The sequence below is a fragment of the Bacillus sp. FSL R5-0523 genome, assembly GCF_037975295.1.
Classification (GTDB): domain Bacteria; phylum Bacillota; class Bacilli; order Bacillales; family Bacillaceae; genus Bacillus; species Bacillus subtilis.
The window spans coordinates 1,232,288-1,287,999 of the sequence record NZ_CP150251.1; the positions used below are offsets into that span (position 1 = coordinate 1,232,288).

Here is a 55,712-nt window from a genome sequence, read left to right on the forward strand (position 1 = left end):
GCTCCTCAGTATAAAGCGGAGGCCCGCCTAAATACTGAGTTAAGAATTGCTTCTGTTTCCTGGCGGTTTCTGTCAAATCGCTTGGAAAAATCGGCTTCAGCAAAGGATGAGACGCGACACGCTCATAAAAAGTATCAACAAGTTGCGATAGAAGTTCCTCTCCAATCGCTTCATAAGGTGCGTTAAACGATTGTCCCATGTTGACTACTCCTTTAAATATGGCTAATAGGAATCATAAATCCTATTGCAAAAGTAATTTTCTGTATTTCATTGTTTCATCTAGATTTATTTTAGCAACAAGGCATCATTTCTACAAACAAACTGCCTTTTATGCGTTTGATGACTCATTTCGGCTGACAGCCGGGGTTTGTATTTCATATCATATCACATAAAAATCAGGAATGCGTAAGATTTCACTTCGCAAAAAAACCAGAGGGAAGGAGCACCTCTGGTTACGCGTAATAAGCTGAAGTTATTTTTTTTACATAGTTTTGCGTTTCTTGGAAAGGAGGAATGCCTCCGTATCGGTCAACATTCCCCGGTCCGGCGTTGTAAGCCGCTAATGCCATAGACACATTGCCGTCGTATTTATCCAGCATTTGTTTTAAATATTTCGTTCCGCCCTCCACATTTTGCTGCGGATCAAGCGGATTGGAAACGCCAAGTGAGCTTGCTGTTGACGGCATCAGCTGCATGAGGCCCATCGCACCTGCTCCGCTGACCGCTTTTGCATTAAAGCCTGATTCCTGTTTGATGACGGCGCGGATCAGTTTTTCATCAACACCATATTTATCAGCGGCTTTTTTAATCGCACTGTCAATAGAAAAGTCCCCCGAACTGATCTGATTTGCTTCATATTTGTTTGAAGCTGAATCTGCAGCAGCTGTTTCAGTGCTTTCTGCCGCTTTTGTGATTGAACCTGAATTGCTGCTCGTATATGAGTTAAGCCCATACGCTGAAAGCAGTGACGGCGCTGTTGTATTCGCGCTGTTCAGCATGCTGAGCGGGCTTGGCGATGAAGAAGGTGCTGATTGCTGAGATGCCAGACCGTTTGTATATTGGCTGAGCAAAGAGCTAAAACTTGAAAGCGGGCTTTCCGTATTCTGAGTGTCCGTGCTGCTGCGTGCATTAGATATGGACTGTAATGCCTGAAGCTGAAGTAATGCTGCCCAATTCGTTACATTCACGATGTCATTCCACCTTATATAGACTTTCGTTTTTCTTCATAAAAACGCAGAATTTTATTTTTGGTTTCGCGCTGAGGAATGCTGAATTGCTGAAGCAGCTTTTCGAAGGCTTGTCTGCCCTCATGCCAATCCGCCGCCTCAAATTCAATTTCATAGTCCTCTTTATTTAAATATCGGCTGTGGTCTAAAACTATTAAGCCTTTTTCTGTTTCTTTTTCCGCACGGTTTGTTGCTAAAGATCCAAAGTATTGAATGGCATCCGTATCGATCTGAAGCTTGTGCAGCTGGTCCTTCACGGGGCCCTCGGGAACTGAAAATCCAGCGAGATCTGATACCTCTGAAAGCTGCTGGTGCGTTTCCAGAAGCCCCACATCAGCCGGCTCCTTTAATGTAAGGACATACTTTCCGTTTTTTCTGCGGATACGAAGCGCAGCATGTTTTTGTTTCAGCGCGAAGCTGTCTGTATCAAAATAATGATTCTTTTGATCTGTAAAATCTTTTTCTGTCAGCTGGAGTGCCGATGCTATGTTTTTGAATTCTTGTTTGGTCAGCATGTTTTTAAATTCGATTTCAATTTCTTGGCTCATGATGCTCTTCCTTTCCGCCCTGTAAATCTTATTTTTACTATTATCTCTTTAGATGTTAGGTTTATCAATATCGAGCTCGATATGATAAAATGAATCTGTACTTTGTTTAAAAAAGGAGAGCATTATGCAAAACAGAATCGAAATTTTGAATGCAACATTATCGGATGATCAGCTTCGCCTTGCCTGTCAGACAGAAGGAAACGAAGCGGAACGCAAGCCGTCAGGTCAAATGCTTGTTGATTCTGACCACTTTGCTTTTGTATACATACTTGAATTAGCTGATTCTTTTGAATATGTCATTATAAAGGAACATGTATGGCCGGAACTGAAGCAGGCCCATGCACAAAAAACACCGGTTGTTTTAGAGGCAGGAGACCAAACAATTGAACTGGCAGGCCTGCATGAGGAGCTGGAATATCTTTTAGAAAATATAAAAGATAATGCAAACTATGGAGAAGAAATGGAAGAAAAAGTGAAACGCGTGTTTTTATAGAAACTGGTTCGGAATTGGGGGATGTATGATGGATGACAAACAATGGGAGCGTTTTTTAGTGCCGTACCGCCAGGCTGTCGAAGAGTTGAAAGTGAAGCTCAAGGGGATCCGCACACTATATGAATACGAGGACGACCATTCACCGATCGAATTTGTGACCGGACGCGTCAAGCCTGTGGCGAGCATACTTGAAAAAGCGAGACGGAAAAGCATACCGCTGCATGAAATTGAAACCATGCAGGACATTGCTGGCCTTAGAATCATGTGCCAATTTGTCGATGACATCCAAATCGTAAAAGAGATGCTTTTTGCCAGAAAAGATTTCACCGTTGTGGATCAGAGGGATTATATTGCGGAACATAAAGAGAGCGGATACCGGTCATACCATCTTGTTGTGCTGTACCCTTTGCAGACGGTATCCGGAGAAAAGCATGTTCTCGTAGAAATACAGATCCGTACACTGGCGATGAATTTTTGGGCGACCATTGAGCATTCATTGAATTATAAATACAGCGGAAACATTCCTGAAAAAGTAAAACTAAGGCTTCAGCGCGCTTCTGAAGCGGCTTCCCGGCTTGATGAAGAGATGTCGGAGATCAGGGGTGAAGTACAAGAAGCTCAAGCTGCCTTTTCAAGAAAGAAAAAAGGAAGCGAGCAACAATAGGTAAAGGGGAAGAAGAGCATGAAATTTGCCGTATCATCAAAAGGAGATCAAGTTTCTGATACGCTGAAAAGCAAAATACAGGCGTATTTATTGGATTTTGATATGGAACTGGATGAAAATGAACCGGAAATCGTTATTTCAGTCGGAGGCGACGGAACGCTTTTGTATGCTTTTCACAGATACAGCGACCGCTTGGACAAAACAGCATTTGTCGGCGTTCACACAGGTCATCTGGGTTTTTATGCCGACTGGGTTCCTCATGAAATTGAAAAACTTGTTCTTGCCATCGCGAAAACGCCGTATCATACAGTCGAATATCCGCTTCTCGAAGTCATTGTGACCTATCACGAAAACGAGCGGGAAGAAAGATACTTAGCTTTGAATGAATGTACGATTAAAAGCATCGAAGGAAGCCTTGTTGCTGATGTGGAAATCAAAGGGCAGCTCTTTGAAACCTTCCGGGGCGACGGCCTCTGCCTGTCAACTCCGTCAGGCAGCACAGCCTACAATAAGGCGCTGGGCGGAGCGATTATCCATCCGTCTATCAGGGCGATCCAGCTTGCGGAAATGGCTTCAATTAATAACCGCGTGTTCCGTACGGTCGGGTCACCTCTGCTTCTCCCATCCCATCATGATTGCATGATTAAGCCGAGAAACGAAGTTGACTTTCAAGTGACGATTGACCATTTAACCCTTCTCCATAAGGATGTAAAGTCGATCCGCTGCCAAGTTGCATCCGAAAAAGTGCGGTTTGCGAGATTCCGTCCGTTTCCATTTTGGAAAAGAGTCCAGGATTCGTTTATTGGAAAAGGTGAATAGAAAGAGGACATATCGTGGAGCATTTTTTTATCAGAAAGAACATTACTTCCGCTGAGGACGGGATGACTGTAAAGGAATATGCCAGTGAACTGGGAATTTCAAAACGTCTGCTGACCGATATTAAGTTTGGCGGGGGCGACCTGCAGATTAACGGTGAGCATGTGACGGTCAAATACGTTTTGAAAGAGGGAGATCTTCTTATCGTGAAGTTTCCTGAGGAGCAGGTGAGCGAGACGCTGTTGGCAGAGCCTGTTCCGCTCGATATCCTTTATGAGGATGAACATGTGCTTGTGATAAACAAGCAGCCGTATGTGTCATCAATCCCTTCGAGAGAGCACCCCTCCGGCAGCATTGCCAATGGAATTATTGATCATTATCAAACAACCGGAGTGAGGGCGACAGTACATCTTGTCACCCGGCTAGACCGGGATACATCAGGTGTCATGCTTGTTGCCAAGCATCGATTTGCCCACTCCATTTTATCGTCTGCGCAAAAAAACGGCCTTGTGAAACGCCGGTATGCGGCAGTGGTTCACGGGCGGATGGCACAGATGGAGGGAACAGTCGATGCTCCGATTGGCAGACATCCTGACAGTATTATTGAACGGACGGTAACGCCAGACGGCCAAAAGGCTGTTACTCATTTTTACGTCACATGTGCAAATGACGACATGACCTCGGTGGCATTGCAGCTTGAGACTGGACGAACCCATCAAATTCGTGTTCATATGAGTTATCTCGGGCACCCGTTGTGCGGCGATACACTGTACGGCGGAACGAGACAGGAAATTGGCCGGCAGGCTCTGCACAGCGAGCATCTTTCGTTTATCCATCCGCTGACACAGGAGAACATGACGTTTCATGCTCCACTGCCTCAGGATATGAGAAAACTGATAAAAGGAGAGAATCATTGATTCTCTCCTTTTTTATATGGGGCGAAATCTTGATTCGTCGTAAGGCAGGGAGCTTGGAACAGAGACGGTTTCTATTTCTGGAAAGCGAAAGCCTGTCAGTTGATTTCCGAACACGCAGCCTGTATCAATGTTGATGGTGCGATTGACCTTCCGAGGCTCTTTCACAGGTGTATGACCGTATACCACCCAAGCCTTTCCGTTATAGGCTGCCGCCCAATCACGTCTGATGGGTCTGCCGTCCGGATATGTTTCACCCGTCACGTCACCGTAAAGCACAAAGTCCTTCACTCTGCGGGTATATTTGCCGATATCGTCAGCTCTTATGCCAGCATGGGCGACAACTAATTCTCCATTATGTAAGATGTCGTAAAGCGGTGCTGTTTCGTACAGCTTCATAAACTGTTCGCTGACTGATTTTCTCTCATCTTTAGAAAGTTCCTCAAGCTCTGCCGCTGTTGTTTCGAGACCATGCATCACTTTTACCGGATTTCCTTTTAAGTAACGATATAATTTATTGCAATGGTTTCCCGGGACATAACGCACAGCGCCTTTTTCGTAAGCGCCGGCTACAAATCGGATGACCTCTATCGATTTGGGCCCTCTGTCAGTTAAATCTCCGGCAAAAACAAGCACTCTGCCTTCTTCATGGACAGGTACTCCATTTTTGATTGTATAGCCAAGCTTTTGGATTAATGCAGTCATTTCGTCATAGCAGCCATGAATATCGCTGATGATATCGTAAGCCATGCGGTATCCTCCTTACCGATTGTTTTATTTATTATGAAGCAAAGTGTTGTGAGTCATCACAAGCTTTTATGTGCAAATTATAGAAGAAGAATCATTTTCTAAACAGGATTAAGACCTTATCACTTTATTTTTCATCATCACCCTTGTTAAAATCGCGTTATGTTTTTTAAAAATGAGGTTTTGTTCTCTGAGTGAGAACTAGCATAACCCTGACTTAAAAAGGAGGTTCTGATTATGGCGCATACATCTGTCGCATCTTTAGTTGTTGTACTTATCGTTGCATTTTTGACACCCATCCTTTTGCATCGGTTTAAACTCAGCATCCCGGTTGTTGTTGCTGAAATCATTATGGGGCTGATTATTGGGAAAAGCGGCCTTAATTTAGTTGTGGAGGGTGACACCTGGCTCCAGACACTCTCTATGCTCGGATTTATCTTTTTAATGTTTTTAAGCGGGCTTGAAATTGATTTTTCGTCGTTTGAGAAAGGAAAGAAAAAGCAGTTCCTGCCGAATGGCAAGGAAGCGCCGAATACGTTTGCTGCGGCATCTGTTATTTTCGTCGGTATTTTTATTTTATCATTGCTCTTGTCCTATGGGTTCGTCTTGGCCGGATTTATCCAAAATGCATTTTTGATGACCCTGATTATTTCAACGATTTCATTAGGCGTTGTCGTTCCAACATTAAAAGAAGAACGGATCATGAATTCGAATATCGGGCAGATTATTTTACTTGTTGCTGTTATTGCTGATTTGGCCACGATGATTCTTCTTGCTGTTTTTTCTTCTTTATACGGAGAGGACAGCGGAAACATGTGGCTCCTGATGATTCTGTTTGCGGCCGGAGTGGTGCTTTACTTTTTCGGCCGGGTCTTCAAACATCGCTCTTTTGTTCAATCCATGTCAAAAGGGACGATCCAGATCGGGACGCGTGCCATTTTTACGTTAATCATTGTACTCGTTGCCCTGTCTGAATCACTTGGGGCGGAAAATATTCTCGGCGCTTTCTTAGCGGGGGTTCTTGTTTCCCTGCTTTCGCCAAACAAAGAACTTGTTCAGCAGCTGGACTCATTCGGTTATGGGTTCTTAATACCGATTTTCTTTGTGATGGTCGGTGTGAAGCTTGATATTTGGACTCTTTTCCAGGATAAAACAATTTTAATCATGATTCCGCTCCTGCTGCTGGCGCTGTTAGTCAGCAAAATCATTCCTGTCATGTACTTAAAGAAGTGGTATGATAACCGAACCATTTTCGCGTCTGGTTTCTTGCTGACATCAACGCTTTCGCTCGTGATTGCTGCTGCAACAATCGGCCAGCAGCTTCACGTGATCAGTGCAAATATGTCAGGAGCGCTAATTTTAGTAGCCGTCATTGCAAGTATTTTTACGCCGATCTGTTTTAAAAAATTATACAAACGGGAAGAGCAGCCGGAGGAGAAAAAGACGATTACGTTCATTGGCGCCAATCAAATGACTTTGCCTGTTACACTTGAATTGCCAGAGGAAGAGTATGACGTGCGTGTTGTACACGTCTACCAAGAGAATGCGGAGGAAAAGCTGTCAGAATCAGTGTTTGCTGTTGAAACAATTTCTGACTATGAACACGAGACGCTTGAATCACTCGGCATTTTTGAAACGGATATCCTCGTTGTGGCGACAGGAAATGAAGATATGAATGCAGACATTGCATTACTTGCAAAAGAAAAAGGCACAGAAAGAGTCATTGCAAGCGTAGGGTCACCAGAGCATGAAGCAGCTCTGAAGGAGCAGGGAATCAGCATCTTTTCTATTCTGCTGTCGACAAAAACGCTGCTTCGCGCACTGATAGAAGCGCCTGGCGTCATGAAGCTGCTCACGAACCAAGAGTCTTCGCTGTATCAAATTAATATGGAGAACAGTAAATATGATGGTGTCATTTTACGGGAATTCCCTTTAACAGGTGACGTCATCTTTGTCAGGATCTTCAGAGGTGTGGACAGCATCGTTCCTCATGGGGATACTAGGCTGAAACTGGGAGATCGCTTAATTGTCACCGGATCTCGGGGATACGTAACGGATCTTAAGAAAACATTGGAAGGTTAAATCTTGACCAAATAAGGATTCGTGTTAATATAGAGGTGCAGAACAATTCAATATGTATTCGTTTAACCACTAGGGGTGTCCTTCATAAGGGCTGAGATAAAAGTGTGACTTTTAGACCCTCATAACTTGAACAGGTTCAGACCTGCGTAGGGAAGTGGAGCGGTATTTGTGTTATTTTACTATGCCAATTCCAAACCACTTTTCCTTGCGGGAAAGTGGTTTTTTTATTTTCAGAGGGGGAATGATTTGTGAAGTTTTCAGAAGAATGCCGCAGTGCAGCCGCAGAATGGTGGGAGGGGAGCTTTGTCCATCCGTTCGTTCAAGGAATCGGTGACGGAACGCTTCCGATTGACCGTTTTAAATACTACGTACTTCAGGATTCTTATTATTTAACGCATTTTGCAAAGGTGCAGTCATTTGGCGCCGCTTATGCGAAGGATCTTTATACAACGGGGCGGATGGCAAGCCATGCCCAAGGTACATATGAGGCGGAAATGGCGCTTCATCGGGAGTTTGCCGAGCTGTTGGAAATCAGCGAGGAAGAGCGTAAGGCGTTTAAGCCGTCTCCTACTGCATACTCTTATACATCCCATATGTACCGTTCGGTTTTGAGTGGGAATTTCGCAGAAATCTTAGCGGCCTTGCTGCCATGCTATTGGCTCTATTACGAGGTTGGTGAGAAATTGCTGCATTGTGATCCGGGGCATCCAATTTATCAGAAGTGGATTGGCACATATGGCGGTGATTGGTTTAGACAACAGGTCGAGGAGCAAGTCAACCGCTTTGATGAGCTGGCGGAAAACAGCACGGAGGAAGTGCGTGCCAAGATGAAAGAGAATTTTGTCATCTCCAGCTACTATGAATATCAATTTTGGGGAATGGCCTATCGAAAAGAAGGCTGGTCTGACAGCGCCATAAAAGAGGTGGAGGAATGTGGAGCTTCACGCCATAACGGATGACAGCAAGCCGGTAGAAGAGCTAGCGAGAACCATCATTTCGATTCAGAATGAAGTTGATTTTATTCACATTCGGGAACGCTCAAAATCGGCGGCGGATATTCTGAAACTGCTCGAGCTTATTTTTGAAGGCGGTATAGATAAACGAAAACTGGTGATGAACGGGCGCGTGGATATTGCACTTTTCTCTACTATTCACCGCGTGCAGCTGCCAAGCGGCAGCTTTTCACCGAAGCAGGTCAGAGCCAGATTTCCACACCTTCATATCGGGAGGTCGGTGCATTCACTGGAGGAAGCGGTTCAAGCAGAAAAGGAAGACGCGGACTACGTGCTGTTCGGCCATGTGTTTGAAACGGATTGCAAAAAGGGTCTTGAAGGCAGAGGAGTATCTTTGCTGTCAACTATCAAACAGCGGATTTCCATCCCGGTTATAGCCATCGGGGGGATGACGCCGGACAGGTTAAGAGACGTAAAACAAGCAGGGGCAGACGGCATCGCTGTTATGTCAGGAATTTTCTCTTCCGCTGAGCCCTTGGAAGCAGCCAGACGATATTCCCGCAAGCTAAAGGAGGTGCGCTATGAAAAGGCATTATGAAGCAGTGGTGATTGGAGGCGGAATTATCGGTTCCGCGATTGCTTATCATTTGGCAAAGGAAAACAAAAGCACCGCATTGTTTGAAAGCGGAACAATGGGCGGCAGAACGACAAGTGCCGCTGCCGGAATGCTGGGCGCCCATGCCGAATGCGAGGAACGTGACGCGTTTTTTGATTTCGCCATGCACAGCCAGCGTCTGTACAAAGGTCTTGGAGAAGAGCTTTATGCATTATCCGGTGTGGATATCAGGCAGCATAACGGCGGTATGTTTAAGCTTGCATTTTCTGAAGAAGATGTGCTGCAGCTGAGACAGATGGACGATTTGGACTCTGTCAGCTGGTATTCAAAAGAAGAGGTGTTAGAAAAAGAGCCGTATGCGTCTGGTGACATCTTTGGTGCATCTTTTATTCAGGATGATGTGCATGTGGAGCCTTATTTTGTTTGCAAGGCATATGTGAAAGCAGCAAAAATGCTTGGGGCGGAGATTTTTGAGCATACGCCCGTCCTGCATGTCGAACGTGACGGTGAAGCCCTGTCCATCAAGACCCCTAGCGGAGACGTATGGGCTAATCATGTTGTCGTTGCCAGCGGGGTGTGGAGCGGAATGTTTTTTAAACAGCTTGGACTGAACAATGCTTTTCTCCCTGTAAAAGGGGAGTGCCTGTCCGTTTGGAATGATGATATCCCGCTGACAAAAACGCTTTACCATGATCACTGCTATATCGTACCGAGAAAAAGCGGCAAACTGGTTGTCGGCGCGACAATGAAGCCGGGGGACTGGAGTGAAACACCGGATCTTGGCGGATTGGAATCGGTTATGAAAAAAGCAAAAACGATGCTGCCGGCTATACAGAATATGAAGGTGGATCGTTTTTGGGCGGGACTCCGGCCGGGAACAAAGGATGGAAAACCGTACATCGGCAGACATCCTGAGGACAGCCGTATTTTATTTGCGGCTGGCCATTTCAGAAATGGGATCCTGCTTGCTCCCGCAACGGGCGCTTTGATCAGTGATCTCATCATGAATAAAGAGGTCAACCAAGACTGGCTGCACGCATTCCGAATTGATCGCAAGGAGGCGGTTCAGATATGATGCTACAGCTGAACGGTAAAGACGTGAAGTGGGAAAAAGACACAGGTACAATTCAAGACCTGCTGGCGTCGTATCAGCTTGAAAATAAAATCGTTATCGTGGAAAGAAATAAAGAAATAATCGGGAAAGAACGCTATCACGAGGTTGAACTTTGTGATCGTGATGTCATTGAAATTGTCCATTTTGTAGGAGGCGGATGAGCATGTTAACAATTGGCGGAAAATCATTTCAATCAAGATTGCTGCTGGGCACGGGGAAATACCCATCGTTTGACATTCAAAAGGAAGCAGTAGCTGTTTCTGAGTCTGATATTTTAACATTTGCTGTAAGGAGAATGAACATCTTTGAAGCATCTCAGCCGAATTTTCTGGAACAGCTTGATTTATCCAAATATACGCTTTTGCCGAATACAGCGGGCGCCAGCACTGCTGAAGAAGCGGTTAGGATTGCAAGGCTGGCAAAAGCGTCAGGCCTTTGTGACATGATTAAAGTTGAAGTCATCGGATGCAGCCGTTCCTTGCTGCCTGACCCTGTTGAGACATTAAAAGCGTCTGAACAGCTTCTTGAAGAAGGCTTTATTGTGCTCCCGTACACGTCGGATGACGTTGTGCTGGCGAGAAAGCTGGAAGAGCTCGGCGTTCATGCCATCATGCCGGGTGCATCTCCGATTGGATCGGGACAAGGAATCTTAAATCCTTTGAATCTGTCATTTATTATTGAACAGGCGAAAGTGCCGGTCATCGTGGATGCGGGAATCGGCTCGCCTAAAGATGCGGCATACGCAATGGAGCTTGGAGCGGATGGCGTACTGCTCAATACGGCTGTATCGGGCGCTGACGATCCTGTGAAAATGGCTCGTGCCATGAAGCTCGCGGTGGAAGCAGGGCGCCTTTCTTATGAGGCGGGCCGAATCCCGCTTAAGCAATACGGAACGGCAAGCAGTCCGGGAGAAGGTCTTCCTGTATGACAGGCAGGTATTCAAGGCAGGAGCTGTTTGCTCCGATCGGCCCATCCGGCCAGAAAAAATTGAAAGAAGCGCGCGCCGTAATTATCGGCGCCGGCGCGCTCGGAACAGCCAGTGCAGAAATGCTGGTGAGAGCGGGAGTCGGCTCTGTGAAAATTGCCGACAGAGATTATGTTGAATGGAGCAACCTCCAGCGCCAGCAGCTTTATACAGAAGATGATGTCAAAAAAGAAATGCCGAAAGCAGCCGCTGCGGAGCGCCGTCTCCGTTCGATTAACAGCGATGTTGATGTGACCGGCCTTGTCATGGATGTGACAGCAGAAAATATCTTCGAGCTGATTAGGGATGCATCAATTATTGTGGATGCGGCTGATAATTTTGAAACCCGCCTGATTGTAAATGATGCTGCGGTAAAGGAAGGGATTCCTTTTCTTTACGGTGCCTGTGTAGGGAGCTACGGCCTCACCTTTACCGTGGTGCCGGGTTCTACTCCTTGCCTGCATTGCTTGCTCGATACACTTCCGATTGGCGGAGCAACATGTGACACAGCCGGCATCATCAGTCCGGCTGTTTTGCAGGTAGCAGTCTTTCAGGTAACAGATGCACTGAAGCTGCTGACGGGAGAGGAGTGTGAGCCGGTGTTGCGCTCGTTTGATTTGTGGAAAAACGAGCGGTCAGAAGTGAGAGCGGCCAGTCTCAAACATGACGCATGCCCAAGCTGCGGCACAAAGGATTTTCCGTTTTTGTCATATGAAAATCAAACAAAAGCGGCTGTATTGTGCGGCAGGAACACGGTGCAGATCAGATCATCTATTACGAAAGAAGCGGATCTTGAAGCGCTTGCCGGTCAGCTGAGGCAGGCCGGGCTTGAAGTAGCTGCGAACCCGTATTTAATTTCCTGCCGCTCGGATGATATGAAAATGGTGCTGTTCCGGGACGGCAGAGCTTTGATCCATGGAACAAATGATATTGCCCGGGCAAAATCCATTTATCATAAATGGATCGGGTAATAAAAGGAGTGTAGTGTAATGAGTATATATAAAGCATTGACAATCGCCGGATCAGATTCAGGCGGCGGCGCAGGGATACAGGCTGATATTAAAACCTTTCAAGAGCTTGATGTGTTCGGAATGTCGGCGATTACAGCGGTAACCGCTCAAAATACGCTTGGCGTTCATGGGGTGCATCCGCTGACTGTAGAGGCGTTGAGACAGCAAATTGACGCTGTTGCTGAGGATTTGAGACCGGATGCAGTCAAAACGGGAATGCTCTGGAATGCCGACATGATTGAAGAAGTGGCAAGAAAAATTGACGAGTACGGATTCAATCGTGTAATTGTTGATCCGGTTATGATCGCAAAGGGCGGGGCATCCTTGCTGCGTGATGAGTCAGTTGCCACCTTAAAGGAGTTGCTCATTCCAAGAAGCTACGCGATTACGCCGAATGTCCCGGAAGCAGAAACGCTGACAGGAATGACAATCAGCTCGCTGGATGACCGGAAAAAAGCAGCGGAGCAGCTCGTCAAGATGGGTGCGCAGCATGTCATTATCAAAGGCGGGCACCAGCCTGAGGACAATCACATTACTGACCTTCTTTTTGATGGCAGCATGTTTATGCAAATCACCCATCCTTATATCAATACGAAGCATACGCATGGCACAGGCTGCACCTTTGCTGCGGCTTTAACGGCCCAAACGGCTAAAGGAGACAGCATCCATCAGGCATTTGAGGTTGCGGCCAACTTTGTCCGTGAAGCGGTGGAAAATACGCTCGGCATCGGATCGGGACACGGGCCGACAAACCATTTCGCTTTTAAACGAAACAGCTTAAATACAAGCCGATGAGATCACCAGCTGATGGTGATCTCTTTTGCGTTTGCTACGGTATGCGCTTTTCATCTGGACAAGGTTATGATATGATAGGAATTAAGATCAGGTACTAATACTATGTCTTTATTAAATATAGGAGGCTTTATACATATGAATTTTTCACTTGAAGGCCGCAACATTGTTGTGATGGGGGTAGCCAACAAACGCAGCATCGCCTGGGGCATTGCGCGTTCTTTACATGAAGCGGGTGCACGTTTGATTTTCACATACGCTGGTGAACGCCTGGAGAAATCCGTTCACGAGCTTGCCGGAACATTAGACCGCAGCGACTCCATCATCCTTCCTTGCGATGTTACAAACGACGCAGAAATCGAAACTTGCTTCGCAAGCATTAAGGAGCAGGTCGGTGTAATCCACGGTATCGCGCATTGTATCGCGTTTGCCAACAAAGAAGAACTTGTTGGCGAATACTTAAACACAAATCGTGACGGCTTCCTTTTGGCTCATAACATCAGCTCATATTCTCTGACTGCTGTTGTCAAAGCGGCACGCCCGATGATGACTGAAGGCGGAAGCATTGTCACTTTGACGTACCTTGGCGGAGAGCTTGTGATGCCAAACTACAACGTCATGGGTGTAGCAAAAGCTTCTCTTGATGCAAGTGTGAAATATTTAGCTGCTGACTTAGGAAAAGAAAATATCCGCGTTAACAGCATTTCTGCCGGCCCGATCAGAACATTATCTGCTAAAGGCATCAGCGATTTCAACTCTATCTTAAAAGACATCGAAGAGCGTGCACCGCTTCGCCGCACGACAACACCTGAAGAAGTGGGCGATACAGCTGCGTTCTTGTTCAGCGATATGTCCCGCGGGATTACAGGTGAAAATCTTCACGTTGATTCAGGTTTCCATATCACTGCCCGCTAAGCAGGATCTATATCAAGCAATCCCGAATAGGGATTGCTTTTTTATTTCTTCTGATTTTCAGCTTTCTGTCATATAGATAGAATATGACACAATCGGAGGGATGAAGATGTCTAATAAGAAAAGAAACGCGGATAAAAAACCGCTCATGTATATTGTTCAGCCGGATTATGCAGAAACTACAAGGTCATCCATGCAGGAGATTGTCATCAAAAGAAAGGCCGACAAACCTGCTCCGCCAAAAGCTGAGGAAAAGCCGGCTTACCATGAGAAGCAGCAGGAGGAAGCCGTGGCACAGGATGTCCTGCAAGAAGACCAAAAGCCTGCAGCCGAACCAGTGAGTCAGCAAACACAAGAGGTGAGAGAGCCAGAGAACATAAAAAGCCAAGAGGAACAGAAAGCAGAGCCGCAGGCCGTAGAAGAAACCGTCGAACACGAGCCCCCGAAAGCAGAAAAAAAGGAAGAGCCTGCACTTGAGACCCGGAAGCCTGAGAAAGAACCGGAAGCTGTCCATAGTGCTGATAAAGCGGAGGAAAAAGCACCGCCGGCACGAAAAGTGAAAAAACCGATGAGCAAGATGACGATCCACGAAAAAATTGATTTTTTAACAAAGCTGCCTCATAACATGCCAAGAGCGCTCTGTTTGATTGAAGCCAATGGAAGAACGTACAGGGGCGTGATTGTCGGAAGAAGAAATGATTCCGTTCTGCTTCGAACAACTGGTAATGGAGCCCCGACGGAGCTGGCAATCGATGATATTACCTCTCTGCACCCGCTTGGTTTTTAATGAAATGAAAAAAGCTGCCCGGATGATGTTGCCGGACAGCTTTTTTACATAGAGAAAAGCCTGCAGGCCTGCAAGCTTTTCCAGCTTATGATTAATGATGATGATGTGTACGATTGATTAATCGAGGATTTAAGCAGTTGATTGCGCAGAAGCAGTCTAAGTCAACTTCAATACAGTAGTTTGTTTTTTCAAGTCGGAACACTTCACACACCGTATCTTTATCGGTGAAGTCCAAAATGTGTTTGTGTTCGTCAAATGCGATTAATAATGACAGTGTTGCGCAGCTTCCATGCACTCTTTCGACCCTGAAAAATACTGTATTAAAGCAAGGGCCGTTATCGAGTTCGCCGACATTTCCGAAGGCGACTAATGGCGTTGATTTTGATGTAAATATTGCAAAAGGCACTGTGTCGCCTAACGAATGGCTTACAGATAAAAGCTTAGAGTGGCAGCCGGTCGGGCAGTCTTCTTCAACAGCGTTTTGCAAATCTTCAATATTTTCTACAGCTTCACGCACGCAGCTTGATGTTTTCTGGCTCATATTATCCCTCCTGCCTTATAAATTTGAGACTGGCGAAATGATGGAGAGTCAGCTGCCTCACGCTGGAAGCAGCTGAATGATTTGCACCTGTAATAGAGTTTGGAAGGGGATTCCTCTTTACAAGTGTTTATCCATTGTGATGATGCTTTTTATCTTTATGAGGCGATGTTCTGTCAACTAGCTCTGGTGACAGGCACTGAATCGCGCAGAAGCATCCGAGATCCACTTCAATGCAGAAATCTGTTTTTTCTAGCCCGAAGAAATCCGGGTCGCAAGGGTGGCAAACACTTAAGGTATCGCCTTTGACATCGACCGGGCGTAAAATAGAAAGTGTTGCACAGCAATCGCATAATTTTTCGACGCGGAAGAAAATGGATTCAAAGCATTGCATATCATCCACAAATCCCCCTACGTTTCCGAATGTGGAGAACAATCCGCCTTTTTTATCGAAAACGAGAAACGGAATTGTGTCTTTTCCAGCAATCGTAGGGTTTAAAAGGTTAGTATAGCAGCCAGTCGGACACTGTTCTTCAACTGCCTCCTGCTCTGCTAAAATCTTTTCCACTGCATCGCATACACAGTTCTCATGCCGGCCATGGGTTTTTCCGCAGCTCATTGATTTCAGCTCCTTCTTTATAGGGTATTTGACTTTAGTCCTTAACAACATATGTACCCGTGCCCCACTTGGTGTGGGTGAACGTCTATATATTCATCATATGCTTGGAAAATAAGAAAAAGCAGAGCGTTTTAGCTCTGCTTTTAGGTTCTAGAGGACAAGAGTGATGACTAGGACAGCGATCAGAACGTTTGTAGCTGTAGAGACAAGGGTTGCGATATCGGCATCTACTGTTGTGACGTTTACGCCGCGGGAGCATTCGATAAGAAGTTTCTGGCGGTTTACTTGCTTGTTAGCTGTAAGCTGCAATAAATCTTGTGCGACTAATTCAGCAATAACGCCATCTGCAATGGAGGTGAGAGCTACTGTCAAGACAGCTGCATTAAGCGCTGTTACAATAGATGTTACGGCTTGAACGTCTGTAGATGAAACGTTGATGTCACAAGAGTCTCTAATAATAATCGTCTCATCTGAGACTTGTTTGTTGAGATTTGCCTGAGCTAGATCTTGGTCGATAAAGGCGTTGTTGTCATTGCCAAACCCATTGTTATTGCAGCAAATATCGCAATTGCATTTTCTTTCTTCTTTTTCTTTCTCTTTGTGCTCTAACGGATGGTCACAGTCAGGATCAAGTGCAACCCAAGAGTATGGTCTGCTTTCCATATCTATTCCTCCTTTTCTTTTACTGTTATTAAATGAGCGAGCCTCTTATTTTGACTGAGGCATTTATCTTGATGATGTGCCCTATTTTTTATGATTAATTTGAATTGTTATTGTTTTGCCGTCTTTGTCTGAGCTGTTCAATGAGCTGCTCTCTGCGGCTAAGCGGTTTATCGCTCTTTTGCTCTTGTACGGCTTCTTCTTCTTTTTTCTTCTTGTGTTTTTCAGCTAGCTCCGCTGATTTCGCTTGCAGGTCTTTTACCATATTCAAAAGCATTTCTTTTTCTTCATCTGATACTTTTTTCATTTTGTCTTTTGTGATGCCGTGTTTTACAAATATGTTTTGGACCAGCATTTTCATCATTGGATCAACTTCTGGGAGCTTTTCAAGCTCTTCTTTGATTTTATCGTTATCTGACATTTGTTCTCACCTCAACTTTTAGTTTGTGAAAAGAAAGGGTTAAAGGATGTCGAATTCAAGTAGCATACTGTTTAACACCTGAAGCAAGATTTGTACAAAGGTTATTATTTCGTCTGCAGACAAAGTAATCTTGATGTTTCGGCTGTTGATAATTTTAATGATGGTTCTTTTTTTGATTTGAGAGTTATCAAGAATGAGTATTTCGCTTGCTACTGTGTCGGCCAAGTCCTCGTCGGCAATAACGAGCTGTGTCAGCAGGATAATCAATGTTGTAACCAAGGCTTGTATAGAAAGGGCAGATGTTATATGTGACGTATCTATTGTGATATTTTCGCAATCAATCACTTCGATCTGCTGCTCGAATTCGCTTGATAATTGCTCAAATATGTCAGGATGCAGGGATTGAATTTTTGTTTCAAATGACATAACCTTCACTCCTTTCTTATCCATACTCTATATAATGCAAATGGGGTGCAGAGCGGAATAATAAAAATAACCAATTTTCTGCCGGACAAGATACAATTCATGAAGAATAGGGTTTTGGCATATATGTGAAGGGATCATGATTGGCAAAGGAGTGAACGAGTGGTTATAAATGGGCTGACAATTGTTCTTCTATCGCTTGCGGTCTTTCGGCTCGCCCGCCTGCTGGTGTTTGACACGATTATGGCGCCGCTTCGCAGTCTGTTTCATGAAGAGAAGGAAGAAAAGGATGCGGACGGGAACATTGAAACCTATATCGTGATTAAGGGAACCGGTGTCAGGGCGTTTATTGGTGAATTGCTGAGCTGCTATTGGTGCACAGGCGTGTGGTGTGCCGGCTTTTTGATTTTATGCCAGGCGGTGATCCCGCAAGCGGCGCAGTGGCTGATTTTACTTTTGGCGATCGCCGGCCTTGCCGGCATCATAGAAACGCTCGTATCAAAATGGCTGCAAGAATGAGGCATTACCACCAGCAACTTTTCACTAGCATCAGCATAAAGTAGCATATATGACATAAGGAAAGGAAGGGAACAAAATGAATCAATTCAATAAACCTTCCCAAAAATCTCCATATACAGATTCATCGTATCAATCAAAAAAGATAAAAAAGAAAGGCTGCGGGTGCGGAAATAAAAAGAAAAAGCCTCAATAGCCTGGCATAGAAACCGGAGAACTCCGGTTTTTTGTTTTTTAACGGGGCGGCCTGCTCAGCATATATCATAAGCGGGGGGATAAAAGTGAATGAGTTTGAAAAATGGATAGAAGGAAGATATGAACCACACGAACAAAAGCAAAAAGAGCATGAAGACACGATGGGCAGTATCAGAAAAGACTTGGATGCATTTGATAAAGCCGGTCTGGAATTTGAAGATGAGATTGAAGAGCTGGCTGAAAAAACGGAGGCCTTACTTAAAAAACATCAGGCTCAATATGATCAATCGTAAATCCGCAAACGCCCTATGCGAATATCCAAGCCGATCCCAGCAGCTCACATAGTGTATAGAGAGTAAAGGAGGTGCTTATCTATGGGCTTTGGATACGGATTCGGCGGCGGCTACGGCGGCGGCTGTTATGGCGGTTATGCTGGCGGTTACGGCGGCGGCTATGGTTCAACATTTGTTTTGTTGGTCGTATTATTCATTCTCCTCATCATCGTAGGTGCATCTTTCTTTTAAGATGTATTGAGGAAGTACGGGTTATAACCCGTGCTTCCTTGCCTTGTGTTTATTTTTAAAAATGTTGGAAAAGCACATTGTATTATGTGCATTCATACAATACCGTATTACTCCGCCAAAAGGAGGCGCATTATGGATAATCAATTTTTTAAGAATATCGAAAAGAAAACAGGTGTGAAGATGCAGGATGTAATGAATCTTGCCGGATCACTCCAAAACGCTAATTTTAAAGATGAAAATACAGTGCGCAGTGTGATTAACCGCGTAGCGCAGATGGCAAACAGACGCGTGCCAAAAGAATTAGAAGATAAAATTGTGGAATCTATTACAAGCGGAAAAGAAAAGCTTGATTTTGGCACGATTTCTAAAATGATGGATAATAAATAAGTGGATGGCCTGGCTGGCTCACTGCAGCGGGCCTTTTTTTACAGTAAAAACCCGGCAGTTATCTGCCGGGCTGTTAATGATGCAAGGGCTGTCTTGCTTTCTGTAGCAGGGGATACAAAAATCTTGAGCGGTTGGCTGTTTTGCCGCGCCTGTTAGCGGGGGAAGACAAATATAAATGCTGTTTCGCCCGGGTCATGGCTACATATAAAAGGCGTCTTTCCTCCTCAAGAGCGGCCTCGTCTCCTTTTCTTGCCGTTTCTAATGAGAAATCGTGCGGAATCGAGCCGTCTACAGTGCCTAATACGTAGACTGTTTTGAATTCAAGGCCTTTTGACCGGTGAATGGTCATCAGCTGAACGCCGTGTTCATCCGTTCTGTTTTTCTCAGCGGCCCTCATATGGTCTACGTGGGCAAGAAAGTCAGGAATCGTTTTGAACTTCTTGGCGACAACCTTGATGTCGCGCAGGTCATCGGAACCTTTTTCAAGCTTGTTGCCCTCATTGCCCCGCTTTTTTAAATACTCGGAGAAGCCCATTTTTCCTTCTGCAAAGGTGATGGCTTCTACGGGCTTCATCGTGCGGAGGCTTGCAAAAAACGGTACGATTTTCTTGATTTTGTCCAGCTGGAATGGCTTCAGATCAGGCAATTTGGCCAGCGCTTTGATCATGGTACAGTCCTCTGTAATCGAGAGCGCCTTCAGCGTATTCAAAGCGGACTGTTTTAAAAACAAGGCGGGAAGCAAGTGTTTAATCGCTTCGGTGTCATCCTCATTTTGGCTGGCATACAAGTAGGCGAGAATCTGGCGGACGATCCGTCTGCTGTAAAACGATTGGACGCCGCGGTCAGCTGTATACGGAATTGATGATTGATGAAGCCTCTCATATATAGCACGGCCTCCGCTGTTTGTACGATAAAGAACCGCAAAGTCATCTGGACTGGCTCCATTTTGAATTTTTTCTTTGATATCGGAAACGACCATTGTGGCTTCTTCCTCTTCATCGTAAGGATAAAACAGCACAGGGGCCTGAATGTCATCGCGGGCCGCTTCAAGCGTTTTGGCATATCTGTTTTTGTTCTTTTTCACAACGATATCAGCACTAGAGACGATCGGGTGCGTAGACCTGTAGTTCGCAGTTAAATAGATCGTCTTCGCTCCCGGATAATCCTTTTGAAAATCAAGAATGAAAGACGGATTGCTTCCGCGAAACGCGTAGATGGACTGGTCATCGTCTCCGACACAGCACAGGTTTTGCTCCGGGCTGGCGAGCATTTGCATGATTTTGTATTGAACCGGATTAATGTCCTGAAACTCATCAATTAAGATATACGTAAACCGAGATTGATATTGTTCCAGAAGGTCAGGCCGCTCGATAAACAATTCATAGCAGGCTGAAGCCATGTCATCAAAATCAAATTGGCTGTGTTCTTTTTTCTGGCGTTCATAATGTTCATATAAACGATAAACTTGTTTTTCCCACTCATCTTTTAGAGGGATGCGTTCATTTGGGACATAAGTGTTTTTCCAAAAACCGATCTGCTGCAGGGCTTGGTCAACTGGGAATTCTTTCTCATCGATGCCCTCTTCATAGAGTGCTTTTTTGATATATTGTTCCCGCTGCCACTCCATTTTCAGCAGATGCTCACCGTTCCATTTAGCAGAATTAGAGTGATACAAGATCTTATAAAACAGACTGTGGAATGTTCCTGTAACAAGTCTTCTGACTTTTGCCGGCTGTAATCCGTACTGGTTCGCCATACGCTCTTTCATTTCAGCGACAGCTTTTGTTGTAAAGGTGACAAGCAGCATATTTTCAGGCGGTATGCCTAAGTGTTCGATCATGTGGGCGGCACGGGCTGTCAGCACCCGTGTTTTTCCGCTCCCCGCACCTGCAAGCACAAGCAGCGGGCCCTCTGTTTCCGTGACAGCTTTCAGCTGATCCGTGTTTAAACCGACAGACGGAAAAAGGCTCGTATCGGGTTCGATTGTTTTTGGCACAAATGGTGTTCCTGGTTTAATGCTTCTAGGACGGTGCCATTCCGTAACAGCTGGGGACGGGTCAGCGGCGATCGCTTTTCCCTTGGGTAAACGAATGACACCGGATTCCTGATCGTCTTCTTTTTTTTCCTCTTTAGAGGGCTTTGGTTCGCACGCCTCCTCACATGCCGGAAAATCGCCTGGCTGGCGATGGATAAACTCTGGCGGATCGGCGATGTTAAGCCGTAACAAAACGGGCTTTCCGCAATGAGAACAAAATAAATGTCCTTTTATTCCCTCTTCAAAGAGGAATTGATAATGTTCTCTCGAATATGTATGTAAATGTATGATTCTATCATTCAGTCGGGCGCATTTCAAAAAGGGGTCCTCCCAATCAAAAGGTGTTCATTACAGACAATGACTATCATATCAAAAGAAATGTGTTTCAAAAAGTAAGTTTAAGGGAAAAGAGACAGCAGAGGGGTGGGTATTGTATGATATATGCAGGTCAAATTCAGAACCAGCAATACGCTCAATATGCTAATAGAACGATTGGACATAAGCAGGATTATGCCGGAACCGAAAAAATCAGCTATGTGCCGTTTCAGCGGGTATACAAAGAACTGGAAAAGCAGCAGGAGAATCAAACGGCCGCTGAAAGAAAAGTAAACGAAATGAAACGTAAGCGCTCTCTTTATAAGAGGTTGCGAGAAAAAGGAATGGGCACATATATTAATCGATATGTATAAAAAACCGTTCATACCAGAGAACGGTTTTTTATATGCAGTAAAATCCGGATCTCAAAAGATCCGGATGCGTTCAGTCCTTCATCATTTGTAAGTGCGGAATGCCGGCATCGAGGAATTCTTTTTCAGAAAGCACGCGATACCCGTGTTTCTTGTAAAACGGCACAGCCTGTGTTTGCGCGTTTAAAATGAAACCGGAAGCGCCTCCGTCTGCCGCGGCTTTTTCGAGCGCTTTCATAATGATGCCGCCGACACCGGCTGAGCGGTGGCTTTTCAGTACACAAATCCGCTCTAACTTGCCGTAGCCGTCTTTCATGCGCCATCTTCCGGCGCCGACAGGCTTTTCACCGTCATACACGACGATATGCTCTGACTCATTTTCAAGTTCGTCAATTTCTTCTTCAGCAGGCACGTTTTGTTCTTTGACAAAGACTTCTTCTCTTACATAGAATGCATCTTTCAGTTGTTCTTCATTTTTTGCGATAACTGCTTTCAAACATTATTCTCCTCTGCCTAGCAAGAAGGTTTCATATACTGTCCACGATCCGTTTTCCAGCTGGTAAAGCAAGTGGAAACGGTCAACGATTTCTTCATGCGACACTTCCTGCATTTTTAATTGTCCCAGCACATCTGAATGCTCATCGTCGGAAAGATTTTGGCCGACCGTCACATGCGGAACGAAATTATATTCCTGTTCTCCTGCCAACACACCGGTGTATAGCTTTTCATTGAGTGTTTTTAACTCTTCCGTCGGTTCTGCTTTGATGTAAATGACATTATTGACAGGCGCAAATGAGCTGTATTTTGTCATTTTGAGAACGAGTGGGTGGGACTCTTTTGCGATGTTTCTTAAATGTGATACGAGCTGATCCGCTTTCTCCTCCGCGCATTCAAAGGATGCTCTCAGCGTCAAATGAGGCGGGATTAGAGAGTAGCTTGGGTCATAGCGCTTTCTGTAAGAGTTTGCAAGGTCTTGGAGCTTTTTTGATGGAAATAAAACGATACCATATTTCATATTATGTCCCTCCTGGAAATAAAGTATGATAGAGTGTTAAAGCATTTTTTTCAGCGCCGGGGTGATGAGCGGCTGCCAGTATGTCCATTTGTGGTCTCCGTCAAATGGCTCAAAATCATAATCGGAAAGCTTCTTCTCCAGCAGCTGCTTCAGCTCCTGGTTCGGTTCTGTAAAGTCCAGAATGTTCCCGTCTGTCGTGTGGACGTCAGTTTCTTTTGTTCCGATTTGGTGATAAATAGAGAGGTGTTTGATATCATCTGACTGTTTCACGGCTTCTAGTACATGTTTATCAACATAGGGAGACTGCATGATGATGTTGCCAAACATATTCGGATAATCAAGCGCTGTCATAAGTGACACGGTCGCTCCGAGCGAATCACCGATCAGCGTTCGGCCGTAACCGATCTGATAGGTTGGATACTCATCATCTGCAAAAGGAACGAGCTCATGGGCGATGAACCGTTTATACGCCGAAAATTTTGAACCCTCCGGATGATAGGTGTTTCTGCGCTCTTTTACATCCTTATAAGGAACACCGATAATAATGCTCCGGTCTATTTCGCGTTTCGACAGCAATTCCTCAACCTGTCTGCCGATCCTCCCCAGCCTGAAATAATCGTGGCCGTCCTGCGCGATAATGACATGGTATTTATAAAGCGGGGAGTAGTTGGACGGCAGATAAACAAGTAAGGTCATTTCCTCGTTAAGCTCTTTTGAAAAGAATTTCTTTTCTTGCACTGTGCCGTTTTTCGGTGCCATAAAAACATTCCTCCAGGACATCACTATACTTTCTTGCATTTTCAATTATTGTACCATGAATTATTAGAAATTTCTCTCTTTAAACGGTTCGGAACACGAAGAAAAAAGTGTTGAAATAAACTGTGAATTGCGCTAATATAAAACAATCAGAAAATTGAAATCGATATTTCTTATCGTGAGAGGTGGAGGGACTGGCCCTTAGAAACCTCAGCAACCGGCTTGTTTTGCATGTGCAAAGCGCCAAGGTGCTAAATCCAGCAAGCGTTTTTATGCTTGGAAGATAAGAAGAAGCGTTAAACCCCTTCTTCTTATGAAGAAGGGGTTTTTATTTTGAAAAGGGAAGGTGTCAGCTATATGTCACAGCACGTTGAAACGAAATTAGCCCAAATAGGGAACCGAAGCGATGAAGTCACGGGAACAGTGAGTGCTCCTATTTATTTATCAACAGCATACCGCCACAGAGGGATCGGAGAATCAACTGGATTTGATTATGTCCGCACAAAAAATCCGACACGCCAGCTTGTTGAGGACGCCATCGCTAACTTAGAAAACGGTGCGAGAGGGCTTGCCTTTAGTTCGGGAATGGCTGCTATCCAAACGATTATGGCGCTGTTTAAAAGCGGAGATGAACTGATCGTTTCATCGGACCTATATGGCGGCACGTACCGTTTATTTGAAAATGAATGGAAAAAATACGGATTGACTTTTCATTATGATGATTTCAGCGATGAGGACTGTTTACGCTCTAAGATTACGCCGAATACAAAAGCGGTGTTTGTGGAAACGCCGACAAACCCCCTCATGCAGGAGGCGGACATTGAACATATTGCCCGGATTACAAAGGAGCACGGTCTTCTGCTGATCGTAGATAATACATTTTATACACCGGTCTTGCAGCGGCCGCTTGAGCTGGGAGCTGACATTGTCATTCACAGCGCAACCAAGTATTTAGGCGGGCATAACGATCTGCTTGCTGGACTTGTCGTGGTGAAGGATGAGCAGCTTGGAGAGGAAATGTTTCAGCATCAAAATGCGATCGGCGCCGTCCTGCCGCCATTTGATTCGTGGCTTCTGATGAGAGGAATGAAGACGCTGAGCCTCAGAATGCGTCAGCATCAGGCAAACGCGCAGGAGCTTGCGGCGTTTTTAGAAGAGCAGGAAGAAATTTCGGATGTGCTGTATCCCGGAAAAGGCGGCATGCTGTCCTTCCGTCTGCAAAAAGAAGAATGGGTCAATCCGTTTTTAAAAGCGCTGAAGACTATTTGTTTTGCAGAAAGCCTTGGCGGGGTGGAAAGCTTTATTACATACCCTGCGACCCAGACGCACATGGATATTCCTGAAGAGATCCGCATCGCAAACGGGGTGTGCAATCGGTTGCTGCGCTTTTCTGTCGGTATTGAACATGCGGAAGATTTAAAAGAGGATCTAAAACAGGCATTATGTCAGGTCAAAGAGGGAGCTGTTTCATTTGAGTAAACACAATTGGACGCTGGAAACCCAGCTCGTGCACAATTCATTTAAAACAGACGGCGGAACCGGGGCGGTCAGTGTACCGATTCAGCACGCCTCGACTTTTCACCAATCTTCATTTGAAGAGTTCGGGGCATATGATTACAGCCGCTCTGGCACGCCGACAAGAACAGCTCTCGAAGAAACAATTGCCGCATTGGAAGGCGGAACAAGAGGATTTGCTTTCAGTTCAGGCATGGCTGCTATCTCAACAGCATTTTTACTGCTGTCACAGGGTGATCACGTTCTTGTGACAGAAGATGTATACGGAGGAACCTTCCGTATGGTGACAGAGGTGCTGACCCGGTTTGGCATTGAGCATACGTTTGTCGACATGACGGATCGTAATGAAGTGGCGCGGAATATCAAGCCGAACACAAAGGTCATTTATATGGAGACGCCATCAAATCCGACACTTGGGATTACAGATATTAAAGCGATTGTTCAGCTTGCAAAAGAAAACGGCTGCCTGACCTTTCTGGACAATACATTCATGACACCGGCACTGCAGCGTCCGCTTGATCTCGGCGTGGATATTGTACTTCACAGCGCGACAAAATTTTTAAGCGGACACAGCGATGTGCTCTCAGGTTTGGCTGCTGTCAAAGATGAAGAGCTTGGAAAGCAGCTATATAAGCTGCAAAACGCGTTCGGCGCCGTCCTTGGCGTACAGGATTGCTGGCTTGTCCTGCGCGGATTAAAAACGTTGCAGGTCCGTTTAGAGAAAGCGAGTCAAACAGCCCAGCGGCTTGCGGAATTTTTCCAGAAGCACCCGGCGGTCAAGCGCGTGTATTATCCGGGACTGGCTGATCATCCCGGCGCTGAAACCCATAAAAGCCAGTCAACGGGAGCGGGCGCCGTGCTATCTTTTGAGCTTGAAAGCAAAGAGGCCGTTAAGAAGTTAGTCGAGAATGTGTCACTGCCGGTCTTCGCTGTCAGCCTTGGCGCCGTGGAATCGATTTTGTCCTATCCGGCAACGATGTCTCATGCGGCAATGCCTAAGGAAGAGCGTGAAAAACGCGGTATCACTGATGGCCTGCTCCGTCTGAGTGTGGGCGTCGAACATGCAGACGATTTAGAACACGATTTCGAACAAGCGCTGAAAAAAATTGATCCAGTTGCGGTTCGTTAAAAAAGAAGCCGGTGGCCCGGCTTCTCAGATTGTAGACAAAGTCCTAAAACGGTTTCTGTTTTAGGACTTTGTCATCTTTTCAGCGTGATTGAAAACCCTTGAAGTCTAGGAAGGACGAGCATTGGAGCGGAGCGAATGTTATAATTCGTGAGCACTAACGCGCAGGACTGACAACGAATGCGAGGGTTTGTTGACACGCTGAGAAGCCGGGGATGGCCCGGCTTCTTTTATTATTGTTCATCATCAGGATTCAGAATCGCGAGGACTTGATGATCCTCCCAAACGCCATTAATTTTTACATTTTTTCGGGCGATGCCTTCTTTATGAAATCCCGCTTTTTCTAAAACACGCATGGACCCGAGATTACGGGGCATCACACCGGCTTCAATCCGATGCAGTTTCAATTCGTGGAACGCATAATCAACAACCAATCTGACTGCCTCTGTCATAATGCCCTTTCCATTATGGGCTTTGTCTAAAAAATACCCGATGAACGCAGTTTGCAGCGCTCCACGGATGATTTGAAAGAGCGAAACCGTTCCGATTAATCTATCGTCTGATGCTGTAAAGATACCAAAATGATATTCTTCATCTTTCTCAAGTCTTTCCTGATACGCGGTTATTCGTTTTCTTTGCCCCTCAACCGTATAGTAATCGTCTGCGCGTATCATAGAAAACTGTTCGAAAAAAACTCGATTTTCGCTTTGCAGCCGCAGATTTTCTTCGGCATCCGTTACTTCTAAAGGTCTAACATAAATGGTTTTTCCTTTTAACATACAGTGATCTCTCCGTTCTCATGTCAGCATTCCTCTTACATTATTCTCAGGGAAATGCAAATATCCTTTTTATAAGAAGGAAGAAAACCAATTTCCAATAAAAGTGCCAACATAGTTGCCGATTAAGTAGCCGAGCGTACCGACAAGCATGATCGGGGCGACAAGCTCCCGCCATCCCTTGGCAATTGCCATCGCAGCCGCAGTCGTCGGTCCCCCGACAGTAGCGTTGACGGCGAGCAGAATTTCTTCAAGCCGCACACGGAACAATTTTCCGGCAGCTAAGGAAACTGCTAAATTGCTGATCGCAATGATAAACACGAATAATAGAATAAGAGGCGCATTCGTGAAGATTAAGCGCAGATCTGCAGGAATGCCGATCACCACAAAAAACAAATAAATCAAAAAGGTTCCAAGTTCCTGAGATCCATTGAGCCTTTCAAAAAAACGCGGGAAAAGAAAAATGATAAGAACAGTTAAAGATGTAAGCACCAGGTACTGATCGCCAAGCGTACCGGTCAGCAGGGGATGAGAAAAAATGCTTTTAAAATAACCGGAAACCTTCATACTTACCGCAACAAGCGCGAAAGCGGCACCGGCATTAAAAGCGATATCCTTTAAGGAAATATCCTTCCGTTTCCAATAGCTTTCAGCACTGTTTCCGCTGTTTCCATCGGCTTTTACCTTCTCTTCAAACGGCATGGCATAATGCCGCTGAAACCATTTGAGTGCAGGAATGCTGATTAAAATAAAAAACAAAAGCGCCATCATAAAATTATCAGCCACAACGGTAGCCGACACATATTCACCAGGCGTCTCAAATTTTGCCGCCATCGCCGCAAAGTTGACCCCGCCGCCGATATAAGAGGCGCTGATCATCCCGCCGATTTTATCGAGATAGGGAATATGCTGTTTGAGTAGAAAAAAAGCCAGGATACTGCCAAGCACTGTTCCAACGGAGCTAATCAGAAAAATAAACAGCAAACGCCTGCTTTCCTTAAAAATTTGCCGAACATTGATCTGAAACAATAAAAGTGGTATCGCCAGTGGTACCACATAAGACCACACAGTGTCATACACAGGCGACTCAACAGGAAGCACTCCTACATTTGTAAACACCATAGCACCTGCAAGCGCGATAATAGCGCCCGAGACAGCGGACGCCCACTTAAAGCGCTGCTCCAGCCCGATGCTCACTGCCGCCCACACCGCAATAAACCCCCATAATACCCAAACATCATCGGAAGAAATCAAAGAATGCAAAACCCCATCACCTCTATTGTTAGAAAATTAAGACATATTATAATAGCCGGGGAACGGAACAGCAAGTCCAAAAAAAGTTTTTCTAAAAAAGCAGTTGACGAATAGAAGGGAAGGTTATATAATAGAACTTGTCAGAAAGACAACAACATACCCAGCAACACATACATATCATGATTCCGTAGCTCAGCTGGGAGAGCGCTACCTTGACAGGGTAGAGGTCGCTGGTTCGAGCCCAGTCGGAATCATAGCTTAAACCCTTGCGTAGCAAGGGTTTTTTACTTTGCTTATTTATTGATTTTGTCATCATTCATCGAGTTGGGGACGAATTGGGGGCGGAAGTTTTTTTAAGCTGATTTTGAAGTGATTCAAAATCAGCTCTGTTTCTATGCTAGGTTTAATGGATTATAAAGTTTCAATATTCTTTTCTATTTTTTGAATAACTTGTTCGAGCCATACTAATGGAGATACTCCGTAACTACGAATGTCCACTCCGTCAGCAGCTTCATCGATAAAATCATTCTTTTCTTCATCCGAATAATCACTGTTAATAAAATCTTTTAATGCTGCTATATCAGTTTCTTGCTCTTCTTTTGGAATCTCTTCTAAGTATTCGTCCAGTGCTGATTCTGGAGAATCAATATCCTGATGAAAATAACCGCCAAGGAATCCAAATACAGAATCAGAAACTTCGATTTCTATCATTACTTATCACCACCAAGAAACTGGTAACTTTAAATCTGAGAGATGGTACGTATCTTATTCTATATAACTTTCTGCTATATCAATATCATTTGTCATTTCTAAATCAGGGTACTTTTCATCTAATTTTCTTAAACAATTAATAAGTTCTTTGCTTTGCAAACTTTCAGCTAAATCTTCAAATACTTCACTGATCCAATATAAATCTTCTTTATTACAATTTTCTAGATAGCTAATTGAATTTTCCTCATTTTCTGAGAGTACTTCAATTATTTCATCCCAACTCTTTTGAATTTCATAGTCATCATTAAGATTAAGTTCTTTTCTTTTAATTAATATAGCTTCCATTTTTTTCTCTAAGTTCATATTGGTCCTCTTAACTAAGAAGGGCTATTATTTTCAGCGTGCCTTTCCTATTGTTACATCTCCATCATGGAAAAATTCAATAACATAACCAGATTCGCTGAACATGAAAGTATCTGAACCTACAGCAGTTACATCATCAATTACGTTTAAAGCGTTGTCTAAGCTGGTTTTTACAGCTGGATAATCACCATAAGCCCAGAGGAGAATAACATTTTTGTCATCTATTTTATTCTCAATTAACCATTCGTCGATATCTTCAGCATAATCAATAGATCTGTGAGTAGTTACTTCATCCCATTTAATTCTTCCCCATGATGTGAAGGGGAAGCTTTCGCCAAGTTGTTCATGATATTTGCGTGTCTCAGAAATTGTGAGGACTTCTTTGTTATCTCCAAGAGCTTCTAGACATTCTTCGTATAAAGTCATATTAACACTTCCTATTTATTTAAATGTTTTAAAAGGGATTTATAAGTATCTTCGTTTCCGTTAAAAGGTATATAATATTTCTTTGCCTTATCTCCTTTTCCATTTCTATAATCCTCAACATTTATATGAGGTCCCTTTTCGGGGTCATAATCTAATCTCCAAAGGACTTTATTATCTCCAGACATTCGGCCAGTAACTTTACCAAAGCCTGCGCTTTTAGATAAAGTACCTATAAAAGGTTTTGAATCTATTCCTAAATCACCAATTAGATTTAGCGCCTCATTTCTAGCTTGTTCATATGTATCTACCTTTGGAAGCGCGACTTCTCTTGATTTTTTGGAAAGGCCTTTTTTAACTGTCTTGTTGTTTGATGACTTACCATTGATTGATTTAAAGAATACACTATCTTTAGTGGAATCGGCTATTCTTTTTAGGAGCGGCGTATTTTTAACGTTAATAGTATTCCCGGCGTCTTGTAGAATCCCTTCTAATGCAGGAGTATATCGATTAACATAAGGTTTGACAGATGGATTGCCATTCTTAATCTTTTCACTAGCTGCTTTCCCAACTTTAGCAAGATCTTTCGAGCCTGTTGAGACAGAGGACTTTCCACCTTTCAATAACAGAAGACTTCCGCCCAAATAAGTAACATAGTGCAACCGCGTGTATGCATCCCCGTGAATCATTTTTGTATCCCAATTATCCTTCAATGTGTCGACCATACTTTGAAAGGCAGCTTGATAGTCGTATTCCAGAACTGTATCCAGCACTTTTTGAGGATCCTTGTTTAAGTTGTCAATTGTCCAACCGATATTCCATCCGAATTGAATGGCTCCTTCACCGGTATCCTTGGCAAGATCGTATAAACCAACAATCGCACCCTTGGCGCCATCACCTATGATTTGCAACACTTCTTTTCCGTTATCCATGAAAGCTTTACGCTGTTCAAGAAATGAAACAAATTCAAGCTGTTCAGAGGTAAGATTCTCATAGCCGACCTTCTTGGCAGTGTCTAAGTATTCATCCGGATCCGTCACTCCATCAGCTAGCTTCTTCTTCAATTCTTTGATTTCTCGTTCTTTTGCTTCATCTTTCTTGATCTTCAAATAAGCTTCAGTCTGTTTCTCAATATCGCCTTTTTTCTTATGTATGTCACTTTCTCGGTACGCCTTGGCGTTGTAGTGGATGGGTGTAGCATTCTTGCCTTTGCCAGTTGATTCCTCAAGCTTTTGGAAGTCCTTCTTGATGAATTGCTCGTTTGGCTCTGACTGGGCATATTCAGAAACAAGTGCTTCGTCAACGCTGCCTATTTTATTAACTGTTTTTTTGCGTTGGTTCTCCGCATCGGCGAGTTCGTCTTTAAAGGTTTCTGTCGAGAACAAATCAAGCGGAAGGATATCGTCGATATCATGTAAGATATCTTTCATCGCTTTCTTTTGTTCAGACATAATTGATTTTGATTTTGTGTAGGCGTTAGCCAGCTCATGTTCTAAGAAGGATTCTTCTATGTAAGCATCAGATAAACTGGCGTCCTCTAAAGTGCCGGAAATGCTTGTCAAAAAAGCAATTTTCATATCAAGTAAGTCAATCCAATTGTCAGCTACACCTGCGTGATCTTGGTAAAACGCTTTAATGTTGTCGGCGCCTTTGCCGGAAAACTCACTGTCATCTAAATCAGCTACGGCTTTAAAGGCCTTTTTTAGATTGACCATCTGACTTCTTAATTCTTTGTATTCCTTTGCGCGTCTATCTGCTTCTGAAAGCAGTGATTTGGCTTCAAATACTTTCATGATCATATCCTTTCGTTTGAATAGCTCCAACAAGATTTTACCATGGGAAAATGTAGAAATAGACGGGGATGTGATTCAAAAGTGTGAAATGAATAATTTGATCTGTGTCATTTACCTATTTGGATTATATGTTTGGAAACTGATGATGCAGTAGGACGATTCCAGCTGATGAATGGTTTAAATCCTGATGGCATTTATGGTCCTAAGACTAAAGCTAAACTCGAATCTCTTCTTAAATAAAAATAGCCCTCCTCAATTGGAGGGCTATTTTTATTTAATAGAAACGTGATGTGTGTATCAGTTTCCGGTTGCAGTGAATCGTAATTCCATATGGCCGTGGCGGTTACCTCCATACTTTACAAACGTGTAATCAGAATTGGCGATTGCATCCTTAGCCGTTTTATCAATGTTTGCAATTTTCTTGGAAGTGATTTTACCATTCCAGCCAGCAAAACCTGAAGCGGATGCACTTGGCGGGCTTTCCCACTTTGTTATTTTCTTTCCATACTCGTATGAATAGTTGTCACTTACTCGAATATCATATAATTTTATCCCTGTAAACTTTATAGCGTAATAGCCACTTGCAGTTTTATTTTGAATGGCCTGTGTTTTTATCTTTTCCATTCCCATATCTGTACTTACGCCCATTTCCACAGTGAAACCATTACCGAGATCAATTTCTTGATATGGATGATCTTTGCTGACATGCATACTGTTTAAAGCCTTATTCACTTCTTTAACAGTTGGGATTTTCTCAGATGAAAGGGTTCTCAAGTTTTTTTGTTTTGTTACCTCGTGAAAGGTCGACTTATCAATAATCAGATCAGAATTCTTGTCCACTTTTTCGGCAGCATTTGCACTTTGAAGACTAAACAGAGATGAAAAACTCAAAGCTAGGGCAAAAACCACACCCACAAGCAACTTTTTCATTTTATCCCTCCTTAATGTTTTCGTCCCCATCTTATTTTAATGTATAATATTGGTAAAAGAGACGAAAGTAACAAATGGTGCTATTGATTAAAGTATTAGGCTTTGAAGGAGCGGGAAGATTGAAAAGTAAATGAATGGTTTTACCCATTTAAACAACCTTATATCACGTCTATATTGGACTGTAGGGGAGGGATATCATGGTCAAGATCATATTGGCATTTGTTTATCTATTTGGCTTCGTTGTGTTGAGCAATTGGGCTTTCGACGGAATATTTTCCGAGAGCTATTTCTCGCCAATCGGTTTCTTTTGGTCTATTTTATTTACATTTTTCATAGGGGTTTATACCGGCTTGCCTTTAATCTACAAAAAGTTTTCTCAATCAAGCCGTTTGACTTTGAAAAGTAAAAAGCCAATTTATTTCACTATCGGTACAGCTGTTATTCTCTTTGGGCTTTATTTTCTCAAAAACGAAATCGCCCCCTATTTTATTCTATGTGTCTATTTTTTAACTCTGGCATCAGGTATAGCCCTGACCATCTTATTACAGCCTAAAACCAACAACTGTAAAACAGTATAACCAACAAGAATTAATTAAAAGCCCGTCGTTTTTTAGGCGGGCTTTATACAAATTTAATCAAAAGGAATATTTTTAATCAGAAACTTATGTAAGAAAACCCTATAAAATAGGGCTTGGGAATAAAACGTCTGTTCGTGTCAGAACAAAATCGCTACCTTGTGACAGGGTAGAGATCCCTGGTTCGAGCCCAGTCGGAATCATAGTTTAAAACCTTGCGTAGCAAGGGTTTTTTACTTTTAATGGACTGTCGGTTTATTAATGCAGTATATGATTTAAATGAAAACTCAGGAATAATATTGAATTGAGAAGATAAAATAAAACCCCCATTTCTAAAGTCCAAAATGGGGTTATTTCTTAATATCATATTAAGTTGCTGCTCTATCTGCGACCTTATGAGTGGACTGCTCAGAAAGAGCGTATGAAGCGCTGGATACTCCAACAATGCCAAGCAAGAGCGCTAAACAAATTGCAATTTTACATTTTTTCATTTAAATGTTTCCCCCTTGAATTTGTTTACGTGCTTCAATTGCCATTTGATAAAAATCGACCGCATCATGTCTGTCTTCTTTTTGGTCAAAAAATCAGCAACAGCAACAGCGTATTCTTCCATATCACCGTAAAGGTTTTTCTCTTTGAAGAACTTGAACACTTCTCTAAGTGTTTGTAAGTCAAATGAAAATAAAGACCTTTAACCAGTTTTAATTTCTCGGTTACTTCCTGGTTGTTGTGTCGGGCAGCAATCTTCTGACCTTCCTGGTATAATTTTAACGCAGCCTTTAAATCATTCTTCTTTGCTTTGACATACGCCAGATTAAAAATCGCTTTGGACTCATAAATGTGCTTTCGATTCTTATGAATTTCATAGGCGATTTGAAAATGTTTCTCAGCATTGTCAAGTTCTTCAAGATTATTATAACATAATCCCACATTAAAATGAGCTGAACCAATTAAATGTTGTTCCCCTATTTTTATAGCATCATTTAAGGCTTTTTCAGCTGTTTCTAAAGCGTCCTCATAACACATTTTATCTAGCCAGTTCCCAAAGATAACAAACTGACATTGGACCATTTCCTTGCCATATGTAAGGTTCCCCTGAGCATCTTTTTGCTCTTTAAATATAGAGTATGCTCGCTGGGCATAATTCATTGAAAAATGAGTCTCTTTCATATAGTAATAGACTTCTGACATTTTGAAATAGAACTCTGCCTTATCTGTATTTGCGATCTTATCTAATAAATCAAGATATTTTTCGGCTTCGCGATAATATGTTAAAGCAATAACTAAATCTCTCGTTCTAAAATGATACATGCCGGTAAAAAAATGATAATAGAACTCTATTGTATTGGTGAGGGATTCAGGAGCCATATTTTCCCTTGTCTTTTTGAGATCAGCATAAACACCATCTATATTTTTAACAGAGTCAGGTTCGAGATACGAAAGCATTATTTCGTGCCGCAGCTTTAATAGCTGGAGATAGACTGCTACTTTTTCATTTTTCTCCATCATATCGAATTCTTTTTCAACTTTTTGTTTCATTTCTTTTGCTTTCTCAACTCGACCCTGTTTTATGACAACATACCAATGATTAATGTCTGTAGTTACGTAATGATATGGGATTAAATCCGAAACAGACAATCAAATACCTCCTTTTATTTACATATATTTAATATTATACCACTAAGGACACCCTCTAAAAGAATTATTTTTTGAAAAGTCCATCTATTTAGACTGAAAAAAGGTCAGAATAAACATAAATAAGGACTGTATCGTCTGATATGAACTCTTTAGCTTGCTTTAGAATTTAAGAAAGCTGATCTAAAAGGCACTCGAAGTCGTCTAATGATTTATAAATGGCATCTATCTTTTTCAAGAAAATGTTATAATGAAAAGCCATAAAATGATAGGAGGGGGAATTTCGATGCATTACATAACGGCATGTTTAAAAATCATCAGTGATAAAGACCTTAATGAGATAATGAAGGAATTCAAAAAACTTGAGGAAGAAACGAACAAAGAAGAGGGTTGTATTACATTCCATGCTTATCCGCTTGAGCCATCAGAACGTAAAATAATGCTTTGGGAGATTTGGGAAAACGAAGAAGCTGTGAAAACCCATTTCACGAAAAAACACACAATAGACGTTCAAAAACAAGAATTAACGGAAGTAGAATGGTTAATGAAAAGCAATGTGAATGATTAAAAAGGCGTCTTCAAAAGAGACATTCAAAAACTAAGAAGCGGAAAGTTGTTGGCGGATTGTTGTCCAACTCCGCCAACAATATCATGCGGAGAATTAAATACATTTATTAATAATAAGTTTAAAAGCTTGGAGAAAAAAATGAAAAAGAAAACCCAAATTATACTTTCCCTTTTAGCAGCACTTATAGTTATATTGATAGCACTACCAGTTCTATCTCCTGTTGTTTTTACAGCTGCTTCTGAAAAAGGAGCAATCAGACACGAAATTTATAAAAGAGGATATCCCTATCAGAGCTACTTTGCAGTTCTCCAAAAAGAAGGTGACAATGAATCTGGGAATCTTTATGATGTGAATTGGCTTGATTGGAAAGGTGAAACGGGACAAACGCCTCACTTATGCTATTCAAAAAAAGCATCAAACGGTAAATACAAAGTAGACTGTGGAACCGGGCCGTAAAAAAATGCCCGAGATGAAAGGTCTGCGGATACTGATCACTGGACAGAGAACGCTGTGCTGTGGTTGGTGTCCGTTTTTTATTTCGTATACTAAGCTGACACTATCACATCACAAAATCAGGCCATTTCTAGCAGTTAACTCAAAATCATAAAAATCGCTTTTTTCCGGATGTTTCGGTAAAAAACGAAACTTTTGTCTCTATGATTTTATTTTATAATGTAAACGGTTTCTTATATAGTATACTTATACTATCAATTTGCTCAAGTAGATACTGACAGGAAGGATAGAAAAACAGATGGAATACATAAATACAAGACAAAAAGAGATTTTGTATCTGTTGTTATCTGAACCTGATGACTATTTAGTTGTGCAAGATTTCGCAGATAGGGTACAGTGTTCTGAAAAAACAATCCGAAATGATTTGAAAGTGATCGAGGATTATCTCAATGAGCATTCTCATGCACAGCTTATTCGAAAACCAGGGTTGGGCGTTTATTTACATATAGAAGAACAGGAAAGGACCTGGCTAAGCCAACAATTACTTACTGAACATTTTTCTTCTAGGCAGCGGAGCGATGAAGAAAGAATGCTGCACATTGCTTATGACTTATTAATGAATCCGAAGCCTGTTTCCGCAAAAGAAATTGCCGCTCGGCATTTTGTCAATCGATCTTCCATTAAAAAGGATTTATACGCAGTAGAAGAGTGGCTGAAGCGTTTTGATCTCACACTGGTTTCTAGGCAGCGGCTTGGATTAAAGGTTGAAGGGAACGAAAGAAATAAAAGAAAGGCATTGGCAAGAATATCTGATTTGATTCACAATACAGAGTTTACCAGCCAATTTATTAAAAGTAAGTTTTTACATTATGAAGTAGACTTTGTGACGAAAGAAATCAAATCACTACAAAAAAAGCATGCCCTCTATTTCACAGACGAAACGTTTGAAAGCTTGCTGCTGCATACATTGTTAATGGTTCGCCGCATCAAAATGAAGCAGCCGATTTCATTGTCCCCAAAAGAAATGGCGGCAGTAAAAAAGAAGAAAGAATATCAATGGACATTTGCTTGTTTACAGCGGCTTGAACCGGTTTTTGCAATCCGCTTCCCTGAAGAAGAAGCCGTGTACTTAACATTACATATATTGGGCGGTAAAGTTCGTTATCCATTGCAGACAGAAGAGAACCTTGAAAATGCTGTGCTTCCTAAGGTTGTAGGGCATTTAATCAATCGTGTTTCAGAGCTGAAAATGATGGATTTTCATAAGGATCAGGATTTGATCAATGGTTTGAACATTCATCTCCATACTGTGCTACAACGGCTGAGCTACGATCTTTCTGTAGCAAATCCTATGCTCAATGACATCAAAAAGATGTACCCTTATTTGTTCCACCTCATCATCGATGTTTTGGAAGACATCAATCAAACTTTTGATCTTCATATTCCTGAGGAAGAGGCAGCATATTTGACATTGCATTTTCAGGCGGCGATCGAACGGATGCAGTGTAGCAGCGAGACACATAAAAAGGCGGTTATCGTCTGCCACATGGGGATTGGGATGTCACAATTGCTGCGGACAAAAATTGAACGGAAATGTCATCAAATCGCTGTAATGGCCTGTATTGCAAAGGCCGATTTAAAGGATTATATCAAAAAGCATGAGGATATTGATCTTGTCATATCCACCATTGCGCTGGAGAATATAACGGTTCCCCATATTGTTGTGTCTCCGCTTTTAGAGCCTGGCGAAGAGAAGAAATTAAGTGCGTTTATACGTCAGCTGGGCGAATCACACCGCCAAAAACAAAAAACGTTTCAGATGCTGAACAATACGACTCCTTTTTTGGTTTTTTTGCAGCAGGAGGCAGAGCACCGCTACAAGTTAATCGAACAGCTGGCGACAGCTTTGTTTGAGAAAGGCTATGTTGATAAGGACTATGCGGTTCATGCGGTGATGAGGGAAAAAATGTCGGCGACAAATATTGGATCAGGCATTGCCATTCCTCATGCAAACGCTAAATTTATTAAACAATCAGCAATCGCGATTGCCACATTAAAGGAGCCGCTTGAATGGGGAAATGAAAAAGTTTCGCTCGTTTTTATGCTGGCTGTCAAACACGAGGATCAAACCATGACAAAGCAGCTGTTTAGCGAGCTTTCATATCTTAGCGAGCAGCCGGCCTTCGTCCAGAAGCTGACGAAAGAAGCCAATGTCATGACATTTTTATCTCATTTGGATTATTAAAGCAGGGATTATTCCTTGCTTTTTTTTGTTATAGGGAAAAATGCCTTTATTACCGGAACCTATGGTAAAAAAAAGCGATTTTAATGAGCTGATTTCGGTATACAGTTGAGACAAGATCTTATTATTCACACTTTAAAGGAGGTTTCCTATGAAACTGTTAGCGATTACATCTTGTCCGAATGGAATCGCCCATACGTATATGGCAGCGGAAAATCTGCAAAAAGCTGCTGACAGACTGGGCGTTAGCATCAAAGTTGAGACCCAGGGAGGGATTGGTGTCGAAAATAAGTTAACCGAAGAGGAAATTCGCGAAGCGGACGCAATCATTATTGCTGCAGACCGCTCGGTAAACAAAGACCGGTTTATAGGCAAAAAACTGCTGTCTGTGGGGGTACAGGACGGCATCCGCAAACCGGAGGAATTGATTCAAAAAGCTCTTAACGGAGATATACCAGTCTATCGTTCCGCTTTAAAATCGGAATCCGGTAATCATCAGGAGAAGAAACAAAATCCAATTTACCGTCATTTAATGAACGGCGTTTCATTTATGGTTCCTTTCATTGTTGTCGGCGGATTATTGATAGCGGTTGCATTAACTCTAGGAGGGGAGAAAACACCTAACGGCTTAGTTATTCCGGATGATTCTTTCTGGAAAACGATTGAACAGATCGGCAGTGCTTCATTTTCATTTATGATTCCGATTTTAGCCGGCTATATCGCCTATAGCATCGCTGATAAACCGGGACTTGTGCCAGGGATGATCGGCGGTTATATTGCGGCGACTGGAAGTTTTTATGACAGCGCAAGCGGCGCCGGATTCCTCGGGGGGATTATTGCCGGGTTTTTGGCTGGATATGCGGCACTTTGGATCAAAAAATTAAAAGTTCCAAAAGCAATCCAGCCGATTATGCCGATTATTATTATTCCGGTGTTTGCATCACTGATTGTAGGTTTAGCGTTTGTGTTTTTGATCGGCGCGCCTGTAGCTCAAATTTTCGCCTCTTTAACAGTTTGGCTGGCGGGGATGAAAGGGTCGAGCTCGATCCTTCTGGCATTGATTTTAGGGGCGATGATCTCATTTGATATGGGCGGTCCCGTAAATAAGGTGGCGTTTCTGTTTGGATCGGCAATGATTGGAGAAGGAAATTATGAAATTATGGGACCAATTGCTGTCGCCATTTGTATCCCGCCGATTGGTCTTGGCATTGCGACGTTTTTAGGAAAAAGAAAATTCGAGGCATCTCAAAGAGAAATGGGGAAAGCGGCATTTACGATGGGGCTCTTCGGCATTACTGAAGGAGCGATTCCATTTGCGGCGCAGGACCCTCTGCGCGTTATTCCAAGTATTATGGCAGGCTCAATGACAGGTTCTGTGATAGCCATGATTGGCAATGTGGGAGACAGAGTGGCGCACGGCGGACCTATCGTTGCAGTGCTTGGCGCAGTTGATCATGTCTTGATGTTTTTTATTGCTGTGATTGCAGGATCTCTTGTCACTGCTCTGTTCGTCAATGTACTAAAAAAGGATATTACGGCGTCTCCTGTGCTCAGTGAAACTGCACCGCCCTCCGCGCCAAGTGAAGCTGCGGCAGCAAATGAAATAAAGCAGACAATTCAAAGCCAAAAAGCTGAGATGTCGGAATTTAAAAAACTGACAGACATTATCAGCCCGGAATTAATTGAACCAAATTTATCGGGGGAAACGAGGGATGACATCATAGATGAATTGATTCAGAAATTGTCCCGAAGAGGTGCGCTGCTTTCAGAGAGCGGGTTTAAACAAGCCATTTTGAATCGTGAACAACAGGGAACAACGGCGATTGGCATGAATATCGCGATTCCACACGGAAAGTCTGAGGCGGTCAGGGAGCCGAGTGTTGCCTTTGGGATCAAACGATCAGGTGTTAATTGGAATAGCCTGGATGGATCAGAAGCTAAATTAATCTTTATGATTGCTGTACCGAAAGAGAGCGGGGGAAACCAGCATCTCAAAATACTGCAGATGCTATCTCGAAAGCTAATGGATGACAATTATAGGGAGCGGCTGCTCTCCGTGCAAACAACAGAAGAAGCATACAAGCTGCTAGAAGAAATCGAATAAAGCGGGGGATTTTCATGACGATTGAACCGTTATTTTTCAAGCCTATTTTCAAAGAAAGAATTTGGGGCGGGACCGCTTTAGCTGATTTTGGCTATACCATTCCGTCACAACGAACAGGAGAGTGCTGGGCTTTTGCCGCGCATCAAAATGGTCAAAGCGTTGTTCAAAACGGAATGTATAAGGGGTTCACGCTCAGCGAATTATGGGAATATCACAGACATTTATTCGGACAGCTTGAAGGGGATCGTTTCCCTCTGCTTACAAAAATATTAGATGCTGACCAGTACTTATCTGTTCAGGTGCATCCGAATGATGAATATGCCAACATACATGAAAACGGTGAGCTTGGAAAAACAGAATGCTGGTACATTATTGATTGCCAAAAAGATGCCGAGATTATTTATGGCCACAATGCAACAACAAAGGAAGAACTAACTACCATGATAGAGCGTGGAGAATGGGATGAGCTCTTGCGCCGTGTAAAGGTAAAGCCGGGGGATTTTTTCTATGTGCCAAGCGGTACTGTTCATGCGATTGGAAAAGGAATTCTTGCTTTGGAGACGCAGCAGAACTCAGACACAACCTACAGATTATATGATTATGACCGAAAAGATGCAGAAGGCAAGCTGCGCGAGCTTCATCTGAAAAAGAGCATCGAAGTGATAGAGGTCCCGTCTATTCCAGAACGGCATACAGTTCACCATGAACAAATTGAGGATTTGCTTACAACGACATTGGTTGAATGCGCTTACTTTTCGGTGGGGAAATGGAACTTATCAGGATCAGCAAGCTTAAAGCAGCAAAAACCATTTCTTCTTATCAGTGTGATTGAAGGGGAGGGCCGTATGATCTCTGGTGAGTATGTCTATCTTTTCAAAAAAGGAGATCATATGTTGCTGCCTTACGGTCTTGGAGAATTTAAACTCGAAGGATATGCAGAATGTATCGTCTCCCATCTGTAACATGGCAGGGCTTGAGATATAAATTTGCGAATGAAGACGCCTATTCTCCAACAATGATCTAAATAAAATAAGAGTTTAATAGTTGGAGAAGAAATGTTACACTCTTTTCTGTATATGGTAAAGAATGAAAAAACACGATTCGGTTGGTAGTCCGGATGCATGATTGATCATGTCAGTAACCTTCCCCTCCTCGGGATGTCCATCATTCTTTCGTATCTTTTATGAGGAGGGAATCGTTATGAAATTAACGGTTTACTATGATGGTCAGTTTTGGGTAGGTGTTGTTGAAGTTGTGGACAATGGAAAGCTAAGAGCCTTTCGTCATCTTTTTGGCAAAGAGCCGAGGGATTCTGAAGTATTAGAGTTTGTTCATAACCAACTTTTGAATATGATGGCCCAAGCTGAGCAGGAAGGAGTGAGTTTACAAGGCAGACGTCAAAAAAAGATCAATCCAAAAAGATTGCAGCGCCAGGTTTCAAAAGAGTTGAAAAACGCCGGAGTAGCTTCTAAAGCTCAAGAGGCGATAAAGCTAGAGCTTGAAGCAAGAAAGCAAAAGAAAAAACAAATAATGAAAGAACAGCGAGAACATGTAAAAGAGCAAAGGTATATGCTCAAAAAGCAAAAAGCGAAAAAGAAGCACAGAGGTAAATAATCCAAACAAAAGCAGGCGCAGTGCCTGCTTTTGTAATTAAGGACTCTACTTTGTAACATATATCCAATGCTTATAATCCGCTGATTTATGATCCAATATAAACCCTAACTTCTCCAAGGTTTTTTGTGAGCCTAGATTATCATGTTCGCATCTTGCGGTGATCCGGTTTACTGTTTCTTGGCTTAATGCCCAGTTTATTAGTTTTTGGGCGGCTTCCACACAATAACCTTTGCGGCGATGACTTTTATTTGTTGCAAAACCAATTTCAATCATGCCATTCTCGTCTGGATCACCTAAAAATCCAGTTCCTCCAACAATTTCATGATTGTCCTTCTTTACAATAATCCATGAATCAAATCCTTTTGTTCCATTGTTTTTGACTAAAATCTCGCGGAAATAAGGTATCGCTTCAAAAAAATCAGAATTTGGCCATTCACCATTTGTTTCATAACCTAAGTCTTTGATAGCCTGATGATCTTGTTTAGACGCGGCGTCAAGAAGGGGAATATCAATCGTTTTTAATCGTAATCGATTCGTTTCAAGGAGAACCATATATCTAATCCTCTTTTCTTTTTACTGGGAATAATGATAACATATAACAATTTTCTCTGATACCTGAAGAAATTGAGGGGAATTGAAAGAGTGACAGGTGAGAGTTTGCCCAGACCAAAAACGGGTAGGAAAATGCCGTTGTTAATGTGTCCCTACCCGTTTTTCTGTTCCTGAATGCAGGGTTTCTGATAACATGTTGTGCTACCTTTTCGCAATCAAATAAAGCGATATGGCTCTTTGGGTTTGCACAGGATTATGAATGATAATGACCCATTGGTTTCTTCGTCTTGGAAAGCTTGCTACCGCATACAATGGAGCAGTATCGCGCGGTGTGAACCCGCCATTTATCACATTGATATCTCTTCCTTCAAGATGACAAACTAAGTATTCACCTGGATTGATGACCTGTTGGTTCGTCCATGCGTAAGAATAAAAGCCGTCTCCAAGATCTTCGGTGGAAGATGGGGGGACAAAGCCATCTACAGTCAATGTGATTTCTCTTCTTCGCTGTCTTTCTGAAAAGTCTGGACTTCTTTGAGGGTTATGAGTATGTGAAAAGTAAGGAATTAACGCAGGGCCATAAAAGTAATGATACAAAGCAACCACTCCTTTATTTTCCATTCATACAAATTGTATGTGGGAGTTATTTGTTCATTCCTGTTTTGTTCCATGTAGACTAATAATAGGCTATAGGCGTCCAAGGTAATCAATTTGTCCTTTCGTTGATTCAATGCTAGTAACCTTGAAAATGCAGGTTAGGATGATAGAATTTACATATTACTGCAAGAAGTTAGACATACATCATTTTGATAGTGGGTGAAAACGATGGCGAAAAAAATGGCAAAAACAAATGCGGTTCGTCTGATAGAACAGCAGAACATCTCTTATGAGGTATTAGGGTATAAAACAGACGGCCAGCCTGTAGATGGCATCTCTGTTGCGGAAAAAATCGGTTATCCTTTGAAATATGTATATAAAACGTTGGTGGCAGCAGCAGGAACAAATCATTATTATGTCTTTGTTGTACCCGTTGCAGAAGAGTTAGATGTAAAAAAGGCAGCAAAGGTGACAGGGGAAAAGAAAATAGAAATGATTGCAATGAAGGAGCTATTAGCGGTAACTGGCTATCTTCGCGGCGGCTGCTCGCCAATTGGCATGAAAAAATTGTTCCCGACCTATATTGATGCATCTGCAGAAACGCTAGATTTTATCATTGTCAGTGCAGGGAAAATCGGTATGCAGCTAAAGTTGGCGCCACAAGATTTAGCCAAATCATGTGATGCCGCATTTGCAGAAATTGTATAGATGCAGATATAGGGGAAACGAAAAAGCTTAGTCATATCGATTAAGCTTTTTCTGCATCTCTTTCAAATATGATTTCAAAATAAGCAGCTGCCCCATACCCATCTATACTGGGAGCGAAAATCTGAACGAATCTCCAGCCTCTTTTCGCATAATCATGGATGATTTGCTGGTAGTCTTCTTTAGGCCTTCTTCTCATCGTACTCAGCTCAACTCTTACGAATTCATATTCTTTCATCGTTTAATCCCTCCTATTAAGGTATACGCATAATTGAGCAAGAAGTTCCGAAAACATAGGTTAAGGTCTACCTCACTAAACACAGGAACATCTTGAAGAGTTAATGGGCTATAAAAACGAATGTCACCGGGTCAGCAGTCCAAATGAATCTCTTGCTTATTGCATTTGACTGAGTATATAAGTAAAAAAAGAGCGGCCAGAACATATAAGAAAGAGATGATCATTAACGCACTCATAACAGGGTAGTGTTTAGCGGAATAGATGAAAAAATCAAGCTGTGAAATTTGTTTGGGGCTGCTGACGGCATCAATTCCATTTAGCAGTTTTGAGAGTTTAGCAGTATAGTTCCAATCAAATCGATCTGAAACAAGCTCGCTTCCTTGATACCAATTAACAGCAGCTAAAAACAGAAATACCATAATAGAAAATCCAAGCTGAACAACTAAAAATATTCCCTTCACTTTTGTATGACCTCCAAATCTATGAATATGGGAAAATCAAACAATATATTACCACCGTATGGGTTATTCTTGCAATTTCACTTCCATACAACTCAAACGCAAGTCTATTTTTTTGTTTGTTTTTGGCTTATAATACCTGATGATGGAAAAAGAGTGCGGGTTTATAGATTAGAGAAACAAATGTATTTCTTAGCATTTTTTATTTGTGGAGAGAGTATAGAAGCATTCGATTAGATCTGCTTTTTCACAGAAACGGTTTTCATCTGTTTGCCTGAGCTTTACAATTGGCTGGCAAAAAAACAATGATTTCTTTCAATCAAAACATGCAACGATGCGACACATTTTATATCTTGATGACTTATCTCATTGCCTTTAAGTCATCCTATCGAGAAAGCGATGGTATTTTATGAACAAAGAAACCCTAAAAAACATACTCATGATTTTTTCAATATGCGCAACCCTCCGAGAAACCGATGGTATGCGCATAGCTGATAGCTGGATTTTGAGTGAGATTATACGATTTTTGATTTGCATGGCTGTGTTTTTTGCCGTGACATTTCTATTAGATGCTGTTTTTCCAAACAAAAAAGAGTCACATTAATGTGTGGCTCTTTTTGCATCATCTGATCAGAAACATCATAAATGAATCGATCATCATGATGAAGAACAGCAAGCAAAAATAAATAAGCGAGTAGACAAACATATCCTTTGCCCACTTCACGTCATCGTCTGTTTTGAATCCCTTGATGCTTTTTTTGATCCAAATGCCTCCGAGAACCAAGGCGGCTAAGAAATAAAATGGGCTGATATGGCCGGTGCCGAGAGAGAAAGGAAATAATAGCGTGACCGGCACCAGGACGGCAATATATTGCATCATTTTTATTTTTGTTACATGATTGCCTTTGACTACTGGCAAGAGCGGAACGCCAGCGGCACGATATTCTTCTTTGCGTCTTATCCCAATCGCCCAAAAATGCGGCGGCTGCCACAGAAACATAATCGTGTACAACAGCACTGCTGTCATACTGAAGTCACCGGTTACGGCACAATACCCCATCAATGGCGGCGCAGCTCCTGGGAAGCTCCCGACAAATGTGCTCCACACAGACGTTCGTTTCACCCATACCGTATAGATGATCGCATAAAAAATAAAGGCGGCCAGTCCGAGAAAGGCCGTTAATGGATTGAGGGAATAAAGCATGGCAAGACCTGCGATTCCTAAAACAGAGCCATATGTTAAGATCATGGCTGGCGGCATTTTCCCTGTGACCGAGGCCCTGCTGCGAGTGCGTGCCATTTTTGCGTCCATATGCCGATCAAAATAGTTGTTATAGACAGTGCCGGAAGCCATCACAAACGCTGTTCCCAACATTGCTGTTACCATTGTCATCAAAAAAGCCAAGCCGGTTAACGTTTTTTCTGCGCTTGCAAACGCGATCCAAAATCCGCCGAAGGCTGCTATCGAGTTTGATATGATAATGCCGGGTTTTGCAAGTTTGATAAAATCGTAAATGGTTACCCGGTTCGAAGCTTTTATGTATTTTGTTTCAGATATGGCTGCAGAATCTCTTGTATTCTCCAAAAATAGACGCCTCCCCCTAAAACTGCATGCTTTTGTTATCGTAACAAGAGGGGGACGGAATCACAATTATTTCCTATATTTGTCATGATATTGTCATTTTTAAAATAAAAAAATGGGGAGCTGGACTGCCCCCATTTTGATATGCGGCGACTAGTAACCGTAACCGCCGCCATATCCTCCGCCATAACCGCCGCCGTAACCGTACCAAGGGTAGTAAGGCGGTCGCGGGCGCGGGTAGTAATAAGGCGGGCGCGGATAAAACGGGTAGAACGGATAATAATAAGGCGGATAAAATGGCCGTCTCGGACGCGGATAATAATAAGGCTGTCTTTCATCATAAGGGGTAATTTGTTCAAATGGCTGTTCATTCAAAGGGTAATCCAAGAGGAAAACCTCCCTAGCTTTTTTTATTCCTTTTACCATATTCTTGATGCTTAAGTTGGGTGTATGTCCATTCATGAAACTCAGTTTTTTTTTATGATGAAATTCCTTAAAAAGGATTGACATGAACTTCAAAATCTCATAGTATTACAAATGTGAAATAAATATTACTACAATGTTACAAAATCATTTCTAAATAGATACAGTTCCAACTGACGAAGAGTAAATCGAAATGGCTACGAAAGAAGGAGTTTTTGTTGTTAGCAAAAAGAATTAAATGGTTTCATGTATTAATAGCAGTTGTATGTGTGGTGGGCCTTATCGGCTTTTTCCATAATCATTCATTGAAAAAAGAAACGGTCATGAATAAAGTAAGAACTGATTCTCAGTATGGGAATGTTGAGATCGCAACGCTTGTGAATGACGGGAAAACGTTCAATTACGCAGTTAACTTTCCCGTTTTCAAAAATGAAAAAATGGATTCGGAATTAAAAAGATTCGCAGAAAAAGAGGTTCGTCAATTTCAAAAGGAAACAAAAGACGTTGACCAAGAGCATACGACAAAACGCAACGAATTAAATGTTGATTATAAAATTGTCCATTATGCCAAACAGACAGTGGCGATTGTATTTAATGAATATAAATATATCGGCGGGGCACACGGGCAAACCGTGAAAAAAACGTTTAACTATGATTTTAGTAAACAAGCGTTTCTTTCCATTGATGATATTTTCAAAGAGGACGCTGACTACTTACATAAGCTTTCGTTAATCGCTTATCACGAGCTGAAAAAGAATAAGGACATTGCCGCGGATGATGCACTGTTAAAGGAAGGGACGGCTCCGAAAAAAGAAAATTTCAGCCGCTTTGCCATCAAGGAGGATTATATCGAACTTTACTTTGACACATATCAGGTTGCAGCAGGCTATCTTGGAGAGCAATCGATTGCCATTAAGAAAAGTCTTTTGAAAGACATTATGAAAGAACAATATATTGATAAAGCAAAAAATAAAAATAAAATCAAAGAACAAAAGCCGAAGCATGAAGTGATTTCTTTACCCAAAGAGGAAACGGTTGATCCAAATCAAAAAGTCATTGCGCTTACTTTCGACGATGGCCCGAATCCTGCGACAACAAATCAGATTCTAGACTCCTTGAAGAAATATAAGGGTCATGCCACGTTTTTTGTTTTGGGGAGCAGGGTTCAATATTATCCGGAAACGCTAATAAGAATGCTGAAAGAAGGAAATGAGGTGGGGAACCATTCATGGAGCCATCCGCTTCTCACAAGGCTTCCAGTGAAAGAAGCGCTAAAGCAGATCAATGACACGCAAGACATCATTGAAAAAATAAGCGGGTACCGCCCGACGCTTGTAAGACCCCCATACGGCGGCATTAATGATGAACTGCGGAGTCAAATGAAAATGGATGTCGCATTATGGGACGTTGACCCGGAAGATTGGAAAGACCGTAACAAAAAAACAATCGTTGACCGTGTCATGAGCCAGGCGGGAGATGGAAGAACCATCTTGATTCACGATATTTACCGCACCTCTGCTGATGCGGCCGATGAAATTATGAAAAAGCTCACCGATCAAGGTTATCAATTGGTCACAGTTTCTCAGCTTGAAGAGGTTAAAAAACAAAGAGAAGCGAATTAGTAGGAAAAGGCTGCCCGTATGGACAGCCTTTTTTCTATTTAATAAGAGCCTGTGGTGGCCCAAACATTTAAGTTTGGTCCTGAATATTTGCCGAAAGCGTAAGAAGTCCTTGGATCTAAATCATATACCATCGGTGTATAGCAAGACTTTTGGCCGGCGACCGCTTTTCCATTGCCGCCTGCAGAATCACAATTATATCTCTTTCCGTCCGTGTTTCGGGTAATCTCCGCATTTGCTTCAAAGCCAGACGTCAATGTATTATTCATCGTGATTTTTGCCCAAGCCGTTTTACATGTACTGCTGAATTTAAGCTCGACTACTCCGATGACTTGATTGCTGGCATTCACTAAGTTTGAGGATTTTTTTGTAGAGCCGGTGGACGCACAATCATTGTAATAAGGGCTTTTACCATCGTAGGCATGGGTTTCCGCATTGGCGGGTACACCTTTGGCGGCAAAAACAAATACTACTGCGAATAACACCAATGAAGCCTTCGTAAACAGTCTTTTCATATTCTTTATGACCCCCTTAATATGGCAAACAATAAATCATACGGAGGAACAATCAAAACATGCATGCTTTTTTGTGAACAATAAAGGCGGCCGGGAGGATGGAGTTATTGGCCGCCTTTGGTGTGAGGTTAAGCTTTTACATCAATAGTTTGTCCGAGAGTCGGATGCTGAATCATCTTTAAGGTTTGATCGGCATTTTGCTGGGCGGTGTCCAGCATTTTTTTCGTTAAAGTGATATTAACATTCTGGGCAAGGGATGCTTGATGCATCGCAACTGATAAAGCAGGAATATCCATCGTTCCACCTCCTATGCCTTACCTATCGGCGGCTTTGTATCATTTTACAGTGAAAAATGGCTTAATTTCTCCTGTTGACCCTTACGCTACGGCATATCGTATGTTTTTGACAAGGAGGGAATCAGGATGAATCTTGTCATGGAAAAGACCTTTGAGCAATACGAAAAGCTGTTTTCAATGGAAGAACAGAAAAGAGAAGATGAATTTCGGTATACGATGATGAGGCCGTTTGAAAAGATGTGGACCGCCATCCAAGTTCCGCTGAAAGCGAAGGAGCCAAACGGCTATGATGTGATCATGGCTGCGAAAATGCTGGGCTATTTGGATGTCCGTGATGCTGAAAGCGGGCAGAAAGCACTGCAAATACTGAAAGAATCACATGTTTCAGAGACAGCTGAGTCTGCACTTCGGCAATGCATATTTTTTGCTGAGCGCGAACAGCTGCGGGTGAATGCAGAGGAGATCAAATTCGGCCTTTATATCGCTGATCCAAATAAACTTCAGCTGCAAAAAGGCTACTGCGGGTTTGGCGGGATACCGGGCTTTATTCATGTATGGATTGATCCGAACCGTTATAACCTGCCAAGGATTCCTTCAATTATTGCTCATGAATTTCATCATAATGTGCGGTTTTCGTATATAGATTTTCATCATGGCTCTGTAAGTGTCGGGGATTATCTTGTGATTGAAGGATTGGCGGAATCATTCGCCAGAGAGCTGTTTGGTACGGAACGATTGGGCCCTTGGGTAACTCGTTTTGATCATGAGGATTTGCAATATTCCATTGATGTGATTAATGAGGTGCTGGATGTGAAAGGATTTTCGGAAGTCAGCCGTTATATGTTTGGTGATCCAATTGCTAAAGACAAAGGATTTGAACCTGCAGGTTTATCAGCTTTTGCGGGTTATGCAGTTGGCTATCATGCCGTTCAGTCATTTATGAATCAACATCACATGACGATAAGCGAGGCCACGCGTTTGGATGCGAAGACCATTCTTTCTCAGTGCGGGCTGTTTTCTACATGAAAAAAGCGTCACATACAGCGGCGCTTTTTGATTCCCAAAACCAGCAGTTCTATGGTGGCACAGGCTGCAATTCCAATTGTATATGCTTCGATATCGCTCCATAAAAAACCGTACCCCAGTACAAGCCCGCCAAGAGAAGTATCCCTAATCTGGTCGATCCATTCGGCATGATAGAGCTGGCTGAATTCAATGACAAAACAGAAAGAAAGACTGATAATGCCCGTTTTCATTGTCTTCAGCTTCCGAAATAGAAATCCGCATCCCGTAAAGATCATGGCGGCCCACAACGAGTCTCCCAGATAAGTATTGAGGGTATCAGGAAGAACACTGGAGAATGCTCTGGATCCAAGCCCCAGCCCAATGATCAGTATGGTGAAAACTGCATATATCCATCGATTTCGCTTCATTGCGAATTGATACCCCGTCTCTTCTTCATCTCCCTGTATTGTAAGGAATATAGCTTTTATTTGTCCACTAAAAAAGCGGCTGAATAGCCGCGTAGGGTGTTTATTTTGCTTTTAGGTTTACATGGTCGGCTGTCTGATCCGTGCCTATTACAAAATGGAGTTCATAGCGGCCTGTATCATATACATAATCGATTTCATCGGTAAACGGGACGGTTAACACCCGATTTGCTGGTCCTAATTGCTTCTGCAGCACTTCCGGCGTAACTCCGCCTAAATTCAGCTGCCGTTCCACACCGGTTCCAAAGTAGCGGATTTCTGAAATTGTCATGTCTTTATGATAGGAAAATCCGTAGCCCGGCTGTCCCATATTCCAGTGATATAAATCAAATCGATTGTCTCCCCCGACTGGTCTTTCCGGTTCCCCAAACGCAGCGTGGACATCCCCTTTTGTGCTTTTGTTAATGGTAAGGCCTTGCGCCTGCTGAGGCATTTCCCCTTTATAGGCGGTGTTATAGAGGTTTTTGACAAGCTCGGCGGCTGATTGATTCGTGTTTTCTGAGAGTGTGTTTGTTTGAGCTGCGGCCTTTGCCGGTGCTGAAAAGGACGCAGCCCCAAAGCCGGTAAAACAGCTTGTTACTGCTGCCGCAGCGGTAATAGCAGACATTGTCTTTTTCATGTTGATCCCTCCTTATTGATCTACCATCCCGTTTCCCGGTGTTAGTGCAATAAAACATGTGAGTGCGCTTTGTATGTTTTATTGAGTTGTTGTAAGGGAACTGAAATAGGTAATTCGGTATATAAAGCAAGAAAGGGGAATGGAGATGGCTGGCAAGAAAAAAATCACAATAAACGGCGTTGAATTGGAAGCGTCCGAGGAACAGACGGTGCTGCAGCTTTTGAATAAGAGCTCGATTGAAGTGCCGCAAGTTTGCTATCATCCAAGCTTAGGACCGATTGAAACATGTGATACGTGCATCGTCAGCATCAATGGTGAGCTGAAGAGGTCGTGCTCCGCTGAATTAAAGGATGGGGATATCATTGATACGCTCTCACCTGACGTGAAAAAAGCGCAGGTCATCGGGATGGACAAGATTTTATATAATCATGAGCTTTATTGTACAGTTTGCGATTACAACAATGGGGGATGCGAAATACATAATACGGTGAAGGAAATGAAAATCAATCACCAAAGCATTCCGTTTGATCACAAGCCATACCATAAGGATGAATCCCATCCGTTTTATCGGTATGATCCAGATCAATGTATATTGTGCGGACGCTGTGTTGAAGCATGCCAGGACGTTCAGGTAACTGAAACGCTGACCATTGACTGGGAGCGGGAACGCCCGCGCGTCATTTGGGATAACGACGTGCCGATCAATGAGTCGTCATGTGTGTCATGCGGCCATTGTTCAACGGTCTGTCCGTGCAACGCGATGATGGAAAAAGGAATGGAAGGGGAAGCCGGATATTTAACAGGCATCAATAACGAAACGCTGCGACCGATGATCGAGATCACGAAAGGCGTAGAGACAGGCTACGGCTCGATTCTCGCGATTTCTGATATGGAATCCGCTATGCGCGATGAACGAATCAAAAAAACGAAAACCGTCTGCACGTATTGCGGCGTCGGCTGCAGCTTTGATGTCTGGACAAAGGGCAGAGACATTCTGAAAGTAGAGCCGCAGGAGGAAGCGCCAGCCAACGGCATTTCTACTTGTGTGAAAGGCAAGTTCGGCTGGGATTTCGTTAACAGCGAAGAACGCCTGACAAAGCCGCTGATCCGTGAAGGTGACCATTTCCGTGAAGCAGAGTGGGAGGAGGCGTTATCGCTGATCGCCAGCAAGTTCACTGAATTAAAAGAGGCGTTTGGCCCGGATTCTCTCGCTTTTATTACATCTTCTAAATGTACAAATGAAGAATCGTATCTTATGCAAAAGCTGGCCAGAGGGGTCATTGGCACAAATAATGTGGACAACTGCTCTCGCTATTGCCAATCTCCTGCGACTGCCGGCCTGTTCCGGACAGTCGGCTATGGCGGTGATTCAGGATCAATTACAGATATCGCGCAAGCGGACCTTGTTTTGATTATCGGTTCGAACACGTCTGAGTCGCATCCAGTCTTATCCACTCGCATTAAACGGGCTCATAAGCTGAGAGGGCAGAAAGTGATCGTCGCGGATATCAGAAAGCACGAAATGGCAGAGCGCTCAGATTTATTTGTCCAGCCGCGTGCCGGATCGGATATCGTCTGGCTGAATGCGATCGCCAAATATTTAATAGAAAACGGCAAGGCCGATGAACGATTTTTGAGAGAAAGAGTGAACGGACGGGATGAATATATAAAAAGCCTCGCGCCGTACACACTTGAATATGCTGAGGAGAAAACCGGGATTGATCAAGAAACCCTTATCCAAATGGCAGAGATGATCGGGCAAGCTGACAGTGTGTGCGCATTGTGGGCGATGGGCGTGACACAGCATATTGGAGGAAGCGACACGAGCACGGCGATCTCTAACCTGCTGCTTGTGACAGGAAACTACGGAAAACCGGGAGCAGGTTCTTACCCATTGCGCGGTCATAATAACGTGCAGGGAGCAAGTGACTTCGGGAGTATGCCTGACAGAATGCCAGGCTATGAAAAAGTGACGGATGAACAAGTCCGCCAAAAATACGAGCGTGTGTGGGGTGTGCCGCTGCCGAAAGAGCCGGGTATGACCAACCACGAAATGATTGAAAAAATCCATTCCGGACAGCTGAAAGCGATGTATGTAAAAGGTGAAGAAATGGGCCTGGTGGATTCCAATATCAATCATGTACACGCCGCATATGAAAAGCTTGATTTCTTTGTGGTGCAGGACATTTTCCTTTCACGTACAGCGGAGTTTGCTGATGTGGTTCTTCCTGCGAGCCCAAGCCTTGAAAAAGAAGGAACGTTTACAAACACAGAACGCCGGATTCAGCGTTTGTATCAGGTATTTGAACCGCTGGGTGAATCAAAGCCGGATTGGCAGATTATTATGGAGGTTGCCAATAAGCTTGGCGCCGACTGGCACTATAAGCATCCTGCAGACATTATGGAGGAAGCAGCCAAGCTGTCGCCGATTTATGCCGGTGTCACCTATGAACGTCTTGAGGGCTATAATTCCCTGCAATGGCCTGTAAACGCTGATGGAAAGGATTCGCCTTTACTCTTTACAGAGCGCTTCCCTTTCCCGGACGGCAAGGCCATTCTCTACCCTGTCCAGTGGACAGAGCCTGAGGAATTCGGTGAGGAATATGATATCCATGTCAACAATGGGCGGCTCTTGGAGCACTTCCACGAAGGGAACCTGACTTACAAATCAAAAGGGATTTCGGAAAAAACACCGGAAGTGTTCTTAGAAATTTCTTCTGAGCTTGCGGCAGAACGAGGGATTCAGGACGGAACCCTCGTCAGACTCACATCGCCTTTCGGAAATGTCAAAGTGAAGTGCCTGATTACTGATCGAGTCAAAGGGAAGGAAGTATATCTGCCAATGAACGATTCAGGGGAAGCGGCGATCAACCTGTTAACAGGCAGCCATGCCGATAAGGATACCGATACGCCTGCTTACAAGGAAACATCGGCCAAAATGGAAATTTTGAAGCACGACGGAATCAGCCCGCTGCCTAAGATCAACCACCGCAACGGCAATCCGCAGCCGCAAATCGGTGTGCAGGTTCATAAGAAATGGGCGCGGAAGGATTATATTTTCCCTGGTGACGCTGTGAAAAGGGGGGTGGGCCATAATGGCTAAAGCAATTAAACGAATCCAAAAAATCGAGGTAACAGAAGAGGATCAGCGAAAGCGTGATTTGCGGGAAATTGAAGATGCTCTAATTGACCACAAAGAAGCGATTCTCGAAACATTGCATATGCTGGGCCATATGAACGAGCGCGGTGTCCTGCCGTTGCTCCGCGGCCTTTTTGGCCAAGGGGATAAAGTTCTTGATATCCTGGTGAAAAAGGCAGATACAGAGGAAACAGCCAATACGCTGAAAAATCTGCTTCTTCTGTTTGGGACACTCGGCATGCTGGACGTGAAGCAGCTGGAGCCTCTCATTTTGAAAGTGAATGCGGGTGTGGCAAGTGCTGTAGAGCAGAAAAACAGCGAAGAAAAGACAGGTTATTTTGATATTATCCGCTCGCTAAAAGACCCGGAAATCAACAAATCAATTACACTACTCTTTTCCTTTTTAAAAGGAATGGGACAAGATACAAAGGAGCTGGAACGCACGACGCAGCCTCCGGAACACCAAAAACATCATCAGGAACCTCGAGAGAAAAGAGGAATGAACAAGCGAGATTGACCTCCCACCCGAGCGGCTTCAGCCAGCTCGGGTTTTTTTGATGAAAAGGTCTAATGGACTAGTAAAAAATATTCAAATACTAGGAAGAAGTAAGATTGTGATGAATGAGATAGAAATAATCGTTACTTTCTTACCTGTTAAGAAAAGGAAAAATCTGATTATAATAGAAATCGATTACTTTAGATGGGGGAACAATCATGAAAAAAGTCTTATTACTATTATTTGTCTTGACGATCGGGTTAGCGCTTTCAGCGTGCAGCCAATCGAGCGATGCGTCAGAGAAGGAAAAACCGAAAGAGAAAAAATCGCAAGAAGAGCTTGAAAAGGAACTTGATAAGGAATTGAAAAAAGGCGGTGAGCCGAAGACCAAAAAAGATGATCAAATACATAAAATAGGAGAAACATTTAAAGCAGGACATACGAATTTTACAGTGAATAAAGTTGATAGAGTGCAAAAAGGTGAATATATGAATGTTGGCGGAGCTGTAAATGAGGAGACAAAAACAATAAAAGATGATGAGGAACGGCTTATTATAGAAGTTACGATGGAAAATATAGGGGAAGATTCAATAAGCTACAATTTTATCGGGTTTGATTTAAGAGATAAGAATGATCAATCAGTGCGGCCTGTTTTTTCTATAGAAGAGAAGGGCAGAATCCTTATGGGAGGAACACTAGTATCGGGGAAAAAGGTTACAGGTGTACTCAGTTATGTCATCCCTAAAGGAGAACAGAAACATTACACACTGGTATATAATCCGTTTTTAGCTGATACAAATAGCAGTAATACAGAAGAGAGAGTAAAGGACGATATTGATTACTTGGTGAAGTTAGATTAGAAGCTAATTTACAGTTGCACGTTTTTCATCTGTGGAAAACGTGCATTTTTTATAGCGAAACTTGACTTGAAAGGATGAGTGATAAAAGTGCAAACCAAATGGCTGGAACGGGTACAGCGGATTCGGGCGATCGCACAGGCGGGGCTTGCTTTTTCCAAGGATGTGTACGACAGGGAGAGGTACGAAGAGCTAATGAAGCTCAGCGCGGAAATGATGGCGGATTACTCGGAGAAGGACATTGAAGTCATCACTGATTTATGGCAAGGCGAGAAGGGCTATCCGACACCGAAAGCGGATGTGCGCGGCGCAGTATTCCGAGAGAATCAGATTTTGCTTGTCCGGGAGAAGCATGATGAGCTGTGGTCGCTGCCGGGTGGATTTTGCGAGATTGGTTTATCGCCAGCTGAAAACGTCGTCAAGGAAATCAAAGAAGAGTCGGGGTACGATACAGAGCCGTCTCGATTGCTGGCCGTGCTAGACAGCCATAAACACTCTCATCCCCCTCAGCCTTATCACTATTATAAAATCTTCATCGCATGCAGCATGACGGGCGGGCAGGGGAAAACAGGGATCGAGACGAATCATGCCGCTTTTTTTCCGGAAGACAGACTCCCGCCGCTTTCTCCTA

Annotated in this window: 66 protein-coding genes, 1 tRNA gene, 1 pseudogene and 2 riboswitches (2 of these 70 running past the window's edge); of the genes and pseudogenes, 37 read left to right on the forward strand and 31 right to left on the reverse strand. The window is 43.2% G+C overall.

The window, feature by feature from the left end; translation table 11 throughout:
- The 3 genes from NYE53_RS06320 to NYE53_RS06330 form a co-directional block, all read right to left on the reverse strand.
- Positions 1-199, reverse strand: the beginning of a protein-coding gene (locus NYE53_RS06320) for a thiol management oxidoreductase (protein ID WP_339247800.1). It extends 200 nt beyond the left edge of the window; 199 of the gene's 399 nt are visible here — the first part of the coding sequence; its start codon is at positions 197-199; its stop codon lies off the left edge, out of view.
- Between the two features lie 253 nt (positions 200-452).
- Positions 453-1,187, reverse strand: coding sequence for a bifunctional muramidase/murein lytic transglycosylase (gene cwlQ / locus NYE53_RS06325; protein ID WP_339247803.1), 735 nt, complete (start codon positions 1,185-1,187; stop codon positions 453-455).
- Positions 1,188-1,201: 14 nt separating this feature from the next.
- Positions 1,202-1,774 (reverse strand): CYTH domain-containing protein, encoded by a 573-nt coding sequence (locus tag NYE53_RS06330; RefSeq protein ID WP_003232924.1) that lies wholly within the window; start codon positions 1,772-1,774, stop codon positions 1,202-1,204.
- A 124-nt stretch (positions 1,775-1,898) separates the two neighbouring features.
- Between NYE53_RS06330 and NYE53_RS06335 the strand changes: the two genes are divergently transcribed.
- From NYE53_RS06335 to NYE53_RS06350, 4 genes are read left to right on the forward strand one after another with little or no spacing between them, the layout of a single operon-like run.
- The gene (locus NYE53_RS06335) at positions 1,899-2,267 is read left to right on the forward strand and encodes a hypothetical protein (RefSeq protein WP_021479543.1); all 369 of its coding nucleotides are present in this window, start codon (positions 1,899-1,901) and stop codon (positions 2,265-2,267) included.
- 28 nt (positions 2,268-2,295) lie between these two features.
- Positions 2,296-2,931 carry a GTP diphosphokinase gene (gene yjbM / locus NYE53_RS06340; RefSeq protein ID WP_003245294.1) on the forward strand — a complete coding sequence of 212 codons (636 nt, stop codon included), beginning with the start codon at positions 2,296-2,298 and terminating at the stop codon, positions 2,929-2,931.
- Positions 2,932-2,949: 18 nt separating this feature from the next.
- A complete protein-coding gene (locus NYE53_RS06345; RefSeq protein WP_003232918.1) occupies positions 2,950-3,750 on the forward strand; it encodes an NAD kinase in 801 nt (266 codons plus the stop codon).
- Between the two features lie 14 nt (positions 3,751-3,764).
- The gene (locus tag NYE53_RS06350) at positions 3,765-4,664 is read left to right on the forward strand and encodes an RluA family pseudouridine synthase (protein ID WP_339247806.1); all 900 of its coding nucleotides are present in this window, start codon (positions 3,765-3,767) and stop codon (positions 4,662-4,664) included.
- A 12-nt stretch (positions 4,665-4,676) separates the two neighbouring features.
- Here the strand turns inward: NYE53_RS06350 and prpE are convergent, their stop codons facing one another.
- A complete protein-coding gene (prpE, locus tag NYE53_RS06355; protein ID WP_251186929.1) occupies positions 4,677-5,411 on the reverse strand; it encodes a bis(5'-nucleosyl)-tetraphosphatase PrpE in 735 nt (244 codons plus the stop codon).
- A gap of 234 nt (positions 5,412-5,645) precedes the next feature.
- Between prpE and NYE53_RS06360 the strand changes: the two genes are divergently transcribed.
- The 10 genes from NYE53_RS06360 to cotO all read left to right on the forward strand — a co-directional run bounded on the left by NYE53_RS06360 (position 5,646) and on the right by cotO (position 14,638).
- On the forward strand, positions 5,646-7,490 hold the full coding sequence (locus tag NYE53_RS06360; protein ID WP_015715673.1) for a monovalent cation:proton antiporter family protein: 1,845 nt from the start codon (positions 5,646-5,648) through the stop codon (positions 7,488-7,490).
- Positions 7,491-7,551: 61 nt separating this feature from the next.
- Positions 7,552-7,660: riboswitch (TPP riboswitch) on the forward strand.
- 78 nt (positions 7,661-7,738) lie between these two features.
- A complete protein-coding gene (tenA, locus tag NYE53_RS06365; protein ID WP_339247810.1) occupies positions 7,739-8,449 on the forward strand; it encodes a thiaminase II in 711 nt (236 codons plus the stop codon).
- A complete protein-coding gene (tenI, locus tag NYE53_RS06370; protein WP_339247813.1) occupies positions 8,424-9,041 on the forward strand; it encodes a thiazole tautomerase TenI in 618 nt (205 codons plus the stop codon). Before tenA ends, tenI begins: the two co-directional genes overlap by 26 nt.
- Positions 9,025-10,134, forward strand: a complete 1,110-nt coding sequence (gene thiO, locus NYE53_RS06375; protein WP_017695690.1) for a glycine oxidase ThiO — start codon at positions 9,025-9,027, stop codon at positions 10,132-10,134. The genes tenI and thiO overlap by 17 nt, the downstream gene beginning before the upstream one ends.
- A complete protein-coding gene (thiS, locus tag NYE53_RS06380) occupies positions 10,134-10,334 on the forward strand; it encodes a sulfur carrier protein ThiS (protein ID WP_072173897.1) in 201 nt (66 codons plus the stop codon). The genes thiO and thiS overlap by 1 nt, the downstream gene beginning before the upstream one ends.
- Entirely contained in the window at positions 10,331-11,101 is a 771-nt protein-coding gene (gene thiG, locus NYE53_RS06385) for a thiazole synthase (protein ID WP_010886483.1), read from the forward strand. The genes thiS and thiG overlap by 4 nt, the downstream gene beginning before the upstream one ends.
- Entirely contained in the window at positions 11,098-12,108 is a 1,011-nt protein-coding gene (gene thiF / locus NYE53_RS06390; RefSeq protein ID WP_033883575.1) for a thiazole biosynthesis adenylyltransferase ThiF, read from the forward strand. Before thiG ends, thiF begins: the two co-directional genes overlap by 4 nt.
- 18 nt (positions 12,109-12,126) lie before the next feature.
- Positions 12,127-12,942 (forward strand): bifunctional hydroxymethylpyrimidine kinase/phosphomethylpyrimidine kinase, encoded by an 816-nt coding sequence (gene thiD / locus NYE53_RS06395; protein ID WP_014479462.1) that lies wholly within the window; start codon positions 12,127-12,129, stop codon positions 12,940-12,942.
- 135 nt (positions 12,943-13,077) lie between these two features.
- Positions 13,078-13,854: an enoyl-ACP reductase FabI gene (gene fabI / locus NYE53_RS06400; protein ID WP_339247816.1), complete on the forward strand. Its 777-nt coding sequence runs from the start codon at positions 13,078-13,080 to the stop codon at positions 13,852-13,854.
- Positions 13,855-13,954: 100 nt separating this feature from the next.
- Complete coding sequence (cotO, locus tag NYE53_RS06405) at positions 13,955-14,638, forward strand: spore coat protein CotO (protein ID WP_003232894.1); 684 nt, start codon at positions 13,955-13,957, stop codon at positions 14,636-14,638.
- A gap of 91 nt (positions 14,639-14,729) precedes the next feature.
- Here the strand turns inward: cotO and cotZ are convergent, their stop codons facing one another.
- From cotZ to NYE53_RS06430, 5 genes are all read right to left on the reverse strand, one after another.
- Positions 14,730-15,179 (reverse strand): spore coat protein CotZ, encoded by a 450-nt coding sequence (cotZ, locus tag NYE53_RS06410; protein WP_029317620.1) that lies wholly within the window; start codon positions 15,177-15,179, stop codon positions 14,730-14,732.
- 127 nt (positions 15,180-15,306) lie between these two features.
- Positions 15,307-15,795 (reverse strand): spore coat protein CotY, encoded by a 489-nt coding sequence (gene cotY / locus NYE53_RS06415; RefSeq protein ID WP_003239243.1) that lies wholly within the window; start codon positions 15,793-15,795, stop codon positions 15,307-15,309.
- Positions 15,796-15,945: 150 nt separating this feature from the next.
- Positions 15,946-16,458, reverse strand: coding sequence for a spore coat protein CotX (gene cotX / locus NYE53_RS06420; protein WP_015252341.1), 513 nt, complete (start codon positions 16,456-16,458; stop codon positions 15,946-15,948).
- 94 nt (positions 16,459-16,552) lie between these two features.
- Positions 16,553-16,876, reverse strand: coding sequence for a hypothetical protein (locus NYE53_RS06425; RefSeq protein ID WP_015252340.1), 324 nt, complete (start codon positions 16,874-16,876; stop codon positions 16,553-16,555).
- Between the two features lie 39 nt (positions 16,877-16,915).
- Complete coding sequence (locus NYE53_RS06430) at positions 16,916-17,302, reverse strand: spore coat protein (RefSeq protein WP_251186934.1); 387 nt, start codon at positions 17,300-17,302, stop codon at positions 16,916-16,918.
- Positions 17,303-17,461: 159 nt separating this feature from the next.
- Between NYE53_RS06430 and yjcA the strand changes: the two genes are divergently transcribed.
- The 4 genes from yjcA (at position 17,462) to spoVIF (ending at position 18,921) form a co-directional block, all read left to right on the forward strand.
- Positions 17,462-17,818, forward strand: a complete 357-nt coding sequence (gene yjcA, locus NYE53_RS06435) for a sporulation protein YjcA (RefSeq protein ID WP_003244844.1) — start codon at positions 17,462-17,464, stop codon at positions 17,816-17,818.
- A gap of 278 nt (positions 17,819-18,096) precedes the next feature.
- Entirely contained in the window at positions 18,097-18,303 is a 207-nt protein-coding gene (locus NYE53_RS06440; RefSeq protein WP_003244769.1) for a hypothetical protein, read from the forward strand.
- Positions 18,304-18,384: 81 nt separating this feature from the next.
- Positions 18,385-18,534 carry a sporulation protein YjcZ gene (yjcZ, locus tag NYE53_RS06445; RefSeq protein ID WP_003232872.1) on the forward strand — a complete coding sequence of 50 codons (150 nt, stop codon included), beginning with the start codon at positions 18,385-18,387 and terminating at the stop codon, positions 18,532-18,534.
- A 132-nt stretch (positions 18,535-18,666) separates the two neighbouring features.
- Positions 18,667-18,921, forward strand: a complete 255-nt coding sequence (gene spoVIF, locus NYE53_RS06450) for a sporulation-specific transcription regulator SopVIF (protein ID WP_003232870.1) — start codon at positions 18,667-18,669, stop codon at positions 18,919-18,921.
- 73 nt (positions 18,922-18,994) lie between these two features.
- Here the strand turns inward: spoVIF and NYE53_RS06455 are convergent, their stop codons facing one another.
- Positions 18,995-21,274, reverse strand: coding sequence for an ATP-dependent helicase (locus NYE53_RS06455; protein ID WP_339247819.1), 2,280 nt, complete (start codon positions 21,272-21,274; stop codon positions 18,995-18,997).
- Between the two features lie 116 nt (positions 21,275-21,390).
- Here NYE53_RS06455 and NYE53_RS06460 point away from each other — a divergent pair, with 116 nt between their 5' ends.
- Complete coding sequence (locus NYE53_RS06460) at positions 21,391-21,645, forward strand: hypothetical protein (protein ID WP_003232866.1); 255 nt, start codon at positions 21,391-21,393, stop codon at positions 21,643-21,645.
- Positions 21,646-21,715: 70 nt separating this feature from the next.
- On the opposite strand, the gene NYE53_RS06465 is transcribed toward NYE53_RS06460, so the two are convergent.
- Genes NYE53_RS06465 through NYE53_RS06475 form a run of 3 tightly spaced genes read right to left on the reverse strand, consistent with a single transcriptional unit; the run spans position 21,716 to position 23,416 of the window.
- Positions 21,716-22,138 carry a GNAT family N-acetyltransferase gene (locus NYE53_RS06465; RefSeq protein ID WP_003245407.1) on the reverse strand — a complete coding sequence of 141 codons (423 nt, stop codon included), beginning with the start codon at positions 22,136-22,138 and terminating at the stop codon, positions 21,716-21,718.
- 3 nt (positions 22,139-22,141) lie between these two features.
- A complete protein-coding gene (locus NYE53_RS06470; RefSeq protein ID WP_003232861.1) occupies positions 22,142-22,657 on the reverse strand; it encodes a YjcG family protein in 516 nt (171 codons plus the stop codon).
- A 36-nt stretch (positions 22,658-22,693) separates the two neighbouring features.
- Entirely contained in the window at positions 22,694-23,416 is a 723-nt protein-coding gene (locus NYE53_RS06475) for an esterase family protein (RefSeq protein WP_106073823.1), read from the reverse strand.
- 167 nt (positions 23,417-23,583) lie between these two features.
- Positions 23,584-23,703, forward strand: a riboswitch (SAM riboswitch).
- A 67-nt stretch (positions 23,704-23,770) separates the two neighbouring features.
- Between NYE53_RS06475 and metI the strand changes: the two genes are divergently transcribed.
- Positions 23,771-24,892: a cystathionine gamma-synthase/O-acetylhomoserine thiolyase gene (gene metI, locus NYE53_RS06480; RefSeq protein ID WP_032725759.1), complete on the forward strand. Its 1,122-nt coding sequence runs from the start codon at positions 23,771-23,773 to the stop codon at positions 24,890-24,892.
- On the forward strand, positions 24,885-26,057 hold the full coding sequence (gene metC, locus NYE53_RS06485; protein WP_339247822.1) for a cystathionine beta-lyase: 1,173 nt from the start codon (positions 24,885-24,887) through the stop codon (positions 26,055-26,057). Before metI ends, metC begins: the two co-directional genes overlap by 8 nt.
- 230 nt (positions 26,058-26,287) lie before the next feature.
- On the opposite strand, the gene NYE53_RS06490 is transcribed toward metC, so the two are convergent.
- Together NYE53_RS06490 and NYE53_RS06495 are read right to left on the reverse strand one after the other, a co-directional pair.
- Entirely contained in the window at positions 26,288-26,833 is a 546-nt protein-coding gene (locus NYE53_RS06490; RefSeq protein WP_339247825.1) for a GNAT family protein, read from the reverse strand.
- A gap of 69 nt (positions 26,834-26,902) precedes the next feature.
- A complete protein-coding gene (locus NYE53_RS06495; protein WP_339247827.1) occupies positions 26,903-28,093 on the reverse strand; it encodes a DUF819 family protein in 1,191 nt (396 codons plus the stop codon).
- 172 nt (positions 28,094-28,265) lie between these two features.
- Between NYE53_RS06495 and NYE53_RS06500 the strand changes: the two genes are divergently transcribed.
- Positions 28,266-28,338, forward strand: a tRNA-Val gene (locus tag NYE53_RS06500).
- A 157-nt stretch (positions 28,339-28,495) separates the two neighbouring features.
- On the opposite strand, the gene NYE53_RS06505 is transcribed toward NYE53_RS06500, so the two are convergent.
- Genes NYE53_RS06505 through NYE53_RS06520 form a run of 4 tightly spaced genes read right to left on the reverse strand, consistent with a single transcriptional unit; the run spans position 28,496 to position 31,374 of the window.
- Positions 28,496-28,795, reverse strand: a complete 300-nt coding sequence (locus NYE53_RS06505) for a contact-dependent growth inhibition system immunity protein (RefSeq protein WP_114168520.1) — start codon at positions 28,793-28,795, stop codon at positions 28,496-28,498.
- A 54-nt stretch (positions 28,796-28,849) separates the two neighbouring features.
- Entirely contained in the window at positions 28,850-29,158 is a 309-nt protein-coding gene (locus tag NYE53_RS06510; RefSeq protein ID WP_003232848.1) for a hypothetical protein, read from the reverse strand.
- A 33-nt stretch (positions 29,159-29,191) separates the two neighbouring features.
- Complete coding sequence (locus NYE53_RS06515; RefSeq protein ID WP_339247830.1) at positions 29,192-29,584, reverse strand: hypothetical protein; 393 nt, start codon at positions 29,582-29,584, stop codon at positions 29,192-29,194.
- An 11-nt stretch (positions 29,585-29,595) separates the two neighbouring features.
- Positions 29,596-31,374: a T7SS effector LXG polymorphic toxin gene (locus NYE53_RS06520; RefSeq protein ID WP_339247833.1), complete on the reverse strand. Its 1,779-nt coding sequence runs from the start codon at positions 31,372-31,374 to the stop codon at positions 29,596-29,598.
- A 135-nt stretch (positions 31,375-31,509) separates the two neighbouring features.
- Between NYE53_RS06520 and NYE53_RS06525 the strand changes: the two are divergent.
- Positions 31,510-31,614, forward strand: a pseudogene (locus NYE53_RS06525) (peptidoglycan-binding domain-containing protein); the annotation flags it as partial.
- 57 nt (positions 31,615-31,671) lie between these two features.
- On the opposite strand, the gene NYE53_RS06530 reads toward NYE53_RS06525, so the two are convergent.
- The gene (locus NYE53_RS06530) at positions 31,672-32,304 is read right to left on the reverse strand and encodes a hypothetical protein (RefSeq protein ID WP_339247834.1); all 633 of its coding nucleotides are present in this window, start codon (positions 32,302-32,304) and stop codon (positions 31,672-31,674) included.
- A 197-nt stretch (positions 32,305-32,501) separates the two neighbouring features.
- Between NYE53_RS06530 and NYE53_RS06535 the strand changes: the two genes are divergently transcribed.
- Positions 32,502-32,882, forward strand: coding sequence for a hypothetical protein (locus NYE53_RS06535; protein WP_339247837.1), 381 nt, complete (start codon positions 32,502-32,504; stop codon positions 32,880-32,882).
- Between the two features lie 573 nt (positions 32,883-33,455).
- On the opposite strand, the gene NYE53_RS06540 is transcribed toward NYE53_RS06535, so the two are convergent.
- On the reverse strand, positions 33,456-34,517 hold the full coding sequence (locus tag NYE53_RS06540; RefSeq protein WP_339247840.1) for a tetratricopeptide repeat protein: 1,062 nt from the start codon (positions 34,515-34,517) through the stop codon (positions 33,456-33,458).
- Positions 34,518-34,764: 247 nt separating this feature from the next.
- Between NYE53_RS06540 and NYE53_RS06545 the strand changes: the two genes are divergently transcribed.
- The 6 genes from NYE53_RS06545 to NYE53_RS06570 all read left to right on the forward strand — a co-directional run bounded on the left by NYE53_RS06545 (position 34,765) and on the right by NYE53_RS06570 (position 41,495).
- Positions 34,765-35,082, forward strand: coding sequence for a putative quinol monooxygenase (locus NYE53_RS06545; protein WP_015252322.1), 318 nt, complete (start codon positions 34,765-34,767; stop codon positions 35,080-35,082).
- 138 nt (positions 35,083-35,220) lie between these two features.
- Positions 35,221-35,538 (forward strand): hypothetical protein, encoded by a 318-nt coding sequence (locus NYE53_RS06550; protein WP_041345315.1) that lies wholly within the window; start codon positions 35,221-35,223, stop codon positions 35,536-35,538.
- A gap of 295 nt (positions 35,539-35,833) precedes the next feature.
- A complete protein-coding gene (gene manR, locus NYE53_RS06555; protein ID WP_339247843.1) occupies positions 35,834-37,780 on the forward strand; it encodes a mannose transport/utilization transcriptional regulator ManR in 1,947 nt (648 codons plus the stop codon).
- A gap of 148 nt (positions 37,781-37,928) precedes the next feature.
- Positions 37,929-39,881 carry a PTS mannose transporter subunit IIABC gene (gene manP, locus NYE53_RS06560; protein ID WP_339247846.1) on the forward strand — a complete coding sequence of 651 codons (1,953 nt, stop codon included), beginning with the start codon at positions 37,929-37,931 and terminating at the stop codon, positions 39,879-39,881.
- 14 nt (positions 39,882-39,895) lie between these two features.
- Positions 39,896-40,843 (forward strand): mannose-6-phosphate isomerase, class I, encoded by a 948-nt coding sequence (manA, locus tag NYE53_RS06565; protein ID WP_339247849.1) that lies wholly within the window; start codon positions 39,896-39,898, stop codon positions 40,841-40,843.
- Positions 40,844-41,012: 169 nt separating this feature from the next.
- The gene (locus NYE53_RS06570; protein WP_251187135.1) at positions 41,013-41,495 is read left to right on the forward strand and encodes a YjdF family protein; all 483 of its coding nucleotides are present in this window, start codon (positions 41,013-41,015) and stop codon (positions 41,493-41,495) included.
- Positions 41,496-41,540: 45 nt separating this feature from the next.
- On the opposite strand, the gene NYE53_RS06575 is transcribed toward NYE53_RS06570, so the two are convergent.
- Together NYE53_RS06575 and NYE53_RS06580 are read right to left on the reverse strand one after the other, a co-directional pair.
- The gene (locus NYE53_RS06575; protein ID WP_339247852.1) at positions 41,541-42,047 is read right to left on the reverse strand and encodes a GNAT family N-acetyltransferase; all 507 of its coding nucleotides are present in this window, start codon (positions 42,045-42,047) and stop codon (positions 41,541-41,543) included.
- A gap of 201 nt (positions 42,048-42,248) precedes the next feature.
- Positions 42,249-42,644, reverse strand: coding sequence for a hypothetical protein (locus NYE53_RS06580; RefSeq protein ID WP_009967031.1), 396 nt, complete (start codon positions 42,642-42,644; stop codon positions 42,249-42,251).
- A gap of 228 nt (positions 42,645-42,872) precedes the next feature.
- Here NYE53_RS06580 and ybaK point away from each other — a divergent pair, with 228 nt between their 5' ends.
- Complete coding sequence (gene ybaK / locus NYE53_RS06585) at positions 42,873-43,352, forward strand: Cys-tRNA(Pro) deacylase (RefSeq protein ID WP_041850956.1); 480 nt, start codon at positions 42,873-42,875, stop codon at positions 43,350-43,352.
- A gap of 40 nt (positions 43,353-43,392) precedes the next feature.
- Here the strand turns inward: ybaK and NYE53_RS06590 are convergent, their stop codons facing one another.
- From NYE53_RS06590 to cotT, 4 genes are all read right to left on the reverse strand, one after another.
- On the reverse strand, positions 43,393-43,587 hold the full coding sequence (locus NYE53_RS06590; RefSeq protein WP_003232825.1) for a DUF4177 domain-containing protein: 195 nt from the start codon (positions 43,585-43,587) through the stop codon (positions 43,393-43,395).
- Between the two features lie 131 nt (positions 43,588-43,718).
- On the reverse strand, positions 43,719-44,048 hold the full coding sequence (locus NYE53_RS06595) for a YjdJ family protein (RefSeq protein ID WP_003232822.1): 330 nt from the start codon (positions 44,046-44,048) through the stop codon (positions 43,719-43,721).
- Between the two features lie 619 nt (positions 44,049-44,667).
- Positions 44,668-45,669 carry a heme o synthase gene (gene cyoE / locus NYE53_RS06600; protein WP_174242818.1) on the reverse strand — a complete coding sequence of 334 codons (1,002 nt, stop codon included), beginning with the start codon at positions 45,667-45,669 and terminating at the stop codon, positions 44,668-44,670.
- Between the two features lie 111 nt (positions 45,670-45,780).
- Entirely contained in the window at positions 45,781-46,014 is a 234-nt protein-coding gene (gene cotT, locus NYE53_RS06605; RefSeq protein WP_014479515.1) for a spore coat protein CotT, read from the reverse strand.
- A 254-nt stretch (positions 46,015-46,268) separates the two neighbouring features.
- On the opposite strand from cotT, the gene pdaC reads away from it, so the two are divergent.
- Positions 46,269-47,672 (forward strand): peptidoglycan-N-acetylmuramic acid deacetylase PdaC, encoded by a 1,404-nt coding sequence (pdaC, locus tag NYE53_RS06610; RefSeq protein WP_339247854.1) that lies wholly within the window; start codon positions 46,269-46,271, stop codon positions 47,670-47,672.
- 38 nt (positions 47,673-47,710) lie between these two features.
- Here pdaC and NYE53_RS06615 read toward each other — a convergent pair whose 3' ends face one another.
- Both NYE53_RS06615 and NYE53_RS06620 read right to left on the reverse strand, forming a co-directional pair.
- Complete coding sequence (locus NYE53_RS06615; protein ID WP_032678796.1) at positions 47,711-48,184, reverse strand: YjfA family protein; 474 nt, start codon at positions 48,182-48,184, stop codon at positions 47,711-47,713.
- Positions 48,185-48,312: 128 nt separating this feature from the next.
- Positions 48,313-48,480 carry a YjfB family protein gene (locus NYE53_RS06620; protein ID WP_339247856.1) on the reverse strand — a complete coding sequence of 56 codons (168 nt, stop codon included), beginning with the start codon at positions 48,478-48,480 and terminating at the stop codon, positions 48,313-48,315.
- A gap of 126 nt (positions 48,481-48,606) precedes the next feature.
- Between NYE53_RS06620 and NYE53_RS06625 the strand changes: the two genes are divergently transcribed.
- Complete coding sequence (locus NYE53_RS06625) at positions 48,607-49,506, forward strand: DUF2268 domain-containing protein (RefSeq protein WP_339247858.1); 900 nt, start codon at positions 48,607-48,609, stop codon at positions 49,504-49,506.
- 8 nt (positions 49,507-49,514) lie between these two features.
- Here NYE53_RS06625 and NYE53_RS06630 read toward each other — a convergent pair whose 3' ends face one another.
- Positions 49,515-49,913 carry a DUF2809 domain-containing protein gene (locus NYE53_RS06630; protein ID WP_339247860.1) on the reverse strand — a complete coding sequence of 133 codons (399 nt, stop codon included), beginning with the start codon at positions 49,911-49,913 and terminating at the stop codon, positions 49,515-49,517.
- A gap of 100 nt (positions 49,914-50,013) precedes the next feature.
- Positions 50,014-50,589: a YjgB family protein gene (locus NYE53_RS06635; protein ID WP_014476503.1), complete on the reverse strand. Its 576-nt coding sequence runs from the start codon at positions 50,587-50,589 to the stop codon at positions 50,014-50,016.
- Positions 50,590-50,734: 145 nt separating this feature from the next.
- On the opposite strand from NYE53_RS06635, the gene fdhF reads away from it, so the two are divergent.
- The 4 genes from fdhF to NYE53_RS06655 all read left to right on the forward strand — a co-directional run.
- Complete coding sequence (gene fdhF / locus NYE53_RS06640; RefSeq protein WP_339247863.1) at positions 50,735-53,692, forward strand: formate dehydrogenase subunit alpha; 2,958 nt, start codon at positions 50,735-50,737, stop codon at positions 53,690-53,692.
- Positions 53,685-54,245: a DUF1641 domain-containing protein gene (locus tag NYE53_RS06645; RefSeq protein WP_003232799.1), complete on the forward strand. Its 561-nt coding sequence runs from the start codon at positions 53,685-53,687 to the stop codon at positions 54,243-54,245. The genes fdhF and NYE53_RS06645 overlap by 8 nt, the downstream gene beginning before the upstream one ends.
- 197 nt (positions 54,246-54,442) lie before the next feature.
- Entirely contained in the window at positions 54,443-55,084 is a 642-nt protein-coding gene (locus tag NYE53_RS06650; protein ID WP_003244850.1) for a DUF4352 domain-containing protein, read from the forward strand.
- 78 nt (positions 55,085-55,162) lie between these two features.
- Positions 55,163-55,712: the 5' portion of an NUDIX hydrolase gene (locus tag NYE53_RS06655; RefSeq protein WP_251186970.1), read on the forward strand. Its footprint extends 77 nt past the window's final position; 550 of the gene's 627 nt are visible here — the first part of the coding sequence; its start codon is at positions 55,163-55,165; its stop codon lies beyond the right edge, outside the window.

Excerpts from the sequence above, each read along its gene's own strand:
- NYE53_RS06650 (WP_003244850.1), top strand. The coding sequence starts at position 54,443 with ATGAAAAAAGTCTTATTACTATTATTTGTCTTGACGATCGGGTTAGCG.
- NYE53_RS06510 (WP_003232848.1), bottom strand. The coding sequence starts at position 29,158 with ATGAACTTAGAGAAAAAAATGGAAGCTATATTAATTAAAAGAAAAGAA.
- NYE53_RS06330 (WP_003232924.1), bottom strand. The coding sequence starts at position 1,774 with ATGAGCCAAGAAATTGAAATCGAATTTAAAAACATGCTGACCAAACAA.
- NYE53_RS06545 (WP_015252322.1), top strand. The coding sequence starts at position 34,765 with ATGAAAAGCCATAAAATGATAGGAGGGGGAATTTCGATGCATTACATA.
- NYE53_RS06535 (WP_339247837.1), top strand. The coding sequence starts at position 32,502 with ATGGTCAAGATCATATTGGCATTTGTTTATCTATTTGGCTTCGTTGTG.
- manP (WP_339247846.1), top strand. The coding sequence starts at position 37,929 with ATGAAACTGTTAGCGATTACATCTTGTCCGAATGGAATCGCCCATACG.
- NYE53_RS06620 (WP_339247856.1), bottom strand. The coding sequence starts at position 48,480 with ATGGATATTCCTGCTTTATCAGTTGCGATGCATCAAGCATCCCTTGCC.
- NYE53_RS06505 (WP_114168520.1), bottom strand. The coding sequence starts at position 28,795 with ATGATAGAAATCGAAGTTTCTGATTCTGTATTTGGATTCCTTGGCGGT.
- NYE53_RS06515 (WP_339247830.1), bottom strand. The coding sequence starts at position 29,584 with ATGACTTTATACGAAGAATGTCTAGAAGCTCTTGGAGATAACAAAGAA.
- thiF (WP_033883575.1), top strand. The coding sequence starts at position 11,098 with ATGACAGGCAGGTATTCAAGGCAGGAGCTGTTTGCTCCGATCGGCCCA.
- fabI (WP_339247816.1), top strand. The coding sequence starts at position 13,078 with ATGAATTTTTCACTTGAAGGCCGCAACATTGTTGTGATGGGGGTAGCC.
- NYE53_RS06590 (WP_003232825.1), bottom strand. The coding sequence starts at position 43,587 with ATGAAAGAATATGAATTCGTAAGAGTTGAGCTGAGTACGATGAGAAGA.
- NYE53_RS06475 (WP_106073823.1), bottom strand. The coding sequence starts at position 23,416 with ATGGCACCGAAAAACGGCACAGTGCAAGAAAAGAAATTCTTTTCAAAA.
- cotY (WP_003239243.1), bottom strand. The coding sequence starts at position 15,795 with ATGAGCTGCGGAAAAACCCATGGCCGGCATGAGAACTGTGTATGCGAT.
- NYE53_RS06425 (WP_015252340.1), bottom strand. The coding sequence starts at position 16,876 with ATGTCAGATAACGATAAAATCAAAGAAGAGCTTGAAAAGCTCCCAGAA.
- thiD (WP_014479462.1), top strand. The coding sequence starts at position 12,127 with ATGAGTATATATAAAGCATTGACAATCGCCGGATCAGATTCAGGCGGC.
- NYE53_RS06520 (WP_339247833.1), bottom strand. The coding sequence starts at position 31,374 with ATGAAAGTATTTGAAGCCAAATCACTGCTTTCAGAAGCAGATAGACGC.
- NYE53_RS06490 (WP_339247825.1), bottom strand. The coding sequence starts at position 26,833 with ATGTTAAAAGGAAAAACCATTTATGTTAGACCTTTAGAAGTAACGGAT.
- NYE53_RS06460 (WP_003232866.1), top strand. The coding sequence starts at position 21,391 with ATGATATATGCAGGTCAAATTCAGAACCAGCAATACGCTCAATATGCT.
- prpE (WP_251186929.1), bottom strand. The coding sequence starts at position 5,411 with ATGGCTTACGATATCATCAGCGATATTCATGGCTGCTATGACGAAATG.
- cotZ (WP_029317620.1), bottom strand. The coding sequence starts at position 15,179 with ATGAGCCAGAAAACATCAAGCTGCGTGCGTGAAGCTGTAGAAAATATT.
- NYE53_RS06615 (WP_032678796.1), bottom strand. The coding sequence starts at position 48,184 with ATGAAAAGACTGTTTACGAAGGCTTCATTGGTGTTATTCGCAGTAGTA.
- NYE53_RS06470 (WP_003232861.1), bottom strand. The coding sequence starts at position 22,657 with ATGAAATATGGTATCGTTTTATTTCCATCAAAAAAGCTCCAAGACCTT.
- NYE53_RS06625 (WP_339247858.1), top strand. The coding sequence starts at position 48,607 with ATGAATCTTGTCATGGAAAAGACCTTTGAGCAATACGAAAAGCTGTTT.
- NYE53_RS06430 (WP_251186934.1), bottom strand. The coding sequence starts at position 17,302 with ATGTCATTTGAAACAAAAATTCAATCCCTGCATCCTGACATATTTGAG.
- fdhF (WP_339247863.1), top strand. The coding sequence starts at position 50,735 with ATGGCTGGCAAGAAAAAAATCACAATAAACGGCGTTGAATTGGAAGCG.
- thiO (WP_017695690.1), top strand. The coding sequence starts at position 9,025 with ATGAAAAGGCATTATGAAGCAGTGGTGATTGGAGGCGGAATTATCGGT.
- NYE53_RS06575 (WP_339247852.1), bottom strand. The coding sequence starts at position 42,047 with ATGGTTCTCCTTGAAACGAATCGATTACGATTAAAAACGATTGATATT.
- NYE53_RS06570 (WP_251187135.1), top strand. The coding sequence starts at position 41,013 with ATGTCAGTAACCTTCCCCTCCTCGGGATGTCCATCATTCTTTCGTATC.
- metI (WP_032725759.1), top strand. The coding sequence starts at position 23,771 with ATGTCACAGCACGTTGAAACGAAATTAGCCCAAATAGGGAACCGAAGC.
- manR (WP_339247843.1), top strand. The coding sequence starts at position 35,834 with ATGGAATACATAAATACAAGACAAAAAGAGATTTTGTATCTGTTGTTA.
- NYE53_RS06345 (WP_003232918.1), top strand. The coding sequence starts at position 2,950 with ATGAAATTTGCCGTATCATCAAAAGGAGATCAAGTTTCTGATACGCTG.
- NYE53_RS06630 (WP_339247860.1), bottom strand. The coding sequence starts at position 49,913 with ATGAAGCGAAATCGATGGATATATGCAGTTTTCACCATACTGATCATT.
- NYE53_RS06530 (WP_339247834.1), bottom strand. The coding sequence starts at position 32,304 with ATGAAAAAGTTGCTTGTGGGTGTGGTTTTTGCCCTAGCTTTGAGTTTT.
- cotX (WP_015252341.1), bottom strand. The coding sequence starts at position 16,458 with ATGGAAAGCAGACCATACTCTTGGGTTGCACTTGATCCTGACTGTGAC.
- yjbM (WP_003245294.1), top strand. The coding sequence starts at position 2,296 with ATGGATGACAAACAATGGGAGCGTTTTTTAGTGCCGTACCGCCAGGCT.
- manA (WP_339247849.1), top strand. The coding sequence starts at position 39,896 with ATGACGATTGAACCGTTATTTTTCAAGCCTATTTTCAAAGAAAGAATT.
- cotO (WP_003232894.1), top strand. The coding sequence starts at position 13,955 with ATGAAGATGTCTAATAAGAAAAGAAACGCGGATAAAAAACCGCTCATG.
- NYE53_RS06550 (WP_041345315.1), top strand. The coding sequence starts at position 35,221 with ATGAAAAAGAAAACCCAAATTATACTTTCCCTTTTAGCAGCACTTATA.
- thiG (WP_010886483.1), top strand. The coding sequence starts at position 10,331 with ATGAGCATGTTAACAATTGGCGGAAAATCATTTCAATCAAGATTGCTG.
- ybaK (WP_041850956.1), top strand. The coding sequence starts at position 42,873 with ATGGCGAAAAAAATGGCAAAAACAAATGCGGTTCGTCTGATAGAACAG.
- NYE53_RS06645 (WP_003232799.1), top strand. The coding sequence starts at position 53,685 with ATGGCTAAAGCAATTAAACGAATCCAAAAAATCGAGGTAACAGAAGAG.
- NYE53_RS06360 (WP_015715673.1), top strand. The coding sequence starts at position 5,646 with ATGGCGCATACATCTGTCGCATCTTTAGTTGTTGTACTTATCGTTGCA.
- NYE53_RS06635 (WP_014476503.1), bottom strand. The coding sequence starts at position 50,589 with ATGAAAAAGACAATGTCTGCTATTACCGCTGCGGCAGCAGTAACAAGC.
- NYE53_RS06335 (WP_021479543.1), top strand. The coding sequence starts at position 1,899 with ATGCAAAACAGAATCGAAATTTTGAATGCAACATTATCGGATGATCAG.
- thiS (WP_072173897.1), top strand. The coding sequence starts at position 10,134 with ATGCTACAGCTGAACGGTAAAGACGTGAAGTGGGAAAAAGACACAGGT.
- yjcZ (WP_003232872.1), top strand. The coding sequence starts at position 18,385 with ATGGGCTTTGGATACGGATTCGGCGGCGGCTACGGCGGCGGCTGTTAT.
- spoVIF (WP_003232870.1), top strand. The coding sequence starts at position 18,667 with ATGGATAATCAATTTTTTAAGAATATCGAAAAGAAAACAGGTGTGAAG.